General features: G+C 71.3%; 42 protein-coding genes and 1 pseudogene. 22 read left to right on the top strand and 21 right to left on the bottom strand.

Annotated elements, in window-relative coordinates; genetic code table 11:
- Positions 1-77: 77 nt before the first annotated feature.
- From E4U92_RS14445 to E4U92_RS14435, 3 genes are all read left to right on the top strand, one after another.
- On the top strand, positions 78-728 hold the full coding sequence (locus E4U92_RS14445) for a zf-HC2 domain-containing protein (protein ID WP_137300776.1): 651 nt from the start codon (positions 78-80) through the stop codon (positions 726-728).
- A 94-nt stretch (positions 729-822) separates the two neighbouring features.
- Positions 823-1,215, top strand: a complete 393-nt coding sequence (locus E4U92_RS14440) for a hypothetical protein (RefSeq protein ID WP_137300775.1) — start codon at positions 823-825, stop codon at positions 1,213-1,215.
- Complete coding sequence (locus tag E4U92_RS14435; protein WP_137300774.1) at positions 1,212-3,224, top strand: caspase family protein; 2,013 nt, start codon at positions 1,212-1,214, stop codon at positions 3,222-3,224. Before E4U92_RS14440 ends, E4U92_RS14435 begins: the two co-directional genes overlap by 4 nt.
- A 15-nt stretch (positions 3,225-3,239) precedes the next feature.
- Here E4U92_RS14435 and E4U92_RS14430 read toward each other — a convergent pair whose 3' ends face one another.
- The 3 genes from E4U92_RS14430 to E4U92_RS14420 are packed head-to-tail and all read right to left on the bottom strand — an operon-like array spanning position 3,240 to position 7,430.
- The gene (locus E4U92_RS14430; RefSeq protein WP_137300773.1) at positions 3,240-4,103 is read right to left on the bottom strand and encodes an Fpg/Nei family DNA glycosylase; all 864 of its coding nucleotides are present in this window, start codon (positions 4,101-4,103) and stop codon (positions 3,240-3,242) included.
- Positions 4,104-4,154: 51 nt separating this feature from the next.
- Positions 4,155-6,254, bottom strand: a complete 2,100-nt coding sequence (locus E4U92_RS14425; RefSeq protein WP_137300772.1) for a SpoIIE family protein phosphatase — start codon at positions 6,252-6,254, stop codon at positions 4,155-4,157.
- A gap of 60 nt (positions 6,255-6,314) precedes the next feature.
- Complete coding sequence (locus E4U92_RS14420) at positions 6,315-7,430, bottom strand: DUF6777 domain-containing protein (protein ID WP_174863854.1); 1,116 nt, start codon at positions 7,428-7,430, stop codon at positions 6,315-6,317.
- A 156-nt stretch (positions 7,431-7,586) separates the two neighbouring features.
- Between E4U92_RS14420 and E4U92_RS14415 the strand changes: the two genes are divergently transcribed.
- The gene (locus tag E4U92_RS14415; RefSeq protein WP_137300771.1) at positions 7,587-9,008 is read left to right on the top strand and encodes a lipase maturation factor family protein; all 1,422 of its coding nucleotides are present in this window, start codon (positions 7,587-7,589) and stop codon (positions 9,006-9,008) included.
- Between the two features lie 45 nt (positions 9,009-9,053).
- Here E4U92_RS14415 and E4U92_RS14410 read toward each other — a convergent pair whose 3' ends face one another.
- A complete protein-coding gene (locus tag E4U92_RS14410; RefSeq protein ID WP_137300770.1) occupies positions 9,054-10,019 on the bottom strand; it encodes an aldo/keto reductase in 966 nt (321 codons plus the stop codon).
- Between the two features lie 230 nt (positions 10,020-10,249).
- On the opposite strand from E4U92_RS14410, the gene E4U92_RS14405 reads away from it, so the two are divergent.
- Positions 10,250-11,593 (top strand): amidase, encoded by a 1,344-nt coding sequence (locus tag E4U92_RS14405; RefSeq protein ID WP_137300769.1) that lies wholly within the window; start codon positions 10,250-10,252, stop codon positions 11,591-11,593.
- A 49-nt stretch (positions 11,594-11,642) separates the two neighbouring features.
- Here the strand turns inward: E4U92_RS14405 and E4U92_RS14400 are convergent, their stop codons facing one another.
- A complete protein-coding gene (locus E4U92_RS14400) occupies positions 11,643-11,801 on the bottom strand; it encodes a hypothetical protein (RefSeq protein WP_168372728.1) in 159 nt (52 codons plus the stop codon).
- A 475-nt stretch (positions 11,802-12,276) separates the two neighbouring features.
- On the opposite strand from E4U92_RS14400, the gene E4U92_RS14395 reads away from it, so the two are divergent.
- Positions 12,277-12,717 (top strand): hypothetical protein, encoded by a 441-nt coding sequence (locus E4U92_RS14395; protein WP_137300767.1) that lies wholly within the window; start codon positions 12,277-12,279, stop codon positions 12,715-12,717.
- A 79-nt stretch (positions 12,718-12,796) separates the two neighbouring features.
- On the opposite strand, the gene E4U92_RS14390 is transcribed toward E4U92_RS14395, so the two are convergent.
- The 8 genes from E4U92_RS14390 to E4U92_RS14355 all read right to left on the bottom strand — a co-directional run bounded on the left by E4U92_RS14390 (position 12,797) and on the right by E4U92_RS14355 (position 30,657).
- On the bottom strand, positions 12,797-14,377 hold the full coding sequence (locus E4U92_RS14390) for an SDR family NAD(P)-dependent oxidoreductase (protein ID WP_229862033.1): 1,581 nt from the start codon (positions 14,375-14,377) through the stop codon (positions 12,797-12,799).
- A gap of 103 nt (positions 14,378-14,480) precedes the next feature.
- Positions 14,481-15,845 (bottom strand): wax ester/triacylglycerol synthase family O-acyltransferase, encoded by a 1,365-nt coding sequence (locus tag E4U92_RS14385; protein ID WP_229862032.1) that lies wholly within the window; start codon positions 15,843-15,845, stop codon positions 14,481-14,483.
- A gap of 79 nt (positions 15,846-15,924) precedes the next feature.
- Positions 15,925-17,145 (bottom strand): glucose-1-phosphate adenylyltransferase, encoded by a 1,221-nt coding sequence (glgC, locus tag E4U92_RS14380; RefSeq protein WP_137300765.1) that lies wholly within the window; start codon positions 17,143-17,145, stop codon positions 15,925-15,927.
- 90 nt (positions 17,146-17,235) lie between these two features.
- Positions 17,236-18,408 (bottom strand): glycogen synthase, encoded by a 1,173-nt coding sequence (glgA, locus tag E4U92_RS14375; protein ID WP_137300764.1) that lies wholly within the window; start codon positions 18,406-18,408, stop codon positions 17,236-17,238.
- Positions 18,409-18,464: 56 nt separating this feature from the next.
- The gene (locus tag E4U92_RS14370) at positions 18,465-19,220 is read right to left on the bottom strand and encodes a (2Fe-2S)-binding protein (RefSeq protein WP_137300763.1); all 756 of its coding nucleotides are present in this window, start codon (positions 19,218-19,220) and stop codon (positions 18,465-18,467) included.
- Positions 19,217-19,681, bottom strand: coding sequence for a hypothetical protein (locus tag E4U92_RS14365; protein ID WP_137300762.1), 465 nt, complete (start codon positions 19,679-19,681; stop codon positions 19,217-19,219). The genes E4U92_RS14370 and E4U92_RS14365 overlap by 4 nt, the downstream gene beginning before the upstream one ends.
- Positions 19,682-19,777: 96 nt before the next feature.
- Entirely contained in the window at positions 19,778-26,188 is a 6,411-nt protein-coding gene (locus tag E4U92_RS14360; protein WP_137300761.1) for an RHS repeat domain-containing protein, read from the bottom strand.
- A 137-nt stretch (positions 26,189-26,325) separates the two neighbouring features.
- Positions 26,326-30,657 carry a LamG-like jellyroll fold domain-containing protein gene (locus tag E4U92_RS14355; RefSeq protein WP_137300760.1) on the bottom strand — a complete coding sequence of 1,444 codons (4,332 nt, stop codon included), beginning with the start codon at positions 30,655-30,657 and terminating at the stop codon, positions 26,326-26,328.
- Between the two features lie 319 nt (positions 30,658-30,976).
- Between E4U92_RS14355 and E4U92_RS14350 the strand changes: the two genes are divergently transcribed.
- Positions 30,977-32,122, top strand: coding sequence for a DMT family transporter (locus E4U92_RS14350; protein WP_137300759.1), 1,146 nt, complete (start codon positions 30,977-30,979; stop codon positions 32,120-32,122).
- Here the strand turns inward: E4U92_RS14350 and E4U92_RS14345 are convergent.
- Entirely contained in the window at positions 32,112-33,320 is a 1,209-nt protein-coding gene (locus tag E4U92_RS14345) for a transglycosylase family protein (protein WP_137300758.1), read from the bottom strand. The two genes, E4U92_RS14350 and E4U92_RS14345, sit on opposite strands and share 11 nt — an antisense overlap.
- Before the next feature lie 335 nt (positions 33,321-33,655).
- Here E4U92_RS14345 and gndA point away from each other — a divergent pair, with 335 nt between their 5' ends.
- On the top strand, positions 33,656-35,095 hold the full coding sequence (gene gndA, locus E4U92_RS14340) for an NADP-dependent phosphogluconate dehydrogenase (protein ID WP_137300757.1): 1,440 nt from the start codon (positions 33,656-33,658) through the stop codon (positions 35,093-35,095).
- Between the two features lie 428 nt (positions 35,096-35,523).
- Here gndA and E4U92_RS14330 read toward each other — a convergent pair whose 3' ends face one another.
- The 3 genes from E4U92_RS14330 to panD all read right to left on the bottom strand — a co-directional run bounded on the left by E4U92_RS14330 (position 35,524) and on the right by panD (position 37,027).
- On the bottom strand, positions 35,524-35,997 hold the full coding sequence (locus E4U92_RS14330; RefSeq protein WP_137300756.1) for an Hsp20/alpha crystallin family protein: 474 nt from the start codon (positions 35,995-35,997) through the stop codon (positions 35,524-35,526).
- A 250-nt stretch (positions 35,998-36,247) separates the two neighbouring features.
- Positions 36,248-36,586, bottom strand: coding sequence for a GNAT family N-acetyltransferase (locus tag E4U92_RS14325; RefSeq protein WP_137300755.1), 339 nt, complete (start codon positions 36,584-36,586; stop codon positions 36,248-36,250).
- A 21-nt stretch (positions 36,587-36,607) separates the two neighbouring features.
- The gene (gene panD, locus E4U92_RS14320) at positions 36,608-37,027 is read right to left on the bottom strand and encodes an aspartate 1-decarboxylase (protein ID WP_137300754.1); all 420 of its coding nucleotides are present in this window, start codon (positions 37,025-37,027) and stop codon (positions 36,608-36,610) included.
- 554 nt (positions 37,028-37,581) lie between these two features.
- Between panD and E4U92_RS14315 the strand changes: the two genes are divergently transcribed.
- The 7 genes from E4U92_RS14315 to E4U92_RS14290 all read left to right on the top strand — a co-directional run bounded on the left by E4U92_RS14315 (position 37,582) and on the right by E4U92_RS14290 (position 42,662).
- Positions 37,582-37,953 (top strand): Pycsar system effector family protein, encoded by a 372-nt coding sequence (locus E4U92_RS14315; protein ID WP_137300753.1) that lies wholly within the window; start codon positions 37,582-37,584, stop codon positions 37,951-37,953.
- Entirely contained in the window at positions 37,950-38,099 is a 150-nt protein-coding gene (locus E4U92_RS35895; RefSeq protein WP_168725117.1) for a hypothetical protein, read from the top strand. The genes E4U92_RS14315 and E4U92_RS35895 overlap by 4 nt, the downstream gene beginning before the upstream one ends.
- Positions 38,100-38,156: 57 nt before the next feature.
- Positions 38,157-38,801, top strand: coding sequence for a Crp/Fnr family transcriptional regulator (locus E4U92_RS14310; RefSeq protein ID WP_229862031.1), 645 nt, complete (start codon positions 38,157-38,159; stop codon positions 38,799-38,801).
- 105 nt (positions 38,802-38,906) lie between these two features.
- Entirely contained in the window at positions 38,907-39,710 is an 804-nt protein-coding gene (locus tag E4U92_RS14305) for a hypothetical protein (protein WP_229862030.1), read from the top strand.
- Positions 39,711-39,760: 50 nt separating this feature from the next.
- Positions 39,761-40,159, top strand: a complete 399-nt coding sequence (locus E4U92_RS14300) for a hypothetical protein (protein ID WP_137300751.1) — start codon at positions 39,761-39,763, stop codon at positions 40,157-40,159.
- Between the two features lie 83 nt (positions 40,160-40,242).
- Entirely contained in the window at positions 40,243-41,976 is a 1,734-nt protein-coding gene (locus E4U92_RS14295) for a hypothetical protein (protein WP_137300750.1), read from the top strand.
- Entirely contained in the window at positions 41,973-42,662 is a 690-nt protein-coding gene (locus E4U92_RS14290) for a hypothetical protein (RefSeq protein WP_229862028.1), read from the top strand. Before E4U92_RS14295 ends, E4U92_RS14290 begins: the two co-directional genes overlap by 4 nt.
- Positions 42,663-43,033: 371 nt before the next feature.
- On the opposite strand, the gene E4U92_RS14280 is transcribed toward E4U92_RS14290, so the two are convergent.
- On the bottom strand, positions 43,034-44,530 hold the full coding sequence (locus tag E4U92_RS14280) for a UvrD-helicase domain-containing protein (RefSeq protein ID WP_168725116.1): 1,497 nt from the start codon (positions 44,528-44,530) through the stop codon (positions 43,034-43,036).
- Complete coding sequence (locus E4U92_RS14275; protein WP_229862117.1) at positions 44,508-46,637, bottom strand: AAA family ATPase; 2,130 nt, start codon at positions 46,635-46,637, stop codon at positions 44,508-44,510. The genes E4U92_RS14280 and E4U92_RS14275 overlap by 23 nt, the downstream gene beginning before the upstream one ends.
- 75 nt (positions 46,638-46,712) lie before the next feature.
- On the opposite strand from E4U92_RS14275, the pseudogene E4U92_RS14270 reads away from it, so the two are divergent.
- Positions 46,713-47,448: pseudogene (locus E4U92_RS14270) on the top strand (IS5 family transposase); the annotation flags it as partial.
- A gap of 28 nt (positions 47,449-47,476) precedes the next feature.
- Here E4U92_RS14270 and E4U92_RS36615 read toward each other — a convergent pair.
- Both E4U92_RS36615 and E4U92_RS35890 read right to left on the bottom strand, forming a co-directional pair.
- Complete coding sequence (locus tag E4U92_RS36615; RefSeq protein ID WP_229862026.1) at positions 47,477-51,091, bottom strand: PDDEXK family nuclease; 3,615 nt, start codon at positions 51,089-51,091, stop codon at positions 47,477-47,479.
- A gap of 30 nt (positions 51,092-51,121) precedes the next feature.
- Positions 51,122-51,535 carry a hypothetical protein gene (locus E4U92_RS35890; protein ID WP_168725114.1) on the bottom strand — a complete coding sequence of 138 codons (414 nt, stop codon included), beginning with the start codon at positions 51,533-51,535 and terminating at the stop codon, positions 51,122-51,124.
- Positions 51,536-52,030: 495 nt separating this feature from the next.
- Between E4U92_RS35890 and E4U92_RS14255 the strand changes: the two genes are divergently transcribed.
- The 6 genes from E4U92_RS14255 (at position 52,031) to E4U92_RS14230 (ending at position 57,627) form a co-directional block, all read left to right on the top strand.
- Positions 52,031-53,515: a PP2C family protein-serine/threonine phosphatase gene (locus E4U92_RS14255; RefSeq protein ID WP_137300746.1), complete on the top strand. Its 1,485-nt coding sequence runs from the start codon at positions 52,031-52,033 to the stop codon at positions 53,513-53,515.
- Positions 53,516-53,532: 17 nt separating this feature from the next.
- Positions 53,533-53,913 carry an STAS domain-containing protein gene (locus E4U92_RS14250; protein WP_241681779.1) on the top strand — a complete coding sequence of 127 codons (381 nt, stop codon included), beginning with the start codon at positions 53,533-53,535 and terminating at the stop codon, positions 53,911-53,913.
- A gap of 417 nt (positions 53,914-54,330) precedes the next feature.
- Entirely contained in the window at positions 54,331-54,846 is a 516-nt protein-coding gene (locus E4U92_RS14245) for a toxin-antitoxin system HicB family antitoxin (protein WP_137300744.1), read from the top strand.
- Positions 54,847-54,949: 103 nt separating this feature from the next.
- Positions 54,950-55,792 (top strand): DUF4097 family beta strand repeat-containing protein, encoded by an 843-nt coding sequence (locus E4U92_RS14240; protein WP_137300743.1) that lies wholly within the window; start codon positions 54,950-54,952, stop codon positions 55,790-55,792.
- A gap of 72 nt (positions 55,793-55,864) precedes the next feature.
- Complete coding sequence (locus tag E4U92_RS14235) at positions 55,865-56,842, top strand: ATP-binding cassette domain-containing protein (protein WP_229862114.1); 978 nt, start codon at positions 55,865-55,867, stop codon at positions 56,840-56,842.
- Positions 56,839-57,627 carry an ABC transporter permease gene (locus tag E4U92_RS14230; RefSeq protein WP_137300741.1) on the top strand — a complete coding sequence of 263 codons (789 nt, stop codon included), beginning with the start codon at positions 56,839-56,841 and terminating at the stop codon, positions 57,625-57,627. The genes E4U92_RS14235 and E4U92_RS14230 overlap by 4 nt, the downstream gene beginning before the upstream one ends.
- The last annotated feature ends 44 nt before the right edge of the window (positions 57,628-57,671 follow it).

Here is a 57,671-nt window from a genome sequence, read left to right as displayed (position 1 = left end):
AGTGATTCCGCTGTCTGGTCCGTACCGGTGGGAGCAAGGAGTAACCCCACCCGCACCCAACGGCACGAGGATTCGGCATGAGGTCCCTGGAAAGGCATGCGGACGTCGGCGCGTACGCGCTCGGCGTGCTCGACGAAGCGGCGGCCTTCCGCTTCGAGGACCACCTCATGGAGTGTCCTCGGTGCGCGGCTCAGGTCACCGAGTTCGGCCCCACCACACGCCAGTTGATGCTCTACCGGCGGGCGACGCCGCGGTTCGTGCACCCTTTCGCCGGGCCGGGTCCCCGGCTGCTGGACAAGGTGCTCGGCGAGGTCGCGGCCCGGCAGCGGGCCGGGCGCCGGCGCCTGGTGTTCGCGCTGGCCGCCTCCGTCGCCGTCGCGCTCGGCGGACCCGCGGTCGCCGTCCTCGCGGACGCCGGCGAGCAGGACGTACGCCTCACCGCGACGGACGAGAAGTCCGGGGTGTGGGCGCAGGTGACGACCCAGGACCGGGTCTGGGGCACCGACGTGGTGCTCAAGGTCAAGGACGGCGCGGGCCCGCGCGACTGCCGGCTGGTCGTCGTCGGCCACGACGGCTCCGAGCAGACCGTGACGAGCTGGGCCGTGCCCGACCACGACGCTCGCCCGAACACCGTGCACGGCGCCGCGGCCCTGCACCCGGGGGACATCGCCCGTTACGAGGTGCGCACCGACCAGGGCGACCGGCTGGTCACGCTCCAGTCGCGCTAGCCCTCCCCCGGGCGGAAACTGGAGGTCAGGACGCGGAGCCGCACAGGATCCGCTCCCCCGCCGCCCCCGCGAGCACGACCGAAGGGGCCGAGCCGTGGACGACCGACTGATGATCCTCGTGTCCGACGAAGGCGCCGAGGCCGAGCAGGTCGAAGAGCTCACCCGGCACCTGCGCGAGGAACTCCTGCACCTCGACGTGGACGACGTCACCTCCGTGCCCGCCGACGACGTACCCGCCGGAGCCCGGGTCGTGGACCCCGCGACGGTCGGCTCCCTGCTGGTGACCCTCGGCGCCTCCGCCGGCGCCCTCGACCAGGTGGTCACCGTGGTGCGCCGCTGGCTCGGCCGCTGCCGGGACACCCGCCCCTCGCTGCGGCTGCGGCTGGACGAGGACGAACTGGAGATCTCGAAGGCCACCGACGACCAGGTCGCGCAGGCGTTCGACCTGTTCGTCCGGCAGCACTCCGGGGCGGCGACCCCGCCATGAGCGCCTCCCGGCACGCGCTGATCATCGCCAACGCCGACTACGACGACCCGGGCCTGAAGGAGCTCGCGTCCCCGGCCTCCGACGCCTCGGCGCTCGCCCGGGTGCTCGGGGACCCCCAGATCGGCGACTTCGAGGTCGAGGTGGTCGCCGACGCGCCGTCCCACGTGATCCTGCGCCGCATCGAGGGCTTCTTCACCGACCGCCGCCGCGACGACACCCTGGTGCTGCACTTCTCCTGCCACGGGCTCAAGAGCGAGTCGGGCGAGCTGTACCTCGCCGCCCGCGACACCGAGCCCCGCTACCTGGACGCCACCGCCGTCCCCTCGTACTTCGTGCGCCGGTGCATGTCCCGCACCCGCGCCGGGAGCACCGTGCTGTTCCTCGACTGCTGCTACGGCGGCGCCTTCTCCAAGGGCTCGGCCGCCGTGCGCGCCGCCGGGGACGCGCACGTCCTGGACAACTTCACGGCCGAGAAGCCGCCGCGGGGCCGGGGCTGGGCCGTCATCACCGCGTCCACCGCGATGCAGTACGCCATGGAGGGCGGCCGGCTCACCGAGGGCGCCGGCCCGCCGCCGTCGGTGTTCACGCACGCGGTGGTGGAGGGCCTCCAGACGGGCGACGCCGACCTGGACGCGGACGGCGAGGTGTCCCTCGACGACCTGTACGAGTACCTCTACGAGCACGTCCGCGAGCAGAACCCGAACCAGACGCCCAGCAAGACCGTGGAGATGCAGGGCGGCCTCCAACTGGCGCACAGCCGGCACCGCCGGATCACCGTGGAACCGGCCGACATCCGGCCCGAGATGCGGTCCGCCGTCCAGAGCCGCAACACCTTCACCCGGCTGGGCGCCGTGCGCGCGCTGCGCGACCAGCTCGCCGACGACCGCCTCCCGGTCGCCGAGGGCGCCCGCCGCGCGCTGGAGGAGATGGCGCGCGGCGACGTCGAGGACGTCGCCCACGACGCCGAGGAGGCCCTCGCCGCGGTCCGGCTGCGGCCGTCCGCGACCCGGCTGGACTTCGGCCGGGTCGAGCGGGACTCCGCCGTGCCGCACCGGACGGTCACCCTGGAGGGCGTCCCGCTGGCCCGCTGCTGCCTGGCCCACGCCACCGCCCCCTGGCTGCGCGTCGCGCAGGACGACGACGCCCTGGACGTCGGCGTCGACCCGGCCACGGTCGGCCACCTGAGCGGGGACATCGTGCTGAAGGGGGTCGCCGACGACGCGGTGGTCACCGTGGAGGTCGACGTGCGCGTACCGGACCGGCCGCCCGTGGGCGCGCCGCCCGGCCCGGCCGGTGCGGAGGCGGGGACCGTACCGGACGGGCGGACGCCGGACGCGCCCACCGCCGTCACCCCTGCCCCCGCCCCGGCCCCCGTGCCTCCCCCGTCCGACCGTGTGGTGATCCGCCCGCAGGAGCCGCCCGGCGAGCCACCGCCGGTGATCACCCACGACCCCGGACCGCAGCCGCCCCCGGCGGCCGTCACCGTGGCGCCGCCCCCCTCCCTGCCCCCTCCGTCCGCCTCGCTGCGGGACCAGCCGACGGTCGTCACCCACCGGCCGGCACCTGCCGCGGAGCGCCCGAGCGGGGCCCACCGGTATCCGGCGCCCGACCGGCCCACCGGCGCGCGGGGCGCGCCCCTGGCGGCGGCCGCGGCGCTGGGGCTCGCCGCGACATCGGTGGTCATGTGCGTGCTGACGGCGGTGAGCGGCCGGCAGGCCGTGCACCGGCGCGTGCACGACCATCACCACCCCCACCCCTTCCCCTTCGCGCATCACGCCCACATCACGGGCGCGTTCACCTACCTCGTGCTGTGTCTGTCCACCGCGGCGGCCGCCCTGCTGATCGGCGGCCTCGCGCGCTATGTCGCCGACGCGCGTCGGGAGCGCTACACGGAAGGCGCACGCAGCGCCACGCACACCCTGGTGTCCACCGCACGCCTCTTCGCGGTGCCGGTGCTGGTCCTGGCCGGTCTGGCCGGCCTCGCCTACCTCGTGGGCAGCAACCGCTGACGGTCCCGCCGCCCGCTACTTCAGCAGCCGCGACAGCCGCCGGTCCGCCAGCGGCTTCCCGCCCGTCTGGCACGTCGGGCAGTACTGCAGGGAGGAGTCGCTGAAGGAGACCTCCCGGATGGTGTCACCGCACACCGGGCAGGGCTCACCGGTGCGGCCGTGGACCCGCAGGCCGCTCTTCTTCTCCGCCTTCAGCCGGCCCGCGGCCACACCCCGGGAGCGCTCGACGGCCTCGGTGAGCGTGGTGCGCAGCGCCTCGTAGAGGACGTGGGTCTCCTGGGGGGTGAGCGAGGCGGCCAACTTGAACGGTGACATCCGCGCGGCGTGCAGGATCTCGTCGCTGTAGGCGTTGCCGACACCCGCGAGGAGGCTCTGGTCGCGCAGCGCGCCCTTGAGCTGCCGCCGCTCGCCCGAGAGCAGCGCGGCGAGGCGCGCCTCGTCGAAGTCGTCGGCCAGCGGGTCGGGGCCGAGCCGGGCGACACCCGGGACCTCCTCCGGGTCGCGGACGACGTACACGGCGAGCCGCTTCTGGGTGCCGGCCTCGGTGAGTTCGAAGCCCGCGCCGCTGTCCAGGGCGACCCGCAGGGCGAGCGGCCCCTTGCCGGGGCGGGGCGGGCCGTCCGGGAGGCGGTCCCGCCAGTGCAGCCAGCCGCCGCGGGCCAGGTGGGTGACCAGCCGCGGTCCGTCCTCCGTGCGCAGGTCGAGGAACTTGCCGTGGCGGAGCACCTCGGCGACCCGGTGTCCCTCCAGGGCGGTGACGGGCGGGTCGTACGTCTTCAGGACGCTGATGGCGACGGGCAGCACCCGTACGATCTCGTGGCCGACCAGGTGCTCGGTGAGGAAGTCCCTGAGCGCCTCGACCTCGGGCAGTTCCGGCATACGTCCAGGGTGCCACCCGCGTCCGGGTCCGGCCCGGCGCCGGGGCGGGGGTCAGCGGGCGGCGGAGCCGCGCTCGGGCACCACGAACTCGCACCACACGCACTTGCCGCCGCCCCGCGCCTCCACGCCCCACACGTCGGTCAGCAGGTCGACCAGGAGCAGGCCGCGCCCCGACACGCCCGACTCGCCGGCCTCGCGGCGGCGCGGGAGGGCGCTGGAGGAGTCCTCGACCTCGACGCGCAGCCGCCGGTCGGCGGCGCTGAGCACCCGCAGGGTGACGATCGCGGCGCCCTCGGTGTGCATGAGAGCGTTGGTGATGAGCTCGTCGGCGACCAGTTCGATCTCGTCGGCGCGGTCGCGGGCGCCCCAGGCGCGCGTGGCGGCCCGGATCATGTGCCGGGCGTGGGTCAGGGCCTCCGGGTCGCCGGGCGCCACGTGCTGCTGCAGCCGTCCGCCGGCGTGCGGGGTGTCCTGGCCGCGGCGGCGCAGCAGGAGCAGCGCCACGTCGTCGTCGCCGCCGCGTTCGTCGGCCACCTCGATGAGCCGGTCGGCGAGCTCGCGCACGTCGTCGGGGCCGGCGGCGATCAGCGCGGCCAGGGCGCGCATGCCGTCGTCGACGTCGGCACCGGGCACCTCGACCAGGCCGTCGGTGCACAGCAGCAGGGTGTGGCCGGTGTCGAGTTCGAGGGTGCCGACGGGGTACTCCAGGCTCCCGAACTGCGCCGACAGGCCGAGCGGCAGCCCGCCGGGGACGGGGACGCGGCGGCAGTCGCCGTCGGGGGCGCGCACCAGCGGGTCGATGTGGCCGGCCCGCACCACCTGGACGACGCCGGTGGCGAGGTCGGCCTCGGCGTACAGGCAGGTCGCGAAGCGGTCGGTGTCCAGTTCGTGCAGGAAGACGGAGGCGCGGGCCATCACGGTGGCCGGGGTGTGCCCCTCGGCGGCGTAGGCGCGCAGGACGATCCGCAGCTGGCCCATGACGGCGGCGGCGTGCGTGTCGTGGCCCTGGACGTCGCCGATGACGGCGCCGACGCGCCCGCCGGGCAGCGGGATCAGGTCGTACCAGTCGCCGCCGATGTCCCGGCCGGCGGAGCCGCCGATGGTGGCGGCTCGGTAGCGGACGGCGACGTCGGCGCCGGGCACGCTGGGGATGGTGCGCGGCAGCATGGCCCGCTGCAGGCCCTGGGCGATGTCCTGCTCCTCCTCGTAGAACATCGCGCGCTGCAGGCTCTGGGCGATGCTGCTGCCGAGGGCGACGAGGATGTCGCGCTCCTCGGGGGTGAAGCCGCTGCGGTCGCTGTAGAGCAGGCCCATGGCGCCGATGGGGCGGGCCTGCACGATGAGCGGGAGGTAGGCCGCGGAGGTGATCCTCAGGTCGGTGAGGTGCGGCCAGAGGATGGGGTAGCCGGCGGCGAACTCCTCGGCGGACTCGATGAACCGGGGGCGCAGCGTGCGCACCACCTCGCTCATCGGGTAGGGCTCGTCGATGCGGGTGACCAGGGTGCCGGGCACGAAGCTGCCGGCCGGTCCCTCGGCGACGAGCCGGATCCGTCCGGCCTCGACCAGGCCCATGACGAGGCTGGTCGCGCCGAGGTGGGTCAGGCCGTGGGTGTCCTTGAGGACGTCGATGACGTCCTGGACCGTGCGGGCGTGGGCGAGGGCGGCCGTGGCGAGCTGGACCACGTTGGTCTGCCGGCTGCGGGCGTCGTCGAGGGCGGCCCCCTGGCGGCGGTCGGCGAGGTCGCTCAGCTCCTCGGTGGCGTCGCGGACGATGCCGACGATCCGGCGGGGGCGGCCGGTGTCGTCGCGGCGGATGTAGCCCTGGGTGTGGGTCCAGCGCAGGGAGCCGTCGCGCAGGCGCAGGCGGAAGTAGGCGCCGTAGTTCTCGCTGCCGTCCTTGATGGCCTGGGCGACCAGCGCGTCCAGGCGCTGGGCCTCGGCGGGCGGCACGCGCGGGGCCAGGTTCTCGGGGTGGCCGTCGTATTCCTCGGGGCGCAGGTCGAAGATCTCGTGGGCGCGGGCGTCCATGTGGAACAGGCCGCTGTCCAGGTCCCAGTCGAAACTGCCCATGCGGTTGAGCGCCAGGATCGGGTCCGGGTGGGCGGGCCAGTCGTCCGGGAGTGACAGGGCACTAGCTCCCCGATCAGCCATGGGGCCACCTTGCCAGCATTCGTCCGATTCTTCGACCGGTGGGGCGGGCGGGCACCGTGCTCAGCCGGGCAGCGTGCCGGCGGGGCCGCCGGCACCGGCGGACGGGTCCGCCGGGTCGCTGCCGCCGGGCAGGCCGGTGAGGGCTCCGTCCAGTGGGGTGTCCGGCAGGCCGTCCGGCAGGCCGTCCGGGAGGTCGTCCGGGATGAGGCCGCCTCCGTCGGGCACGTCGGGGAGGTCCGGCACCGTCACCGGGCCGAGGCCGTCGACGAGGTCCCACCCGGTGTCGTCGGCCGGGTCCGGCGCGGTCGCGGTCAGGTCCGGGGCGGCCGGGACCGGCTGCTGCCGGGGGCGTCGGGGCGGGGCGGCCGGGTTCAGCGGCGCGCGCGCCGGCGGGGGCACCCCGCCGGCCTGCGGGTCGGATGCCGGGGAGGTGGCCGACCAGGCCGGCGCCGGCAGGGCGCGGTCGCGGGAAGCGTCCGGGCCGGGGCTGCGCTCGATCCAGGCGCGGGTGACGACGTCGACGAGCGTGAGCCGGGTCAGCGCCCGGGGCGCGGGGGTCACGGCCACCACCCGGCCGGGCCGGTAGTCCGGCCACGGCAGGCTGCGCGGGTTCGGCGTCCCGGGCGTGGCCGCGGGCGGCCGCAGCGGGTTGCCGCAGGCGCAGCGCAGCCGGGGCACGCCGCGGTCGTCGACGAGGACGGCGGTGCCCGCCTGGAGCACGGCCTGGCGGGGGGTGGCGCGGCCGTCGCGGTAGCCGTGGTCGGTGACGCGGGTGTCGGCGCGCAGCACGACCGGGGTGAGGGCGCGTACGTGGCCGGGGACGGCGGACGTGGCGACGCCCTCGGCGCGGGCGAAGGCGTCGGCCTTGGCCCGGTCGGCGGTGAGCAGGGCGATCTGGCGTTCCACGTCGCAGCCGGCGACGCCCTGGACGCCCCCGTACAGGCCGGGCGTGCCGCCGGACACCGAGGGCGGCCGGTCGCCCGTCGTGGTGGCGGGTGCCGGGAGCACGGGGAGGGAGGTGACCGTGGAGCGGGTGAAGGCGTCGGGGCCCTGGGCGGCGACGGGCCGCAGGACGACCTGCTCACCCGGCCGGGAGGGGGAGCCGCCGCAGCCGGCGACGAGGAACGTGACCGCGAGGGCGCAGACGAGGACGAACACTCCACGGGGTGGCCGCACGTCGCTCTCCTGCCTCGTCGCGGGCCCCGCCACGGCGCGGACCACACCTTTCGACCGGTTCGGGATCATTGTCTGCTTCGCCGGCCGGGGTTGCGCAAGCGCAGTCATGGAACACGCCCGGTGAGGCGCACGCGTCAGGAGAGGAGCGAGACCCCCGTGGACTGGTTCACCGCACCCGGCTACTGGCTGAGCCGACTGGTCTTCCAGCGGGCGCTGGCCGGGGTCTACCTGGTCGCCTTCCTGACGGCGGCCCTGCAGTTCCGTGCGCTGCTGGGCGAGCGGGGCATGCTGCCCGTCCCCCGGTTCGTCGAGCGGGTGCCGTTCCGGCGGGCGCCGAGCCTGTTCCACTGGCGCTACTCCGACCGGCTCTTCGCGGCCTGCGCCTGGACGGGGTGCGCGGTGTCGGCGGCGCTGCTGGCGGGGGTGGACGCGTACGTGCCGCTGGGGGCGGCGATGGTGCTGTGGCTGGTGCCGTGGGCGCTGTACCTGTCGATCGTGAACGTCGGCCAGACGTGGTACGGCTTCGGCTGGGAGTCGCTGCTGCTGGAGACCGGGTTCCTCGCGGTGTTCCTGGGCAACGACGAGGTGGCGCCGCCGGTCGTGGTGCTCTTCCTGCTGCGCTGGCTGCTGTTCCGGGTGGAGTTCGGCGCGGGGCTGATCAAGATGCGCGGGGACGCCTGCTGGCGGAAGCTGACGTGCCTGCACCACCACCACGAGACCCAGCCGATGCCGGGCCCGCTGAGCTGGTTCTTCCACCACCTGCCGGGACCCCTGCACAAGGTGGAGGTGGCCGCCAACCACGTCACCCAACTCGTGGTGCCGTTCCTGCTGTTCGCCCCCCAGCCGGTGGCGTCGGCGGCCGCGGCGCTGATGATCCTCACCCAGCTCTGGCTGGTGCTCAGCGGCAACTTCGCCTGGCTGAACTGGATCACGGTCGTGCTCGCTCTGCCGGCCCTGCGGCTCCCCCACGACGCCCCGACCGTGCCGAGCGCCCCGCTCTGGTACGAGGCCGTCGTGCTGGCGGTGGCCGCGCTGCTGCTGTTCCTCAGCCACCGCCCGGTGGTCAACATGCTCTCCCGCCGCCAGGTGATGAACCGCTCCTTCGACCCGCTGCACCTGGTCAACACCTACGGCGCGTTCGGCAGCGTCAGCCGGGTGCGCCACGAGATCGTCGTCGAGGGCACGCTCGACGAGGTCCCCCGCGAGGACGGGGACTGGCGGGCCTACGAGTTCCGCGGCAAGCCGGGCGACCCGCGGCGCTGGCCGCGCCAGTTCGCGCCCTACCACCTGCGCCTGGACTGGATGATGTGGTTCGCCGCGCTGTCCCCCGGCTACGCCGGGACGTGGTTCGGGGCGCTGGTGGAGCGGCTGCTGGAGAACGACCGGGACACCCTGAGGCTGCTGCGCCGCTCGCCCTTCCCGCCCGACCGGCCGCCGCGCCACGTCCGCGCCCGTCTCTTCCGCTACCGGTACACGACCTGGCGGGAGCTGCGGGAGACCGGCGCGTGCTGGGAGCGGACGTACGTGCGCGAGTACCTGCCGCCCACGCGGCTGACCGCGCCCGCGCGGGAGACGTAGCCCCTCACGCCGTCCGGACGGCCGGCCGTCCGGGGGCGCGGGTCGTCACACGGTCCCGGCCGGCAGCAGTCCCGTCTCGCGCAGTTCCTGCCAGAACGCCTCCGGGACCGGTGCGGCGAACTGCTCGGCGCAGTCGGCGACTTCCGCCGCCGAGCGGGTGCCCACCAGGACGGCGGCGACGGCCGGGTGGGCGGAGCAGAACCGCAGGGCGGCGGCGCGCAGTCCGACGCCGTGCCGTGCGGCCACCTCCTTGATGCGCAGGGCGCGGTCCAGCAACTGCGGTGGTGCCGTCGCGTAGTCGTACGTCGCTCCGGGCCTCGGGTCGGCGAGCAGACCGGAGTTGAAGGGCCCGCCGACGACGACCGACACACCCCGCCGTACCGCCTCGGGCAGCAGCTCGGCGCCGGCCCGCTGGTCCAGCAGGGTGTAGCGGCCGGCGCACAGCACCACGTCGACGTCCGTGTCACGGACGAACCGGGTCAGCATCTCCGCCTGGTTCATCCCGGCGCCGATCGCCCCCACGACACCCTCCGCGCGCAGGCGCTCCAGCGCCGGGTACCCCTCGCGGAAGGCGGCCTCGGCGTGGTCGTCGGGGTCGTGGAGGTAGACCACGTCGACCCGGTCGAGGCCGAGGCGCTCCAGGCTCGCCTCCAGGGTGCGCCGGACGCCGTCGGCGCTGAAGTCCCACACCCGGCGGGAGGTCGCGGGGACGGCGAACCCGTCGGCCAGGTCGTCGCCGCCCGCGTCGGAGGGCTCCAGACGGCGGCCGACCTTGGTGGAGACCGTGTACTCGGTGCGCGGGTGCTCGCGCAGGGCCGCGCCCAGGCGCCGTTCGGACAGGCCGAGCCCGTAGTGCGGCGCGGTGTCGAAGTAGCGGATGCCCCGCTCCCAGGCGGCGGAGACCGCCTCGTGGGCCTGCTCGTCGCCGATCGCGGTGTAGAGGTTGCCGATCGCCGCGGCGCCGAAGGCCAGCGGGGTGACCGGGACGCCACTGCTGCCGAGGGTCCTCATCGTGGAGGTCCTTTCACGTGCGGGCGGGGAGCGGAAAGTCGCCTCGGCATGCTTATCAGACGGTCGGCTCACCGGCCTCCGGCACCCCGGTGACCGGAGGGGTCCCGGGGCGCCCCGGGACGGTCGCGCACCACGCCCGCCGCGCCGACCCCTCGACGTGGCGGTCCGGCCGGTGCACAGTTCTCCCTACGTCCTCACCAGCACGACCAGCACGCACCCGAGGAGTCCCCGTGACCAGCTGGACCGGTCGTACCGCCGTCGAGATCGCCACCGCCGTCCGCGAGAAGCGGGTCACGCCGCGGGAGGTCGTCGCCGACCACCTCGCCCGGATCGAGCGGCTGGACGGCCGGATCGGGGCGTTCCGCACGGTGCGGGCCGAGGCGGCCCTGACCGAGGCCGACGAGGTGGCGTCCCGCGCCGACCTGGCCGAACTGCCGCTCGCGGGCGTGCCGGTGGCGGTGAAGGACAACCTCGCGGTGCGGGGCGAGTCCCTGCGGGTCGGCTCGGCCGCCACCCCGGACGCGCCGGCCGCCGAGGACCACGTGACGGTGGCGCGGCTGCGGGCGGCGGGCGCCGTGGTCGTGGGCCTGACGAACGTGCCCGAGCTGTGCGTGTTCGGGACCACGGAGGGCGTGCACGGCACCGCCCGCAACCCCTGGGACACCTCCCGCACGGCGGGCGGCTCCTCCGGCGGCAGCGCGGCCGCGGTCGCCGCCGGCTTCGTGCCGCTCGCGCTCGGCAACGACGGCATGGGCTCGCTGCGCATCCCGGCGGCCAACTGCGGTCTGGTCACGATCAAGCCGGGCCACGGCGTGGTGCCGGCCGGGATCGGCGAGGGCGACTGGTTCGGCATGTCGGAGAACGGTCCGCTGGCGACGACGGTGGCGGACGCGCGGCTGATGCTGGCGGTGCTCGCCGACGCGGAGGTCCCCCGCGACGAGGACCACGGTGTGCTGCGCGTCGCCCTCTCGCTGCGCAGCCCGCTGGCGGGGGTCATGGTCAGCGCGCCGTTCGCGGGGGCGGCACGCGAGGCGGCCCGCCTGCTGGAGCGGGCCGGTCACCGGGTGACGCGGGCGGAGCCGCCCTATCCGCTGTCGCTGGGAGTCACGGCGCTGGGGCACTGGACGGCGGGCACGGCCGTGGACGCGCGGGGACTGGATCCCCGGCTGCTGGCCCGGCGCACCCGGGTGCACGCCGCCGTGGGGCGCCGGTTCGTCGGCGCGGCCCGGGAGGGCACGGCGCGCGAGCGGCTGCGGCAGCGCCTGGAGCCGTTCTTCACCGCGTACGACGTGCTGCTCACCCCGGCGCTGGCCCGCCGCTCCCCGCGTGCGGTGCCGTGGCACGAGCGCGGCTGGCTGCCCAACGTGCTGGTGAACACGGCGTATTCGCCGCTGACCCCGCCGTGGAACCTGACCGGCTGGCCCGCGATGGCGGTCCCCTTCGACGCGCTGCCGTCCGGTGCGCCGACCGCGGTGCAGCTGGTGGGCCGCCCGGGCTCCGAGGCGCGGCTGCTGCGGCTGGCGGAGCAGGTGGAGGAGTTGCGGCCCTGGCGCCGTACGGCGCCCCTGCGCTGAGGCCGCCACGTCCTGAAGGACCCTGCTCCCGCCGCGAACCGGCCGGGCGTCAGTCGACGCTGGGCAGGATGTGGGGCTCGGCGAGGTCGTCCTCGTAGCCCGCGAGACGGATCGGGGCGGAGCGGGCCCACACGTCGAGGCTCCCGATGTCGCCGGGCCTGCGGCGGCCCCGCTCCGTGCGTTCCTTGGGGCGTTCTTCGCGATTCATCGTCTCCGGTGTCACCGCACACTCCTTATGTGTCGGGTCACCCTCGGGGCGTGCCGGCCTCTGGACGGTCCGGCGCCTGACGCACCCTCGGGACTTGCGTGAAGGCAGTTCGGTCGCGGTGGCGCCGGCAACTCCAGGGAGAACGAACCGATGTGCACCGGCGTGTCCCATGACGGACCGTGGGTGCGGGTGGGACCCCTTGCTGGTGTCCGTCCGCTCCAGGTTAACCAAATGAGCGGAGAGCCGCTCGATAGCATCGAAAATTTGGGGTAACCATGGCAAGTCGCCCGGATGTCCTCACCGGTGAAGTATGCCGATTGCGGGCGGTATTCACCTTTTCCGTCTCACCCGAACGGCCTACGGGCTCGCAAGCGGCAGCGAGTCGGCGGCGCAGTTCAGGTGGCGTTGGCCCGTGCGCAAGCTGACCATGATCTGCTGAGGGACCGCAACGGCTGCCCCGCGGGAGGACTGACGCATGGAGCTGCGCAGCGTCGAGGAGCTGATGGACCTGCTGTCCGCGTGCCGGCGCGCGGCGGACGGACCGGGCGACGACCCCGGGGCGGACCTCGACCACGCCCTGCGCACGGCGGCGCTGCTGCGCCGAAGTCGCCCCGCGGACAAGGAACTCCAACTGGCGGGCCTGGTCCGGCCCGTCGGTCACCTGCTGTGCCCCTCCGGGGCCACCGGCCGCGCCGAGCGCACCGCCGACGCCGTACGGCCCCTGCTCGGCGCCCGCGTGGCCCGGCTGGTGGCCGCCCGCCCCTGCCCGGGACCGGCCGACGAGGACCTGCTGAGCCTGCGCGACGCCGACGAGGAGGCCCGGGTGACCGGCCTCGACGCGGGGGTGCTGGAGGACTGGCGGACGGTCCTGGAGCTCGTCGCCGAGCGCCACGCCCGCCTGGGCGCCGTCGACTGACCGGCGGACCGACGGCGGACCGCGGGCGCCCCGGCACGCGGGCACGGGCCGGGGTGAGACACCTGGAGGCGCCCGCGGGTCACCACTTGCCGGGCGCGTAGTCCTTGAGGAAGACGCCGTACACGTCGTCGCCGGCCTCGCCGCGCACGATCGGGTCGTAGACGCGGGCCGCGCCGTCGACCAGGTCGAGCGGGGCGTGGAAGCCGGCCTCGGCCAGGCGCAGCTTGTCGTAGTGCGGGCGCTCGTCGGTGATCCAGCCGGTGTCGACGGACGTCATGAGGATGCCGTCGGCGTCGAACATCTCCTGCGCGCTGGTCCGGGTGACCATGTTCATGGCCGCCTTGGCCGCGTTGGTGTTCGGGTGCCCGGCGCCCTTGTAACCGCGGTGGAAGACGCCTTCCATCGCCGAGACGTTGACGACGTACGCCCGTCCGCTCGCCGCCTTCTTCGCGGCGTCCGCCATCGCCGGGCGCAGCGCGCTGATCAGGATGAAGGGGGACGTGTAGTTGCACAGCTGGGTCTCGAGGAGCTCGACCGGGGAGATCTGGTCGATGGTCTGCACCCAGGTGTTGGTGTCGACGACGTCCGGGACGAGACCACCGGCGTCGATGGCGGTGCCGTCCAGGTGGCGGGCGACGCTGGCGTTGCCCGCGACGAGCGCGAGGTCGGCGACCCGCTGCGCGTCCAGGCCGCTCACCCCGACGGGCAGGGCGGCGATGCCGTCGACGGCACCGGAGTTGAAGGCGCCGATGACGTGGTGGGCGGGGAGCTCACCGGCGGGCAGCGGGGCGCTCTCGCCCTCGACCAGGGCCGCGTAGGCGGACGGCAGGCGGCGCACCGTCTGCGTCGCGTTGTTGATCAGGATGTCGAGCGGTCCCGCCGCGCCGACCCGCTCGGCGAGCGCCACGGCCTGGGCCGGGTCGCGCAGGTCGATGCCGACGACCTCCAGGCGGTGCAGCCACTCCCCCGAGTCCTCCATCGCCTTGAAGCGGCGGATGGCGTCCTTGGGGAACCGCGTGGTGACCGTGGTGTGCGCCCCGTCGCGCAGCAGCCGCAGCGCGATGTACATGCCGATCTTGGCGCGGCCGCCGGTGAGCAGGGCCCGCTTGCCGGTGAGGTCGGCGCGGGCGTCGCGCTTGGCGCGGTTCAGCGCGGCGCAGTCCTGGCAGAGCTGGTGGTAGAAGTAGTCGACCTCGACGTAGCGCTGCTTGCAGGTGTAGCAGGAGCGCGGGCGCTGGAGTATGCCCGCGATGCGGCCGGCCTCGACCTTGGAGGACGGCAGGATGCCCTCCGTCTCGTCGTCGATGCGCTCGGCGGAGCCGGTCGCGGTGGCCTCGGTGACCGCGCGGTCGTGGGCGGTCTTGGCGGCCCGGCGCTCCTGGCGGCGGCGCTGCTTGACCGAGCGGTAGATGTGCGAGGTGGCCCGGCGGACCTTGATCGCGTCGGGGTGGTCGACCTCGATCGTGTCCAGCTCCTCCAGCACGCTGAGGCACACCGCGAGCCGCTCGGGGTCGATGCCGGGGCCGTACGCCTCGGGGGCTTCGGGGGCGTCGACCGCCTCCGCCTGCGGAACCCGCGCCTGCGGGACGCGCGACTCCGCTTCGGGGGACGCCGGGACCGCCCCGTCCGCCGCCGCCAGGCCGTCTTCTGTCACCGTCATCGCGCTGCCGCTTCCCTGATCACCCGCGCAGCGCTCCGACCGCGCCCGCCTTCGAACGCGGAATTTTACTTCAGCGGCGGCTCCGCCTCCGAACCGGCGACGATCATGCCCGGCAGGCCTCGATCAGCGTCGCCACCTCCGCGGTGAGCGCGTCGGCCAGCCGGTCCAGGTCGGGGACGGCCGCGGCGTCCGCGACGAGCCCGTAGTGGACGTGGCCGCGGTAGGTGGAGACCGCCACCGCCAGGGACTGGCCGTGGGCGAGCGGGGCGTAGGGGAAGACGGCGGTGACCGGGTTGCCGCCGAGCTTCAGGCCGAGGCTCGGCAGGGGCACGCTGGTGACCAGGATGTCGAACCAGAGCCGGGCGGCCTGGCTCACCAGCGGTCCGCCGATGCGGTGCCCGAGGGCGGGGACGTGGTCGGCGAGCAGGGCGACGGCGCCCGCCCCCCGGTGCGGGCCCGCGTCCTTGTTGCGGTCCATGGCCGTGCGGACCGCGGCCAGGCGGCGCAGCGGGTCGGGATCGTGCACCGGGAGCCGCACCAGGTAGCCGGAGAGCCGGTTGCCCTGGGGGTGGGCGGTGCGCGGGCGGCGCCGGGAGACGGGGATGAGGGCGCGCGGGGCGACGTCGTCGCTGCCGTCGCCGCGCTCGTCGAGCCAGCGGCGCAGGGCGCCCGCGACGACGGCGATCAGGACGTCGTTGACGGTGCCGCCCACGGTCTTGCGGACGCGGTGCACGTCGTCGAGGTCGACGACCACGCCGGCGGTGCGGCGGGTGCCGGTGGGTTCGGCGGTGAGCGCCCCGGTGGACCGGGTCCCCAGGGTGGACACGGCCACGGAGGCGCCGATGTCGAGGGCGCGGCCCACGTCGGACAGGGCGCCGCGCACCAGGTCGGGCAGCCGGCGCACGTCCGGCAGCGGGCCGCGGCGCGGCTCCGCGGGGCGCGGACGGGACGCGGGCAGGTCCAGGTCCATGGGGTCGAGGACGGCGGCGGCCAGGGTCAGCGCGCGCAGCCCGTCGGCGAGGGCGTGGTGGAACTTGAACAGCACCGCGAAGGACACCCCGTCGCGGCCCGGCAGCACGTGCGCCTCCCACGGCGGCCGGCCGCGCTGCAGCGGGCGTTCCATGAGGCGGCCGGCCTGGGCCTGGAAGTCGGTGGTCGGGGCGTGCAGCCGGACGTGGCGCAGCGGGTCGAAGTCGGGGTCGGGCTCGCGGGCGGCGCCGCCGAAGGCCAGCGGGCGGCGCAGGTCGAGGGGGCGGTCGCGGTCGAAGGGCCGCCACACGTCCTGGATCCGCATGCGCAGCCCCGGCACCCCGGCCGCCCGCGCGGCGAGCAGGTCGGCGGCGTGGGCGCCGGCGGTCGGCGAGCGGGCCTCGAACACCCCGAGCGCCCCGAGGTGCATGGGGTGCTCCGGCGACTCGATGTTCCAGAACGCCAGGTCCAGGGGTGCGAGCAGATCATCAGCAGTCAAGGGGTGCCTCGCGTCGACAGCGGGTTGAGCCGGGGGAAGTCGACCCCCAGCATCCGCCATCGCGCGGTGGCGGCGCCCGTTACGACACGATCTGACCCTTCCCGAGGGCGATGACGCCTTCCTTGGACACGGTGTACAGCTCGGCGTCGCGCTCCGGGTTCACCCCGATGGTCGCACCCGGCGGCACCTGCACGTTCTTGTCCAGGACCGCCCCGCGCACCACCGCGCCGCGCCCGATGTGCACGTTGTCGTGCAGCACCGACCCCTGCACCACCGCGCCCGGGTCCACCACCACGCCCGGGGACAGCACCGAGCGGGTGACCTGCCCGCGGATCAGGCACCCCGCACTGATGATCGACTCGCTGGCCATGCCGCCAGCGTTGAAGCGGGCCGGGGAGAGCTGGCCGGAGTGGGTGTAGATCGGCCAGGAGCGGTTGTACAGGTTGAACGTGGGGCGCTCGGCGATCAGGTCCATGTGCGACTCGTAGTACGCGTCGAGCGTGCCCACGTCCCGCCAGTAGCCCTGGTCGCGGCTGGTCTCGCCGGGCACGTGGTTCTGGCTGAAGTCGTACAGGTGGGCCTCTCCGCGCGCGGTCAGCTGGGGCAGGATCGAGCCGCCCATGTCGTGCACGGACTCCTCGTCCTCGGCGTCGCGCTGGAGGGCCTCGATGAGGGCCTTGGTGGTGAAGATGTAGTTGCCCATCGAGGCGAAGACGCACTGCGGGTCGTCGGGAAGGCCGGGCGGGTCGGCGGGCTTCTCCAGGAAGCCCTCCACCGTCTGGCCGTCCGAGCCGGGCTTGATCACCCCGAACGACGACGACTCCGTGCGCGGCACCCGGATGCCGGCCACCGTGACGCCGGCGCCGCTGTCGATGTGCTGGGTGAGCATCTGGCGCGGGTCCATGCGGTACACGTGGTCGGCGCCGAACACGGCGACGTACTCGGGCTGCTCGTCGTAGATGAGGTTCAGCGACTGCAGGATCGCGTCGGCGCTGCCCAGGTACCAGCGCGGGCCGAGGCGCTGCTGGGCGGGGACCGGGGTGACGTAGTTGCCGAGCAGGCTCGACATGCGCCAGGTGGTGGTGATGTGCCGGTCCAGCGAGTGCGACTTGTACTGCGTCAGGACGCAGATGCGCAGGATGTCGGCGTTGACGAGGTTGGACAGCACGAAGTCCACGAGGCGGTACGTGCCGCCGAACGTGACCGCCGGCTTCGCCCGGTCCGCCGTCAACGGCATCAGCCGCTTGCCCTCGCCGCCCGCCAGGACGATGCCCAGCACGGAAGGTCCACCACGACGCATGGCCCGCTCTCCTCACCCTGGTTGATGCATGGTTGCCCCGGGCGGGGCGAACTAAGCCTGCGAAACGCCGACCGGTCCTCCCGGAGGCGGCTAGACCGCCTTCAGGACGTCCTCGTACAGCCCGACGGTGCGCCGTGCCACGGCGTCCCAGCCGAACTCCTCCACCGCCCGCTCGCGCCCCGCCTCGCCCATCCGCCGGGCGCGCTCCGGGTCGCCGGTCACCTCGTCCAGCGCCCGGGCGAGGGCCGCCTCGAAGGCCTCCCCGGTGTCGTCGAGGTCGACGAGCAGTCCCGTGCGGCCGTCCTCGACGACCTCGGGGATGCCGCCGACCCGGGAGGCCACCACGGGCGTGCCGCAGGCCATCGCCTCCAGGTTGACGATGCCGAGGGGCTCGTACACCGAGGGGCACACGAAGACGGTCGCGTGCGTGAGGAGCTGGATCACCTCGGGGCGCGGCAGCATCCGGGGGATCCAGTGGACGCCGTCGCGGGCCCGACTCAGCTCCTCGAACAGCTCGCGGAACTCGCGGTCGATCTCGGGCGTGTCGGGCGCGCCGGCGCACAGCACGACCTGGGTGGCGGGGTCGAGGTGCCGCACGGCCCGCAGCAGGTGGGGCACGCCCTTCTGGCGGGTGATGCGCCCGACGAACAGCACGTACGGCCGGTCCGGGTCGACGCCGGTCCGGGCGAGCGCGTCGGTGCCGTGGTCGGGCCGGTACAGGGCGGTGTCGATGCCGTTGTGCACGACGTGCACCCGGGCCGGGTCCAGGGCGGGGTAGCAGTCGAGGATGTCCGTGCGCATGGCGCCGGAGACGGCGACCACCGCGTCCGCGGACTCGACGGCGGTACGCTCGGCCCAACTGGAGAGGGTGTAGCCGCCGCCGAGCTGCTCGGCCTTCCAGGGGCGCAGCGGCTCCAGCGAGTGGGCGGTCATCACGTGCGGGATGCCGTGCAGCATCTTGGCGAGGTGGCCGCCGAGGTTGGCGTACCAGGTGTGGGAGTGCACCAGGTCGCGGCCCTCCAGGGCGGCGGCCATCGACAGGTCCACGGAGAAGGTGCGCAGGGCGTCGTTGGCGCCGTCGAGCGCGGACCACGGGCGGTGGCGCAGCACGCCCTCGGCCTTCTCCCGCGCGGTGAGCTCGCCCCAGCAGTGCACGTCCAGGTCGACCAGGGAGCGCAACTCCCTGGCCAGGAACTCCACGTGGACGCCCGCTCCGCCGTACACGTCCGGGGGGTACTCCCGGGTCAGCAGTCCCACTCGCACCCGGAACCCCCTGTTTCCTCGTGATCCTCGTGATCCTTCTGGCTGGATCTCCATGGTCACCCAGACGGGGCCCGTGGGGAAGAGCGCGGCGGTCGTGTGAAGCAACAGTCACCGCACACGCCACTGCCGGGCACACGGTAGTAGAGGCAGCAGCTACGGCGCCGGAAGGCCGGCCCGGTGACGGTGACGGTACCCGAGAGGTACGGGTGGGCGAACAGCCGTTCGGTGGCGGTGGCGGCGCGCCGGGCCACGTCCGGGCGCCCCCGGTCCCGCGCCCAGCGGTCGAGCTGGCGGGCCGCGCCCGCGACCGCGGAGGCCGCGTTGCCCCGCAGCAGGCCGGGAGCCAGGCGGTGACGGGCCGCCAGGGCGCGCCCGAGCGGAGCCAGGTGCCCGTCGAGCAGCACTTCGCCGAGGCAGTCGGCGGGCCGGGGCCGCACGGCCGTCAGCCACAGGTCGTCGGGTGCCGTCGCGTCGGGGTCCCAGCGCAGCAGTCCGGGGTCCAGCTCCGGTACGGCGCCGTGGAGCGCGGCACAGCCGAGGGCGGCCGCCGCGAGCCGGGCGGCGAGTCCCAGGTGGGCCACGGAGGCCGCGACGCGCTCCTCGGGCGCCCCGGTCCCGGCCGCGACCCTGCGGACGCGGGCGGCCAGGGGGTCGCCGGGACCGTCCGCCGTCCGGCCCGCGTAGGCGTCGGCGAGCGTCGCCAGCGGCCGGGGCGGGCGCACGGCGGCGCGCAGCACGAAGAAGCCGCCGAGCGCACGGAGCGCGGCGAGGTCGGTGTCGAGGGCGGGCGCGGGGTCGGACCCCCGGCTCATGGGGCCGTGTCCTCCGCGCCGTCCTCCCAGGACGGGTCCACGGGGACCTTCCATCCACGCAGCATGGACAACGTCTCCTTGCGGGTCTTCGGCCCGGCGAACCGGAAGGCCCGGTCGAGCACTTCCCTGCTCTCCAGGAAGGACTCCAGGAACGTGAAATAGGCGGTGTCCACGAGCCCACCCGTGGGATCCGTCTCGAGTCCCTCGATGAAGTCGAAACAGCGCTGCAGGAACTCCTCCCCCGCCGCGTCGATCTGCGGGGCTTCCATCAACGGCTGGAACAGCGGGTGGGCGAGCACCTCGGACAACAGGGTTCCGGGGTGGACGCTGATCTGTTCCCAGTGACTCACCTGCGACGCGCGCAGACCGTGGCGGCCCGCCGCCTTCTCCAGGTGGGGCTCCACTTCCGGGATCAGCCGCACGAGTCGGCTGATCAGTTCGTCGGAGGTGATTCCTCCCATGTCGGCACTCCTTCGTTCGCGTGCAGAAAGTGGCGCGCCACCGGCCGGGAGCGTTCCCCGGCCGGTGGCGCGTTCGGCGTGCCCGGCGCCGTGAGGTCAGGCCATCGGGCTCACCACGTAGCAGTCACCGAAGAACACGCATCCCGCGCCCTGTCCCTCGGGGATCACTCCCAGCGGGTCCGTGAGGGACTCCGACAGCCTCTTCGTCGCTTCCTCGAACCCGTAGTTGTAGGCGTCCACGGGGAACTGCGCGGCGCTGGCGGCCCCGCCCACCACCCCGAACGCCTTGGCGAAGCCACGGCCCTTGATTCTCTCACCCGTGGGCACGGCCCTCTGCGGGGCCTTCGGGTGGAGGTTCTCGGGGACGGCGAACTTCTGTCCGGTGACCTCGCTCATCGATTCCGCCGAGATGGTGGTCTTGATGAGCTTGGACACTGTCTTGTCGAACCCGCTCGCCTTGACGTTCTTCGTCACCTCGCCGGCGACGTCGTCCGCGTTGAGCGCCGTCCAGAGCTCCTTCGACTCATTGAGCGCCACCTTGCGGTCGGCGTCGGAGAGGATCCCCTTTCCGGTGTCCTCCTTGGCCTTGCGGTCGTCCTCCAGCAGGTCACGCAGGCCACCGAGTTTGGCGACGGCCTTTTCGATGTGCCATTTGGTCCCGTCGCCGCCGAAGGGCTTGCCCTCGTTCAGCTCCTCGATCAGGGCCGTGGCCGTCTTCCCGTCGCCCACCACGTCCGAGTCGGCGACCTGGGGCCTGATGTAGAGCTCCTTGATGATCTTCTCGAGGCGTTCGTTCTGCACCGGCGGCATGTAGGCGCGCTTCTTGTGCATACCCGGGTTCGGGTTCTTCTTCGGCTCCGGCTTCGGCACGACCCTTCCGCCCACGCAGGTGCCGGGCGGGGCGGTCCGGCAGTACTCCATCATGTCCGGGTCGTAGTTGCCCGTCGGGTCGCTGCGCCGCAGCGGATTGTTGTGGCCGTAGGCGTAGCCGTTGAGCTGCTGCGGGTCCGAGGGGTCGACCGCCGCGTCGGCGCTGAGGAAGCGGCCCGTGTCCGGGTCGTACTCCCTGGCCCCGAGGTGGGTGAGGCCGGTCGGGTCCTGCGTACCGCCGACGAAGCCCTTGGTCCCCGGCCAGCTCCCAGCCGGCGGCGTGCTGCCGCGGGCTCCGCCGAAGGGCAGGTTGCGGCGCTGCACCATGGTCTGCGTCGCGGCGTCGACGGCGAGCTCGCCGGTGTTGTGGTGGTCGCCGATCACGAAGGAGAGCGTGCCGTCGTCCTGGCGCACGGCACTGGCTCCGCCGAGGTCGTAGTACCGTCGCGCGGTCACCTTGCCCGTGGCCTTGGTCCAGGTGATCTCGGTGGCGCCCAGGTACAGCGTCGAGCTGCCGCCGGGGACCCGGCTGATCAGCCGCTTGCCGTCGGCGTCGTACAGGTACTCGGTGACCGAGGATCCCTTGGTGACGGAGGCGAGGTTGCCCTCGGAGTCCCAGACGAACGACTGCTTCGCCGCGCCGTTCAGGGTGCGGGACTCCGTGGCGCCGCCCGGCTCGTAGGTGTAGGTGTCCTTGCCGGTCACGGCGCCGGTGGAGGTGACCGATGTCAGGGTGTTCGGCTGGTCCGTGCCGTTCTCGTCGTAGCGGTAGGTGCGGGTGACGTCCCCCGCGGCCTTCCCGGTGGGGTCGTGCCGGGTGTCGGTGTCGCGGTTCCCGGCCGCCGTGTAGGTGTACGACTGCCAGTACGGCGCGGGTCCGCCCAGTGCGGTCGAGCCGGGGGCGGCCGCGCAGTCACCGGCAGGGGTCCACGCCTCGGTCAACCGCTGGAGGTAGTCGTAGCGGAAACACTGCCGGTCCGTGCCCTGGCGCGAGGCGTCGGTGGCCGAGGTGACGTTGCCCGAGTCGTCGTAGGCGTAGGTGACCGCGCGGTCGACCCCGGGAACGCCCTCGCGTTCGGTCCGGCTGGTGGACAGGAGCTGGGTGCCCGGCTCGTAGGTGTTGTTGATCCAGACCCGCTTGCCCGCGCCGCCCAGCTCCAGTTCCTCCAGCTTCCCGGTGAGGCTGTAGCGGGCGTTGCCGACGTAGGTGCTGAGCCCTTCGGCCTTCACCACGTGCTGCAGGCCGTCGTAGGTCGGCGCGACGACCTCGGCGGGCAGGTTCCCCGCGGCCGGGTAGCTGGCCGACTTGACGGTCCCGTCCAGGTTGTAGGTGGTGTTGCTCTGGTAGCTGACGCCGGCCGTGCCGCCCAGTCCGGTCTCCGAGGCCGGGATCGACACGGTCGTGCGCAGCGGCCGGTACAGGTTGTCGTAGGCGTTGACGGTCTGCGTGTACTGCGCGCCGCCGGCGCCGCCCACGTACCGGGTGGAGCTGCCGAGGTACCCCTTGCGCACGGTGTCGAAGGTCCAGGAGGCCAGCAGCGTGCCGGTGGTGGAGTCCTCCCGGGTCTCGATGTGCCTGCCGAGCCGGTCGTAGACGAAGGCGAGTGTCTTCTTGCGGCCGACGTCGGTGGTCGTGGTGACCCGGTCGGCGTCGTCGTACGTCGTCCTGGTGGTGCCCGAGTCGGGGTCGGTGGACGTGATCTGGCGTCCGAGCAGGTCGTAGGCGTAGGAGCGGACCGTCTTGTCCGGGCTGGTGACCTTCGTCAGGTGCCCGTCGTGGTCGTGCTCGTACAGCGTGCTGTCGAAGGCACCGGTCGGCGACGTGCCGTGGAACTCACGCAGTTCCGTGGTCCGCCCGGCCGCGTCGAGCACGGTCGCGGTCGGGGTGGTGCCGGCCGGCGGATCGACCGTGATCAGGTCGGCGCTGTGGGTGGTCGTGGTGCGGGACAGCTCCACGCCCTCGCCGTTGCCCCGCAGCGTCTTGCTGAGTATCTGGCGGCCCAGGCCGTCGTACTCGTTGACGGTCTGGGACTCCACGGCGCCCTGCTCGGTGACTCCGAACAGCACGCCGGTCGGTGCACCGGCGGCGTAATAGGGCGCGTACTTGCGCTTGACCAGGCCGCGTTCGTCGTAGAACGTGTCGTCGATCAGGCGTCCGCCGTCAGGTCCGGCGGACTGCGACTGCCGGGGGCGCAGCCAGCCGTCGTAGAGGATGTACGACGCCTGCTGGCTGCCGTCGTTGCGCAGCTTCTTGGCGACGACCGAGGCGATGGAGCCTTCCTCGATCCGGTAGCCGTACTCCAGGCTGGGCGTCGGGCTGGAGGCCTTGGGGCGGTTCGCGAGCCAGGCCTTGGTGAGCCGGCCCAGCGCGTCGAACTCGGCGTCACTGCGCTTGCCGTTGGTGTCGACCGTGGCGGTGGGCAGCGAACGGACGCCGTCGAACTCGGTCACGACGGACTGGGCGCTGGACGGGGTGCCGGCGACGAGTTCGGTGCCGGTCACGGTGAGGGTGGCGGGCTTGGTGGTGGTCGCCGGCGCGAAGACGGTCGTACCGGTGGCTCCGGACGAGTCGGAGGTCGACCGGGGCCGCCCGTACGCGTCGTAGCCGGTGCTCTTCCAGCGGTACTTGGCCGTGGTCCCGGTGTAACCGACCAACTCCTCCTGCTTGGTGAGCAGGCCGCGCGTCGGTGCGGCGCCGAAGGCGAGCGAGTCGTAGGTGTTGCGCTTGCGGGAGAGCAGGTGGGCGGGGTAGGTGACGGCCGTACCGCACGCCACGTCCAGGACCTCGACCTGCTTGGGCAGGGCGCGCAGCCAGTTGGCGGGGTTGTCGGCGTACGAGGTGGTCGTGCACTGCTCGTCGCCCGCTGCGGCCTCGCCGAGGTCGCTGTCGGCGACGACCCGCCCCTCGTCGTCATAGGTCGTCGCGGTGGAGGTCTGACGCCACGTGCCGTCGTGCTTGCGGGCCCAGGCGCGGGTCGCCGACGTGCCGGTGAGGTTCGCGGTGACGGTGCCCCAGTCGCGTACCCGTTCGGCGGTCTGCTTGCGCCACGGGGTGTTCACGGTCTTGCGCTCCACCGTGCCGCCCGGCGCCGCGTACTCGATCGTCTTGAACTCGGTTCCCTGGAAGGCCTCGTGGTCGGTGACGCTTCCGCCCTCGCCGTCGGGGACGGTGACGGACTTGCTGCCGCCCGCGGTGGTCCTGCGGTCGCCGTCCATGCCGCGCAGGAACCAGTGCTCGGCCTGCGAGCGCATGCCGGCCCAGCCGCCGGACTGGACCTGGACCCGGCCGTAGCCGTGCCACTGGGACCAGGTGCGGTACTTCTCCTTGGTCAGGCCGTCGTCGTCGGCGTAGTGCCACGCGGCGCCGTCGAGGTAGGCGTACCTGGTGACCATGTCGTCGGCCCCGCCGGTGCGGTCGGTGGCGGTGACCTGGGTGACGACGTACTTGTTGAACCACTCCTGGACGGGGTCCGCCGCACCGGCGGGCTGCCAGTACTGCGGGAAACAACGGGTGGTGTTCGTCTCCGGGCTGGGCAGTGCGGCGAAGTCACACTCGGGATCCGAGTAGGCGACGTCGATGGTGCCCCCCGACTCGTCGGAGACGTTCGACAAGCGGTACTTGATGAAGGGCGCGATGCCGTCGCCGAGCCGGTCCAGGCGGTTGGGCGCCTGCTTGTAGCCGAACGTCACCTTGGGCAGGGTGATCGAGGGTGTCGCGGACAGGCCGGTGTGCTGGACGGAGTCCAGGAGCAGGGCTCGGTCGATGTCCGCGTCACCCCACTTCTGGGTGAACGCCCACGCGTCGGCGTCGGCATAGGCACCCGAGGGCTGGAGGATCTGCGTGGTGACCTTGGCCAGCCGCTTGCGGGACCAGAAGGACGGTGCGAACCGGCCCTTGTCGCAGTCGGTGCCCGCCTTGCAATCGAGGTAGTACGGGGTGTCCTCCCACCGGCTGGGGTTCTTCTCGATCTCCGCGGAGGCGCAGTCGGTGGCCGTGGGCTGGATGCACCGCTCGGTGTTGGTGAAGGCGACCCGGCCGACGGCCTTGGCGGTGAAGAGTGCGTCGCTGCGCTGGCCGTACTCGATGTGGTCGATGACGCCGCCGCGCTCGTACGGGGTGTCGTCGGCGGCCACGCGGTTGCGGCCGTAGGAGTTGGTCTCCGGGCTGTACCAGTACGACATCGCGTTGCCGCTGAGGTCGACGACGTAGTCCAGGTTCCAGCGCCAGGCCTGCTGGCACCACGACTTGGCGAAAGTGGCCTGGTGGCAGGGCTCGTCGGTGTCGTTGCCGAAGACCGGGACGGTCCAGGTGGACTTGGTCTCGGGCTTGCCCGTGTTCCACCCGGGGAGGCGGTTGTAGCCGAAGAAGTACTGGAGCCCGTCGGTGGTGGTCACCTTCCAGTACTCGCCGTCGTTGTCGCCGTTGGCGCGGTCCGCGCCGGTGAGCTTCTCGACGCGGGTTCCGTCGTCGTTGCGGATCCGCCAGGTGTCCTTGCCCGCCGGGATCAGCTCCCCGGCGCGGCCGTTGAAGCTGATGGTGGCGTTGTCGTACCCCCAGCACTGGTCGCCCGGGGCGTCGTCCTTGCTCCAGTCGCCGTCCTCACCGCACGGCTTGTAGCGCCGCTCGATGAAGCCGGTGTTCAGGTCGAAGCCGGAACCGACCCAGGAGGACTGGTTGTTGCTGGTGGTGGTCTGGCCGTCCACGGCACCCGAGGAGTAGCCGAGGGACAGCTTGGGCAGCAGCCCGCCGGGCACGGTCGGCGCGGGCAGCGGGTAGGACCAGGAGAAGTCGCCCGTCTGCAGGCTGGTCTGCCACATGGCCGACGACGACAGCGGCGTCGCGGTGTAGTCGCCCGAGCCCGGGGAACCGCCGGCGTCGGCCACCGCGGCCAGCACGACCGCTGAGGCGGCGGGGCGCAGCGCGACGGAGTCGGCGGACACCGTGCGCTTCTCACTGTCGTTGCGGCCGGCGACCGGGGTGACCGTGCGGCAGCGGGGCACCTTCGGCGTGGTCAGCGCGCAGGACGGAAGGGTCACCAGGCGCAGCCGGGCGCCGTAGTCGCCGCCGTACGCCTCACCGAAGGCGGAGTAGTCCAGGCTGACGCCGACCTGGTGGCTGCCGGTGCCCTGGGGCCCGGGGCCGGCGGCGCTGACGGAGAGCAGCACCGCGTCGAGACCGAGATCGTGGGCCCGGCTGCGCGGCAGCAGGCGCACCTCGGCCCGGGTGGGGGCGCTCGCCGCCGGTGCGGCCAGCAGCCGGACGGGCATGCCCGGAACACGCTGGGGCGTGGCAGCCGGGCCCCCGGCCGGGGCGAGGAGGGCCTTCTTCCGGCCGGGTGCCGCGGGGGCTGCGGCCGGCAGGGTGACCTGTGCGGTGCGGGCTGCCGGCCAGGCGGCCAGGGGCGCCCGGCGGGGCCGGGTGGCCAGGCCGTCCCGCTCGCGCGGCTTGACCTTGAGCGAGGCGCCGGGGACCGGGTGGTCGGCCTCGGCCGGAGCCGTGTGCCGGGTGCCGCCGGGTTTCGGCGCGGCTGCCGCCGGGTCGGCCTGGAACAGTGAACCGGCCAGGAGCACGGCCAGTGCCAGGGCGGTGCAGCGATGGTGACGGGCCGCGCGGAGCGCCCGTATGGGTCTGGACAACCCGATGGTTCCTTACGTCGTTGGGTGAGGACGTCGGTGGGTGCGTTGTGGATCGTGTGGTGTACCGGCCCGTGGGCCCGCCGGTTCGCGGGCCCACGGGCCGGGAGGGATGTGGTGTCGTCCGCCCGGGCGGACGGCTACGGGCCGGGGACGGTGTCCAGGGACTCGCCGTTGCCGAGTTTGGCGATCTGGGCGTCACTGGCCACGCCGGAGAAGACCCAGACGTCGTCGATCACACCGGGCCAGTACTCGCCGGGCGTGCCGTTCTCCTTGGTGCGTCCGAACTGGAGCTGTCTGGTCGCCTGGAACGGCTGGACGTTGGCCCGCCACGACATGGCGTCCAGCACCTGTTCGAGGCTGCCGTTGACGTAAAGGCGCGCCTCGTCGGCGAAGGAGTCGTAGACGACGGCGAGATGGTCCCATTCGAAGTCCGACTGGAAGCTGGAGTGCCGGACCACGGGCCGGGCCGCTCCCGCGGTGTCCGAGGTGGGCAGTTCGAGTTCGTAGCCGCCCTGGTTCTGCGGGTCCGCCGGGTCGGGGGCGTAGCGCACCGTGAAGGCGCTGTTGACGGCTCCCTCCGCCGACAGCACGGTGACCTTCTTCTGCGGGCGTGCCGCGGTGCTCACCCAGGCGGTGGCGGTGAAGCTCTCCCTGGTGTTCAGCGGAACCGTCGCGGCGGCGGCGTAGTCGTCCACCCCGTCCAGGACCAGGCCGCCGGCGCCGACCCATCCGGCGCCGGACCGCACGGTCGCCTGGGCGCCCAGGACGGCGGGCCGCTTGCCCGCGCTGTCGTCGGGGCTGGACGCCGGTGTGCCCGCTGTCGTGGCGTCGAACTTCCAGCGTCCCCTGACCTGCGGATGCTGCTTGAACAGGTCGCCGGCCTCGTCCTTGGAGATCACCCGGTCGTACAGGTGCACATCGTCGATCTGCCCCTGGAAGAACGACCCGGGCTTGCCGCCGTAGCTTCCGGCACCGACCTGTACCGGACCGGTGGCGTCCCAGGGAGCGGGCGTGAAGGGCACCGTGGAGACGAGGCTGCCGTCCACGAAGAGACGCAGTTCCTTCAGTGTGCCGTCGTAGACGCCCACGAGGTGGTGCCAACTGTCGCCGGGGTAGGTCTGGTCCGCGGCGGGTTTGCCGAGGTTGGCCATGGCCCGGGTCGGGTCGACGCCCGCGGCGTCGGAGTTGTAGCGGTTGAAGACCCAGCGGCGGTACGAGGCGGAGTAGTAGAGCTCGAAGCCGCTCTGCTCCCGGCCGGCCTGGGTCGCGACGACCTGCGCTCCGGTCGGCTCCGTCCTGGGGAGCCTGGCCCAGGCGGACACCGAGAAGCTGCGCAGGGTGTCCAGGTGCGGCCGGGCGGTGCTCGCGTAGGCGTCGGTGGCGGAGCCGAGGTCCAGGGCCCCTCCGACGTTCCCCGGGATCCCGAAGGCGGCGCCGTCGCCCTTGAGGACCAGCGGGTCCACCTGGCCGGCGCCCTTGGCCACGGGTGAGGAGGCCGGGTCGTCGAAGGTCCAGGCGGCCTTGGCCGGACGGCCGGTGGTGACGGCTTGCCGCAGGGCCAGCCGTCCGACGTCCTCCGCGGTCAGGGCCCGGTCGTAGACGGCGCTCTCGTCGATCGCGCCGTGCCACGCCTCGCCGTAGGCGCCGTTGAACTTGGCCCGGCCGAACTGGAGGTTAGCAGGGGCATGCCAAGGGGTGGTGGCAGCGGCGGAACCAGCCGGAGCGCCGTCGACGTACAGGGTGTACTTGGCGGCCGCGGCGTCACGGACGGCCACGAGATGGGTCCAGGTGCCGACCTTCGGCGGGCCGGACGAGAGCACCCGCACACCGTAGTCCGCACCGGTGGCGTCCTTGACGGGCACGCGCAGGGCCCAGCGTCCAGCGGCCTTGTCGTAGCCGAGGGAGAAGCCCGACTGGGTCGTGCCGTCGACACTGACGGCTGTGGCGGTGGCGGAGTCCGAGTCGAGGCGCACCCAGGTGGAGACGGTGAAGTCGCCGTCCGTGTCCAGCAGGTGGGGACCCGCGGCCGCGTACCCGTCGGTGGCGGCGCCGCCGTTCAGCGTGAGTGCGGTGCCCTGGACGCCCGGTTCACCGAGTGCCGCGCTCCCGTCGAGGAGGGCGGGGCGGGATCCGCCGCTGCCCGGGTCGTCGGCCGAACCGGCCGGGGGGTCCAGGGTCCAGGCGGCCCGCTCGGGCTGGCCGGTCGCCACCCGGAACTGGTAGCTCGCGATCGTGCTGTCGTTGTTGTTGGCGTCCCAGGCCTGCACGTAGAGGTTGTTGAGCCCCGGCCGGGTCGGCATCACGTCGATGGACACGGGGGCCCCCGGCGTCGCGGGCCTGCGCTCGTTGGCCGAGGTCGGGTCCGCGTTCAGACCGAACCAGTACTTGGTCACGTCCGTGGCGGTCGAGTCGATGGTGAAGCGTCCGTAGCGGCCGACCCCGTCCAGCCACGGGTCGAGGGGGTCGTCGGTGCGGGACGCGGGGTACTGCGAGGAGGAGACGGTCGGTGCCGCGGGATGCCGCGAGTCGTAGGTCAGGTAGCAGCCGGTCTGGGTGTCACCGGCGTAGCTCCAGGGCCCCCAGAGCTTGCCGTCCGAGGCGCGGACGCTCCACGCGGCGGTCACGTTCTGCGGAATGCTCGACGGGAGGGTGATGGTGTACGGCTGTCCGGAGGCCTTCGGACCGATGCGGCCGGAGTTCCAGTGTTCCTTCCAGCCGTCGCCCGCGTCCCAGTCGACCTTGAACTCCGCGTACACCTGGTCCTTGTCGGGGTCCGACAGGACGGCTGTCGCCTTGGGGATGACGTTGACCGCCTTGGGCGCCAGTGTGCAACTGCCGCCCGGGCTCATCGTCAGTTGCGACTGCTTGGGCTGGTTCGGCGGGTTGTTGTACTCGACCCGCAGGAATCCGGTGCCGGCGAACCGCTTCCACTGAGTCTCGGCGCTCTCGTTCGGCGCCTTCAGTCCGAAGGTGAGCGAGGTCTGCTTGTTGGCCACGGCCCAGACGACCGCGTCCTTGGCGTTGAACTCGAGGTCCCCGTCGGGGCAGGAGGCCGTGGCTCCCTTGGCGGCGGTCACGGTCGGCATCTGGTCGATCCAGTAGCCCGTGGCCTTCTGGTCGTTCCAGGTCGTGGTGGAGGTGAGCGGCTTGGTCCGCCAAAACTCCACCGGCTGCTTCACGCAGTTGTAGGCGAACGTCTCACGGACGACGAACTCGGCGCTGGTGATGCTCTTGCCCGCGAAGCTCGTGACGGGAAGCTTGTAGAAGAGCCGTTTGGCGTCGTTGGGCGCGCACTTCAGACCCGTGAAGTTCGGCGGGCAGAAACCCAGGCCGGCGTCGTCGGCGCCGTCGAACTTGTAGAAGTCGGAGGAGGGGTAGGCGCGGGAGACCATCGCGTACGAGGACGCACGCGGCGAGGACCATGACGGGTCGATGAAGACGGGGTAGCGGGTGTCCGCTCCGCCGAGCAGCCGCGGGTCCGGGGTGAGGAGGAGGGAGCCGCCCTTGACGGAGGCCAGGACGTCGGCCCGCGCCGAGCTGTCGCCGGGGCCGTCGTACAGCTCGGAGGCCGTTGTGGTGCCTGGTCCGGAGGCGACGGCCGACGTGCGGCTGCGCGCGGACGGGGCGGACTTCACGGCGGGCGTCTTCGCTCCGTCGGCGCCGGCCGTGGGCGCGGCGGGGCTGTCGCCGGCTTCCCGGGAGTCCCACATCACGGGCTGAGCCGCCTCGAAGGCCACGCCGCCCGCCTGCGTGTCGACCGCCTCGATGCCCCCCGAGTCGGTGGAACGGACCGTGAGCCCCTTGCCGGCCATGGAGAGCCTCAGCGCGGCCAGCGCGGGGTTCGCCGCGGCCGTGGCGCTCTTGACGACCAGGACCTGGGAGAAACCGTCGGGCTCGGCGGTCATCCGCAGGTCCACGTCCGGGAAGACGTCCGGGTAGGTCACCGACGGGCCGGACAGCACCGGCGTGGGCAGCGCTCCGGGCCAGGAGAGCGACAGCTCCCGGCCGGCCTTGTTCAGCCTGACCAGAGGATCCCGGCCGCCGCCCGGCGAGAAGACCACGTCGGCGGCGGAGGCGGCCGGCGCGATGCCGGCCCCGTCGTCGAGCTGGCGCAGGCGGGTGTCGATGGTGACCCACTTGCCGGCCCGGCGGGTGCGCACCGGCTCCATGTGCGTGATCTCGGTGAGGGTGCCGCTCGGATTGACGAACACCTCCCGGTCCGCACTGCGCCGCGAGACGACTTCGACCTGCTTGCCCGTGCGCCGGGCTCGTTCTCGTGCCCGGTCCGTGTCGGGGGAGAGCGTGTCCGGCGCGGGATCATCGATGACGGGGGACGACCCCGTCGCGGCATCGGAGGTCTGCGCGAACGCGGCGGGGAGGGACGACCCTGGTAGCTGTCCTGTCAGCAGTGCCCCGACCAGCAGGGAGATCGCGCAGAGGGCGACTCTTCCCCGATATCTTTCAGCCACAACAGGCCTCTCATGAAATTTTCATATTGTGAAGATCACTATCTGGTCGGCCGATCAGAGCTGTCAACCAGCCCTTTTTCCGGACGGTGACCCTCCGCCCGCGACGGGGGAGCGGGCCGCCCGGCGGTCACCCGGTGGGTGACGCCGTCACCCGCCCTGGGGATGACGGGCGGTGCGCCGTACTCCATCGGCAGTAGGACTCATTGCGTGCTCAGGGACGACGACGGGAACAGGTTCGGCAGGGCATCGTGTTGGTCATGGATGACGACCGTTCGCCGCACCGGGCCCCGGGTCCCGGCCTCACGCAGAGGAGCAGCTCATGAGCGCCCTCGCGTTGTCCGTGCTCCTGTCGCTCGTGTCCGCCGTCGCCTACGCCGCCGGAGCGATCGTCCAGGAGCAGGTCGCGGTGTCGTCGCCCGACGGGCAGTACGCGCCGCTGCGCCGGCCGGGCTGGTGGGCGGCGCTGATGCTGAACGGTCTCGGCGGACTGCTGCACGTGGTCGCACTCGCCTACGGCCCGCTCAGCCTGGTCCAGCCGCTGGGCGCCCTGACCATCGTGTTCGCGCTGCCCATGGCGGCGCTGCTCGTGGGCCGCCGGGCCGGCGCGACCGCCTGGCGGGGCGCGATCATGGCGACCGTGGGCCTGGCCGGGCTGCTGTCCCTGGTCGGCGCCTCCGACGCGCAGTCGCTGAGCGGCGCGCAGCGCGTGTTCGTCGCGCTCGTCACCGGTGGCGCGGTCGTGGCGCTGATGGTGGCCGGGCGGGCCGCGCACCGGCACCCCGCGGTGCGCAGCGTCCTGCTCGCGACCGGCTCCGGCATCGCCTTCGGCATGTCGTCCGTGTTCACCAAGACCGTCGCCGTGGACTGGAGCGGCGGCGTCACCGCCTCCGACCTGCCGAGCCTCGCCGTGATCGGCGTGTTCGCGACCGCGGGCGTGCTGCTGTCGCAGGCGTCGTACAAGGACGCCGGGCTGGCCGCCCCGCTGGCCACGCTGACCGTGGTCAACCCGGTGGTCGCCGCGGTCGTGGGCATCACGATGTTCGGCGAGACGTTCCGGTACGGCAGCACCGGCACGGCGCTGGCGCTGAGCTGCGCGGTGGTGGCAGGGGGCGGCCTGATCCTGCTGACGACGGAGCGCATCGGCCACACGGAGACGGAAGCCGGCACGCAGGCGACGACGGCCGTGCGGCCCGAGCCGTCCTTGGAGGGCGCGCCGACGGGCGCGGTCGCGGGGACGGTGCGCCCCTCGGGCGTGGCCGAGCCGGTCGCCGCGGTGATCGCGGCCGCCGAGCTGCTGGACGTGGTGCCGGAGCAGCCGACGGCGGCCGAGGTGCTGGTGCCGGCCCCGCGGTCCGCCCCGCAGGAGGACCGCGACGTGCCGACACCGTTCTTCGGGCCGTTCTACGGCGGCCCGTACGTGCCGCTGCCGGCCGTGGACCGGCACCGTACGCGGGTCAGATCCTGACGCCGCCGGCCCGCAGGTAGCTCACCGGGTCGACGTCCGAGCCGAAGCCGGGACCGGTCCGCACCTCGAAGTGCAGGTGCGGGCCCGTGCTGTTGCCCGTGGAGCCGGACCGCCCTATGCGCTGACCGGTGTCGACGGACTGGCCCGACCGCACCGAGATCGCGGACAGGTGCGCGTACTGCGAGTAGTGGCCGTCGGCGTGCCGGATCACCACCTGGTAGCCGAACGATCCGCCCCAGCCGGCGCTCACCACCAGGCCCGAACGCACCGCCTTGACGGAGGTGCCGGTGGGCACGGGGAAGTCCACGCCGGTGTGGTAGCCCTTCGACCAGGACGAGCCGCTGGCGTGGTACGGCGTGCCGGTCCCGGCGTCGACGGGGGCGACGAGGGTGGCCCCGGAGGTACGGGCGCCGGTCCGGTGCTCGGACTTCTTCGGCGCCGTCCGGTGCTCGCTCTTCCGCGGCGTGCTCGTGCGGGGCTCGGTCTTCTTCGGCGCGGCCTTCCGCTCGGTGCGGTGGGGCGCCGTGGTGGCGGCCCGGCCGGACAGGGAGAGCCGCTGCCCCGGCAGGATCAGGTCGGGGTCGGCGCCGATGGTGGTCCGGTTGGCGGCGTACAGCCGCTGCCAGCCGCCGTCGACCCGTTGTTCGCCGGCGATCCCGGAGAGCGTGTCGCCCCGCACCACCGTGTACATGGCGGTCTTGCCGACCCGCGACTGCGGTGTGGCCTGGGGCTGGACGTCCCGCACGTCGGTCGTGGCCCGGCTCGCCGGGTGGCCGCCGGTCGTGGCCCGGCTCGCCGGGTGGACGTCGGGCGAGGCGCCGCCCCGGACGAGACCGGCCCGCGGGGCGCAGGCCGGCCAGGCGCCGGGGCCCTGTCCGTCCAGCACCTTCTCCGCGACCGCGATCTGCTGGTCCTTGGACGCCAGGTCGGCGCGGTGGGCGTACTTCAGGCCGCCGTACGCCGCCCAGGTGGACTGGGTGAACTGCAGCCCGCCGTAGTAGCCGTTGCCGGTGTTGGTGTGCCAGTTGCTGCTGGACTCGCAGGCGGCCACCTTGTTCCAGGTGTCCACGTCGGCCGCGTGCGCAACGCCGGAGCCGATGAGCGGGAGCGCCATGCCGGCGCCGCCTGCGGTGACGGTGAGCGAGGCTCTGTTGATCCGGTTCGGCTGGTACCGGCGGTGCCGGCCGCGTACGGCCATGTCCGTGCCCCCTTGGCAGGCGTCAGGAGCGGCAAAAGTAAGCGCTGCGAACAGCCGGGGACAAGGCGTCAATCGGCCGCGTCACGTGCCAAGTGGCCGTAAAGCGTCGCTGGTTGGCCGGAACGGTGGTGACGGGCCGGTCCCCGGGGGGCGAACGGGGGGCGCGAACCGGCGGCCGGCCCGGTGAGGCGGGGGCGCCCGTTCGTACGTACTCACCCGTGTCGGAGCCGAGGTGCGGGCGGCGTACCGGCACGTCAGCATGGCGAAGGACCATACTGGCGAGCACGACCGGCACGACCTCCGCACGATTGACGAATGTTCGAGGAGCAGGCGGTATGAGCACATCAGCCCAGATCGGCGTCACGGGACTCGCGGTCATGGGCCGCAACCTCGCCCGTAACTTCGCGCGCAACGGCTACACGGTGGCGCTGCACAACCGGACGGCGGCGCGCACCCACGCGCTGGTGGAGGAGTTCGGGCACGAGGGCGACTTCGTCGCGGCCGAGACCGCCAAGGAGTTCGTGGCGGCCCTGGAGCGCCCCCGCCGTCTGGTGATCATGGTGAAGGCGGGCGAGCCGACGGACGCGGTGATCCAGGAGTTCGCCCCGCTCCTCGAGCCCGGCGACATGATCATCGACGGGGGCAACGCCCACTTCGCGGACACCCGCCGGCGCGAGCGCGAGCTGCGCGAGCAGGGCATCCACTTCGTCGGCACCGGCATCTCCGGCGGCGAGGAGGGCGCGCTGAACGGCCCGAGCATCATGCCCGGCGGTTCGGCGGAGTCGTACGACTCGCTGGGCCCGATGCTGGAGAAGATCTCCGCGAAGGCGTCGGACGGCGCGCCCTGCGTCACCCACGTCGGGCCGGACGGCGCCGGGCACTTCGTGAAGATGGTGCACAACGGCATCGAGTACGCCGACATGCAGCTCATCGGCGAGGCGTACCAGTTGCTGCGCGACGTCGCCGGGTACTCCCCCGCGCAGATCGCGGACATCTTCCGCACCTGGAACACCGGGCGGCTGGACTCCTACCTGATCGAGATCACCGCCGAGGTGCTGTCGCACGTGGACGCGGCGACGGACGGGCCGTTCGTGGACGTGGTGGTGGACCAGGCCGAGCAGAAGGGCACCGGCCGCTGGACCGTCCAGATCGCCCTGGACCTGGGGGTGCCGGTGTCGGGCATCGCGGAGGCGGTGTTCGCGCGGTCGCTGTCCGGGCACGCGGCCCTGCGGGAGGCCTCGAGGGGCCTGGCCGGGCCGAAGGCGTCCCCGCTGCCGGAGTCGGAGGCAGCCGCGTTCGCCGACCGCGTCGAGCAGGCGCTGTACGCCTCGAAGATCGTGTCGTACACCCAGGGCTTCCACGAGATCGCCGCCGGCAGCGAGGAGTACGGCTGGGACATCGACCTCGGCGCGGTCTCCTCGATCTGGCGCGGCGGGTGCATCATCCGGGCGGCGTTCCTGGACCGGATCCGCGCGGCCTACGACGCGCGGGCCGACCTGCCGAGCCTGCTGTCGGACGAGACGTTCGCGCAGGAGATCGCGGGGGCGCAGGACGACTGGCGCGAGGTGATCGTCGCCGCGACCCGGCAGGGTGTGCCGACGCCGGGCTTCTCCGCGGCGCTGGCGTACTACGACGCGCTGCGCGCCGAGCGGTTGCCCGCGGCGCTCACCCAGGGGCAGCGGGACTTCTTCGGGGCCCACACGTACCGGAGGGTGGACCGGGACGGGGCGTTCCACACGCTGTGGGGCGGGGACCGCTCGGAGGTGTCGGCCTGACGGCCTGAACGGGGGCTGCGGCCCCGGCAGTCGTGCGGTGGGCGTCGTCGGTCGACGCCCACCGCTGTGCTGTGCGACCGGTGCCGGTCCGCCGCGGGTCAGGACAGCGGCGGGCCCGGCTCCGGGCTGGGGACCGGTTCGGGGCCCGGGGGGATCGGCGACGGGGCCGGGTCCGGCACGGGGCCCGGGCCCGGCGGCTGCGGCGTCGGCTGCGGGCCGGGCCCCGGGGGCTGGGGTGTCGGCTCGGGGCCCGGGCCGGGCGGCTGCGGTGTCGGCACCGGATCCGGGAACGGCTCCGCGGGGCCGGGGCCGGGTGTCGGCGGCGGCTGCACCGGGTCGGGGTACGGGTCGGTCATGGTGTCCTCCAGCCGGTCGGCGGACGGTGACTCTGGATCACTCCCCCGCCTACCCGGCGCACGTGCGGGCAGTCACCCGGCCGGGCCGGAGCGTGGTCCGCTCGGCGCAGGGAGCTGCCGGGCCGGGCCGCCGGGGATCCGGGGGCTGCCGCCCGAGATGGCGATCCTGCGGGGCTTGGCGTGCGCGGCCAGCGGGATGCGCAGGGTGAGGACGCCGTTGTCGTAGGCGGCCTCGGCGGAGGCGGTGTCCAGGGCGTCCGACAGGGTCAGCCGGCGGGTGAAGCGGCCGGTGGGGCGTTCGGTGAGCACGGGCCGGGCGCCGGCCGGGATCGGGGACGGGCGCTCGGCGGTCAGGGTGAGGGTGTCCCGCTCGGTGACCAGCTCGATGCCGGCGCGGTCCATGCCGGGCAGGTCGAACTGCAGGTACAGCGCCTCGTCGTCACGCCAGGCGTCCGCCGGGATGACGGTGCCGGCCGCGTCGGTGACCTGCGCGAGGTCCTGGGTGAGCCGATCGAGGTCGCCTGGTGCGCCGTTGCGCGCGAGCATGGCCCGGGTCTCCCTTCGTGTACGGGCTTCCCGCAGGGACTTCGCCCACGGGCTTCGCGTACGAGTCGTCTGCCGTTTCCTCGCCTCTTCGTATAGCGGAGGCGACGGCGTCTTGACAAGGGGAGACTGGATGAACTTGACGGCACCCGACTCAAGTACGTACGGGAACGGCACTTGACTCACGTACGTCCGGGAACCGGTACGGCCGGTCGGCGGGCTGCCGACCGGCCGCGGGGCCCACGTCCGCTTCTCAGCGGGACAGCAGGGGCGAGTTCTTCGCGGCGCTCAGCAGCTCCGGGTCGGCCGCGGGAGCCTCGTCGGGGTGCCGGGCGGCCCACTTGACGACGTACGGGCACAGGGGCGCGACGGCGACGCCCTCGCGGGCCGCGATCGCGTACAGCTCGCGGGCGAGGGAGCCGGCGATGCCCTTGCCCTCGTGGGCGGGCTCGACGATCGTGTGGACCGGGACGAGGGCCGTACGGGGCTCGTCGAGCACGAAGTACTCGATACGGCCGACGACTTCGCCGCCCTCCCCCAGGGCTTCGAGGCGGCCGCCGGCCCGGTCGTCGCGGATCTCGATGTCGCTCATGACACGCTCCTCGTGCGTCGGTCAGGCCGACACGGCCTGCGGGCTGCGCTCCTGGTCGGTGCCGGGCACCGGCTCGGAGGGGTCCGCGCCGAGGGCGACGATCCGGTTGTCCCGGTCCACGTGCACGACCCGCGGCTCGAGCGCCCGCGCCTCGGCGTCGGTCACCTGAGCGTAACTGATGATGATCACCAGGTCGCCGGGGTGGACGAGGTGGGCGGCCGCCCCGTTGATCCCGACCACACCGGACCCGCGCTCGCCCTCGATGACGTACGTCTCCAGGCGGGCGCCGTTGGTGATGTCGACGATGTGCACGAGCTCGCCGGGCAACAGATCGGCGGCGTCGAGGAGATCGGCGTCGATGGTCACCGATCCCACGTAGTGCAGGTCGGCCTGGGTGACGGTGGCACGGTGGATCTTGGACTTGAGAACAGTGCGCAGCACTTTGGACTCCTAGGTGACGGCTCCCCGCCGCTTTCTGCAGGTCAGGGGCGTTGTTCACTGTACACCGACACTCCTCACACTCGAAGATGCTGAGGAACATCGATCCCTCTTGGGCAAGAAGGTTCCCCACCTGCGCTTCCGCGTAGCATCCGGCTGTTGTGCCATCGCCGTCCAAGAACCCGCTTGAGCACCCGCCGCCTCGGAGTATGCGAGGACTCATGCTGACCAGATGCTGACTTACCTGACGATGCGACAGGTAAGCAGTTCGTTGAGCACGGAGCCATCCCCTGCATCGACGTGGAAGTCGTTCAACAAACCGGGCGGCCTGGGACTTCATCCGGCCCCAGAGCATTAGGCGGCCGAGTGGACCCGCCACTGGCTGCCCCACCGTCGTCTGTGGAGCACTGAGTCCGGGCAACCTCGTGGTTCAAACCAAACCAGGCTCCCGACTGTGACCGATCGATCGCGATCGCTACCACCTGGTGGGCAGCTGCGTTCCAGTCGCCTGCCCAGACTGCTACTCCAAGCCGCAAGGCAACGACAAGGAGAAGGCAGTGGAAGGACTTGAGCCGCAGAACGTCCCGCTGCACATCCCGACAACAACCGGCGCACCTGCGAGTGATGACAACAGGATGTTCGTCGAGGTGCAGCGCGCGGACACGAAAGCAACAGCTCTGAGTGGTGTAACCGGTGCCCTACTTGCGATCACGGCAGGGACGGCACTGTCCACGCCGGTGAACTCGTCGCGCATGCTCAGCGTGGCTGTGGCGCTGGTGGGCGTACTGCTCGGGGCAGCCCTGGTGTCGACGCTGATGGCCCTGCGCCCCATCTTCCCGAAGGACGACGGGCTCGTTTGGCGTGAGGAGTTCACCGGCGGAGGCAGCGGAAGCAGGCACTCGCCGGCAGCCTACCGCCACGTCCGGTGAACTGCAACGAGTTACCGGAACGTGAGGCCGCTTTGACCACCCTCGCGCGCCGAAAGTTCCGGGCGGTCAAGGTGGCCGTCGATCTCACCGTGGCCGCAATCAGTGTGGCCGGATTGGTCCTGTTGCTCACCTTCCTCGCCTCCTGAAAATCTCACCCTCTATGGGTTGGTCCCTACGTTTGGGGGGATATGTATCAGTCGCACATGGCAGTGATCGGCGAGAGTCTGTGGTCGCAGTTGCGTGGCCTCGCCCCCATGCGGGTGCGCCCGGCCCGCAGCGTCCTCCTGCGGCAGGGGGATCCCGGTACCCATGTGGTCTTGCTGGCTTCGGGGTCGACCCTCGTGACGTTGACGGGGCCGAACGGGGAACGGACCTTGCTCGCGATACGCGGCCCTGGTGAGCTGCTCGGCGAACTGGCCGTCCTGGATGCGCAGCCCCGCTCGGCTTCTGTGATCGCTGCGGAATCCTGCCACGTGCATCTCATTCCGGCTCCCGATTTTCTTTTATTTGTCGAGAGCAACGGCCTACTCAACCCGTTGCTACGCCATGCGATCGCGCGGGTCAGGGAGTCCGAAGCCGTCAGGCTCGAACTCGCCACCGCGTGTGTTCCCGTACGTCTGGCCGGTGCCCTTCGCCGGCTCGTGGATGCCGCTGCGACGAGTCAGCCAGCGGTCAGTGTCCGACTGACTCAGGAAGAGCTCTCCCAGATGATCGGTGCGTCCCGCAACGCCGTCGGTACGGCGATCAAGCCGTGGCGGGAAGAGGGCTGGCTGGAGACGGATCCGGGCGGCGGACTACTGATCCACGACATCACATCGATCACGGCCCACGCCCGCAGCACGATGTGACCGGCCGCACCCGGGCGGTGCCCAGTAGTGGGCACCAGAGCGTGCCCGGGCCGATCAGCATGGGGCACTCGATTCCTCCGTCGTGACCGAAAGGTCGGTGACAGCGTGCCCATTGCCTCACCTTCGTCCGTCGACGTGCCACCGGAGCAGGCGCTCCTGGCCGTGGATATGCAGGGCTACAGCCAGATTCCGGAAGCGAAGATGGAGCCCGTCCGTTCCGATCTGGATGACGTCCTCACCAATGTGCTGACCCACGTTGGCCTGCAGGATCCACGAGACCGGCCCGGTGCATTCAAGGACACCGGAGATGGAGCCATCTTCGTCATGCCGGCCAAGGACATCGCACGGCTGGTCGACCCGGTGCTGGAACACCTGCACACAGCGCTCGTCCGCTACGACCGTGAACGGCTCGCCAATGCACCAGCGATCCGACTGCGTGCCGCTGTGCATGTCGGCCCGCTCTCCTTGCTCGACCATCGTGGCGATGCCATCAACGAGGTGTGCCGACTGCTCGACAGCCAGGTCGTGCGCGCGGGCCTCACCGTGGCCCGGGAACACCGAGGCGGCTTTCTGGCCGCCGTCGTCTCGGAGGCGGCGTTCCGGCGGACCGTCCGCGCGGGACGCACGCCGGACCTCGACGAGGAACGCTTCCTCCGTGCCACGGCGCGGGTGCACGGCAAGACATTCGAGGAGCCGTGCTGGCTGTTCGTACCCGAGATGACACCGCAAGCCCTCGCACCGCTCATCAGCCCGGAGCCCCTCGGAGGCGGAGGTGGAACAGCCGCGCCGACGTCGTCGGCCGGTTCAAACAGCCCGACTGGCGCCCTCTTCCAGTTCAACGGCGAAATGACCGATACCACCGTGATCAACACGGTCGGCACGATGCGCATCGACCGGCGCCGGATCTGACCGTGCCCGTGCCCTCGCACCGAGCCGCATCGAAAGGAACCAGAGAGCGCATGTCCGATGACCGTTCCCCTTTTTCGCGCCGCTCTCCCGACGAGCTCGACTCTCCGTCGACGGGAGCGGATGGCACGGCTCCGCATCCGCCGGACCCAACCAGTAGCGCCCCTGAAGGCACGGAGACCGCTGGCGCCGACCGGGCCGCCCCGGCAGCGTTCGTCGTGCCCCCCGTACCGGACACTGGGCCGGCACCGATCACGGTGAACCGTCCGGAGTTTTTCGTCAACCACGCCGACAAGATCATCAACGAGACCCGCAAACCGGGCATCCTTGAAGGTTCCACGCTTTCTCGTCACCGGATCAAGCAGGAGCCGATCGCCCGCGAAGGCCAATGGGCAGAGACGTGGCAGCAGGCTCTGGATCCGGCGGGGTTAACCCGCGGAAGCACGTACTGATCATCGTCGCCCCGCGGTCGTACGGATCGACCACCCTGGCCCTGCACCTCCTCGCCGAGCACACGGGCGAGGAGACCGACATCGTGAAACTGGACGCAGACTGGAAGACACCCAAAGTGGGCTGGCTTCCCGCCGAGGAGCGCCACGCCTACCAGGTCGACCTCAAGGACCCTGAGCACGACCGGATCTCGGCCGATTTCCTCACCATGTTGGAAGAGCATGCCGGGCTTCTGGAAAGACTCGGCTCCTACCTCGTCCTGAACGTGGCCAAGGATCTCTGGACTCATCACTACGCCTCGGTCCAATCCGGCATTCACGTCGTCCACGTCACCGAGCCGCCGCCGGCCCAGGGTGTCGTGGAAGCCCGGCTGAGGGCTCGCGAGGCCGCTGGGCTGATTGCTTACCTTCACTCCGTCGACAAGAGCAAGGTTTCGATAAGCCGTCTCGACGCCGTGGAAGCGGTCCACACCGCGGACTCGATCATGCTGGCGTGGCGGGAACACGAACGGCTGACTGACACGTCGCTCCCCATGGACGTCCCGTCGTCATGGTCCGCGCTCGATGCCGGACTGCTCGAACGGATCACGTCCGCCATGTCCGACTGGCGAGACAAACTCGACACCCTGTTCGGAGAGGCGGTCTCCGGGCATGGAGGCAAGGACACGTCGCTGCCACTGGAAGACCGCTGCCTCCTCCTGGCCCTGGCTGTGTGCCAATCCGCGCCAATGCCCGTAGTGGCCAAGGCCGCCCGCGACCTGCAGCGCATCATCAGCGCCGATGTCGCCAGCGGCAGCGACTTCGCCTCGTCGACAAGTGCGGCATTCGCCGGCCGCGGGTTGCGCCGCCGTGTTGTCGATGTCGGCGCCGGAGTTAGCAGCAACGACGAAGCCATCTTCGACCAACCCGGCTACGGCAGGGCCATCCTGACCTACGTCTGGGACAACTACGAGGTCATGCGCGATCCCTTGCTCAAGTGGCTTATGTCTGGGGACAACAGCGAGGCGAACGAGCACGTCGTGGATGCCATCGCCGCTCTGACCCTGCGGCACGGGAACGTCGACCACCTCGTACAGCTCGGCTCCAAGAGCTACCCAGTGAAGGAAGAACTCCTCAGCGCCCTTTTGGTCCAGGCAGTACAGGACGAGCATATCGGCCGCCAAGCGTGGGGCATTCTGTACGGCTGGGCTTCGGGCAAGGAACGGGCGGCTACGGTGGTCGCCGCCTGCCGACAAGTCCTGAACTCCCCGGACGTCACGTCTTCTCAGGCCAGGATGGCCATGGTCCGGCTGCGGCGAGCCGCCAACAGTGGGCACGAATCAGCCTGGCCTGAGGCCCTCGCAGTCTTCATCGAGCAGGCTCAGCACCCGGCCGGGGTGGCGCGGCTCATCACCGAAGTACGAACATGGCAGCAGTCAGGTCGGTCCCGCGGGGCCGGCACCGCAGCCTTCCTGGCCCTGATGTCCGTACCAGGCACCACCACCCCGTGGCTGCTATCCGATGAAGTCCCTTCCGAAGTGAACGTGAACCGGGCTTTGCAGGATCTATTGGGAGACATCGATACGGCTCCCGACGCCATCAACCGCCTCACCACATGGGTCAGGCAGTCAGCGACCGACCCCGACACCTACACCCGCGTCCGCGACGGGTTGCTCCCCGTCCTACGCGGCCAAAAGATCTTCAAGGCTTCCGTGAGCCTGATGCAGGCACTGGAGCACGTCTCGGTCGACGGGGAGACGAACGCGGCCAACGACTTCTGGGACCGTCTCGTAGACCCACGTGTCCGCACGGTGTTTCAGCTCAACAGGGATTCGGCGTGAGGTGGTTCTGGCAGCGCCGGGCCCGTACGATCCACTGCGCCCAGCCACGGATGCTCCGCTGCGCAACCCCCGGTATCAACTTCGAGGCCACGTTCACGATCGAGTGGCGCCCCGCGTTACGGACCCGGCTTAATCTCGAAGACCTCGTACTCAGCCAGACCCTAGCGCGGGCCAGCGAGGTTGCGCAGCTCTTCCCAGCCGTCGAGGTGCGCACCGCGCAGGACACCATCAACGCCGAGCTCGGCGCCCCGGAACACACCCGCGCCACCGGGTACCGGTGTCTGGCTGCCCGTGTGGAACTGGCGCTCTCAGAGAGCTCACGGGAGGACCTTGCTCAGCAGCAGGCTGACGAGGCACGGGTACGGCGTCTGCGGTTCCTCCGCAGGAACCTGTACGAGCAGCCCGACCTTTTCGTGCTGGACCGGATCGAAAAGCAAGGCGATTGGCCGGGCGCTCAGCAGGTTGCCGAATGGCAGCGCCTGGCACGGTGGATGGTCGCTGCTGACGAATGGTGGCAGCCCATTCTCGACCAGTGGGAAGAGGTCGGCCAAGGCTTCAACGACATTGAGCTACAGAACCGGGCCATGCTCGCGCTCTGCGACGCGCTCCAGAAGCTAAAGGGCGATGACTCGCCGGACGACTCCTCCGTCGCTTCTAGTACTGCGGAAGGGCGGCGCAAGGAATGAGCCCCGCGCTGTGGCGGATCGTCCTGGACCCCCTATCTTCCTGGCGTGCACTTCGCCTGCGACGCAAAGCGGGCAGCCAATTGTCATTCGATGCAGCCTGGCGGCAGGCACGGATGCTGGCTGCTCCAGACGAGATGGTCTACCGGCTGCACGGCCACCAGTTCCCCATCGAGGATGAAGGAGACCCTGCACAACCGGACAGAGGAACGTACCGTCTCCCGTGATGGTGACGGTGAAGGCGTCCCATCCTCCACGCTTCCGGCCGTCGGCGGCGCCTCAGCCCCAACGAGAAAGCGAGTCTCAGAGCGATGGCCGTGTCCAGGCGGCCTGTGGGGAGCTGGCGGCAGTTCCGCTCTCGACGCAGTAGGCCGTCATAGTTCGTTTGCCGGGACAAGTACGGTGCGTGTTCTGGCCCGAGTGAGAGCTACGTAGAGCTTGCGATGGTCTTCGCTGTCCGCGCGGAGGCCTTGTCGTAGTACTGCGCACTCCGCATCAGTCAGTCGGACTCCGACGACGTCCCATTCTCGGCCCTTGGCCTGATGGGCGGTGAGGCCAGGGACCAGGCGCGAGGAGTTACGGAGGCGAGTACTCAGGTTCTTCAACCGCGCTATGTGGGTGGCGTGTGGCCTTTTGGGGAGAGGGCGGTCGGTTTCGGTGGCAACAGCCGCGTTAAGGGCGGACCAGACTTTAGCTGTGTCGGTCGTGCCCTCAAGGTCGTCAACGATGGACTGAAGGAGAGGGCGCAGGCGTTGCGCCGCGTCGTGGGTGATGCCGAGGGTGATGAGAGCGTCGGCGTGGAAGGTGGCGTCTTCACCGAACATACGCTGGGTGACTTCGCTGAGCACCAGGGTGCAGGCTGCTTCTTGAATGTTTCCAGTGGTTGACTTGTAGGCGAGGGGCAGGACATGAGCGCCTGCCTCCCACAGGCTCTTCCATTGCAGAGCGATTAGGACATCCGCGGTCTCGGCCGGGCCCTTGGGGAGTATCTGGCCCAGTCCTGCGCGCAGTTCGGCGGCCAGCAGTGCTTGTCGCGGGCTCGTCCATCGAAACGAGGTGTGCAGGTCCCGCTGGACAAAGCGGGCTTCTTGCGTCAGGGCGGGGACTTCTTCGGGGCGGGCGCCGCGGAAGGCGTAGAGGGCCTGCCACGGATCGCCGACAACGGTGACGTCCAGCCCTGCGTCGGCGGCGAGTCGTACGAGGGCTAGGTCGAGTGCGTTGGCATCAAAGACTTCGTCGACGATCAGAGCTCGCGCTGTCTGGGCGAGGCGGGTGCGCACCACGTCGCGTACGCCGGGCGCGTCCAGGGCTGTTTCGAAGACGTGGCGTGCGTCCTGGTGGGTGCAGTACCCCTCGCTCAGCGCCGTGCGGACGTCGTCTGCGTTGGGCCTGTTTGCTTTGCTGGCACGGCGAACGGTCTGGGCCACGACCTGTCCTGTCCTCAAGACGACGGTGGGCTCCCAGTCGCTCCACCGAGTAGGCAGCAGGACCCGCCAGTGGTCGACGACCGTGAGCTCGCAGTGGTCTGCGGGCCAGCGCACGTGGCCGGTGTGCAGAAGGTGGGTGAGCAGCTCACACACGATGGTGTCGAGTGTGACGACGCGGTGCGGCCAGTCAAGGACGCTGCGCCCCCAGTGGCGCAGCACACGGTCGCGGAGCTCGGCGGTTGCGGAGCGAGTGAAGCTGACGGCGACAACCGCCCGTTGGTCATTGCCATTGAAACGCTGGACGCCGAAGCGTTGAGCGGCCACGGTGGTCTTGCCGGAACCGGGGGCAGCTTCGATGTAGACGCGACGGTGCGGCGTCGCCGCCGCGATCAGTTGCTCAGTGGTGAGCGAGTCGGCGGTGTCAGCTCTGGTCATCGTCGCCATCCCCGTACGGGGGGTTCCCCCAGGGAGCGTCTGCCCACGTGTCAGGGTTCCGAGTTGCGACTGCCCAGGGATCGGGGTCTGCGAAATGTGTCGGAGCGGTGGGCCACCCTCCGGTCGGCGCAGACTCCGGTGGCGGGGCCGGTGCGTCGAACGGCGCGATGTCAGGAACGGCAGGAGACACGCCAGAGGAGACGTCCTCGCGCTCTGCTTCATCCGTCTTCGAACCGTCGTCGCCCGGCGGGTCTGCGGAATGGGGGAAGAGAAAGTCGAACAGCTGCTGTAGATGGTTCGGGACGTGGACGGGGTCACCGCGGTCGATCGCGTCGCTCAGGCGGAAGGCCAGTGCGTCGGCGAAGGCCGCCTTGTCCTTCTTGTGCGGCCCCTCAGAGGTATCAGGGGCTCCCTTCTTCCCTTTCCGTTTGCTCTTGAAGAGATCATGCACCGTTTGCGGGGTGATCGGTACAGGAGTCGCTGCGTCGATGTCACGCAACGCTGTCCTGATGAGCTGCTCGTTTCCCTGCGTGATGGACGGCTCCAGCGTCGGGTGGCTGATGAAGGCCTGTACGACCGCCGGATCGTGCTCGGCGAGCCAGCTGGGGGGTTCGGGCTGCTCGGCGAACGGCTTATCACTGTCCCGCAGCACCGCCAGCCGGGTACAGATCTCTGAGCCCTTCGTCGCCAAGAGGCGAGAGGTCCATGGTCCCACCTTGGTTCCGACATGCATGATGCTGAGCGCCTCGACAAAGGCGCGCTTCGCCTCGTCCGTGCCGGCCCAGGCTCGGCCGAAGTCCCGCAGCAGGGCTGCCTCGGTCACGCCCTCGACGACGACGAGCCGTTCGGCGAACAGCGCGGCAGAGCGACTGGCGTCCATGTGCAGGCGGGCCATGCGCAGCGTCTTGCCCCGCTCGGTCATAGCAATCCCCGCGATGGGCCGACAGACCCGCTGGCCCTCCGGCGTGCGCCGCACGACGACGAGGTCTTCGGGGGCGCAGGAGGTGATGATGTCGGTAGCGTGACTAGACAGCACGATCTGGAGTTCGGGACGCTCCCGCACGGTTTTCCGCAGATAGCGCACCAGAGCATGCTGCAGTTGAGGATGAAGATGAGCTTCGGGTTCCTCGATGACGACGGTGGCGTGGAACTGGGCGCGAGGGAAAAAGGAGTCTGCCTCGGACTCGGCCTCTGCCATGGCCTGTGTGTTTCTCTCCCTGGCCAGTCGTTCCTCATCGGCCGGGGACAATCCCTCGACATCTTCGGCCGGGTCCGGCGCCTTCGCTGCAGCCGCAGCGCGGGCAGCAGAGTCGGGTATCGCAGCCAGCGTCACCGCCATATGCAGCAGGTTGACGTAACCCAGGCCCGAGACCTCCAGTGGGCGGGCCGACGAGCGCCCTTCGACAACAGCCAGCATCAGTTCCAGCACCCGCGCGAGGTAGGAATCGTCTATCACTTGACCCCGCACGAATGGCCACTGACGCTGCACCCCGGAAGTAAGCGCGGCGAGATGCGCGCCAACGCGCTCCTCAACGGCCGCGATGAGCCCGTCCTTGGCAAGGTTCTCCAAAAGTCGGGAGGCCTTCACCCGCAGTGGCACCAGGCTGCGGCTGCCGTCGAGACGCTCCTGCTGGGCTCGGAGCAGCTCGATAAGGATCCGAGTCTCACGACGAGCCAGCTCGTCCAGGGGATGCCGCCAAGCCGGCAGGTAGATGAACTTGAACGGGTCAGTCCCCAGCCCGCGTTGCAATATGCGGTCGTGGTCGACCCGGGCACGGACCGTGCCCAGGTTCCGCTCGAGGTCCGAGAACCACTTCTGGGCAACGCCGTCAGCAGGACTGTGCCAGGTGTCGCGGATGTGCTGCCCCAAGGGGCCCTCGGCCTCCATCGCGGGTTCCAGCCGGTACTGCACCTCGACCCCCGGCGTGCCACCGGTGCCCAACACGGCTGAACTCTGCCGGGGCAGCAGGGGGAACCGGCTGGTGTGCGCCAGGTACAACGAATCGGTGATCGTCGTCTTACCGGCCCCGTTGGCTCCGATCAGGACACTGAAACGCCCAGGCAATTGACAATCGATCTCCCCTTCGGCGCTCGCCCGCAGACCAGCAACCTTCACGCGGTTCAAATACAACAGTTCCCCCCAGACGCTGATGGTGCAACAGCTCTTATCATCCCTGCCATGACCGCTGCCCCCAGCCCCGCACCCCCGCGGCGGCCGGGCGCGGACGACTCGCCGTTCTCGGCCTGGCGGGATTTGCCCGAACGCTATGGCCCGTGGAAGACGGTCTTCGAACGCTTCCGCTGCTGGTCGGCCGATGGCACCTGGGACCGCCTGTTGGCCAACGCCCAGCAGCATTGCGATGCCGTGGGCACCGTCGACTGGCGGATCGTGACTCCACCACCGTGCGGGCCCACCAGCATGCGGCGGAGCCCGAAAAGAGGGCGTTGGCCGGGCGAGGTGATCGGCCGGTCTCGCGGCGGACTGGCCACATGGATCCGTCTTGCCTGCGACGGACACGGCCGCCTCCTTACCTTTGCCTTCACCCTGACCGCCAGGAACGTCAACGACTGCACCCAGCTCGAGGCAGTAATGGCCCGCATCAGGATCGCGCGCCCTGGGCCGGCCACGGTCCAGACCGGAGCAGGTCGCCGCGGACAAGGGCTACTCGTCCGTGAACATCCGCGCCTACCTGCCCAGGCGATGCACCAGGGCGGCCATCCCGGAACGGAACGACCAGATCAACGGCCGTATCCGGCGCGGTGAGCGACGCTACTACCTCGACCGTGCCGCCTGCCGGCGCCGCACTGTCGTCGAACGCTGCTGCAACAAACTCAAGCACCACAAGGTCCTGGCCACCCGGTACGACAAGCGCGGCTGCCAGTCCCAAGCCATGGTCACCCTTGCCTGCCTACAACTCGGGCTCCCTGCATTGCGGACACCACCTAAGATTTGTTCTACCGGACTCGCACCAAGACGCGGACACTGTGCCGGGGGTCCTTGCCGAGACGGTCCAGAAGTCCCGCGACTACTGGTGGAGCGTCGGGGCCTGGATGAGCTGTCGCCGCTTCGGCCAGAGTACGGCGCACTCGGACGCTCGGGTCTGCGGCAAGACGAGCCGTGGTATCGGCAAAGCGCTGGGGCTGCTGCATACACAGCACTGCGCTGAGCTGCCGAGCCGTGACATGGCTGTGGTCGGCCAGAGCGCGGGCGTCAATGTCCCATGTGACGTCGCTTGGGAGGCTGTTGAGTGTCAGGGCTGCTTCCTGGACGTCATGGGCATCGTCGCTGCGCAGGAGTTCAACTGCCAGTTCTTTGACCCATTCCTGCTCGTCGGCTGTTGTCGCTGAGGCAGCAGCCAGGCGCAGTCCGGGGCCGCGCAGCGACGAGGATCCCAGGTTGATCTTCAAGGTACTGAGGGGGTGGGCCTGGCCCGTGAACTCGTCGAGTCGGCTTCCGTCGAGCGCGCCCAGGGCGAAGGGCTGACTCGCACGGAAGGTGGTGCCCTTGGTCTCCGACTCCTGGTCGACGACGAGATTGCGGGCGCCGGTCAAAGCGTCCTGCCGGTTGGACGCCGACTCTCGTCGATCACGCGCCACGGCAAGGAGCTTGTTCAGGCAGGCGCGCTGATCATCGGAGGCGAGGTGACAGACCATGGCCGAGTCGGGAACCATCGTGCTGCCCAGGGACATGGAGTTGGGCTCCGGCTCAGGCCGACTCAGGATGCGATCCCGAGCCGTCCTGGCGCGCTCCTGAACGTCGGGATGGCCGGGGGTGAGGGCGGCCTGGATCACGTTGGACAGGTAGTGTTCCCGCTTGACCAGCTCGTCGGCTCGCCCGCGCAGGGTGTTCTGTTCGTCATCGCTCAGCGGGGTGCAGGAGGCAGTGCCGACAGCCGAGCTGTCGCCCTGCGGCCAGGCGCCCAGTAGGCGCAGCGTCTGATCCCTTAGAAGTACGTTCAGAGCTTTGTCGGTGTGGACGTCGGCGAGATCGAACAGCCTGGTGAGGGCGCGCATGGCGAGTTCGGGGTGTGCCATGGCGATGGCCACGCATGCGGTCGCGTGCTCGTCGTCGGTGTAACTGTACTGATGGGGTTGGCGGGGGACGTCGGAGCTGAGCAGGTCCAGCAGTGCTGCGGCCTGTTCAGGGGAACTGCGCGAGGCGAGAGCGCAGGCGCTCTTCGCGGCCTGCACGGCCAGGGACCGTGTAGGCGAATCGACGAGTTCACCAGCCCTGCCGCGTACGGCTAGGTCCAGCATCTCCTCGAACAGCTCGTGGGCCGTCGCGTCCTCGCCCAGGTCGGCTTGTGCCGCAATGAGGGCTGCCCGTGCACGCAGGACCCACCACGGCTGGCTCACGCCGGGCACCAGGGGAAGCAGTTCATCTCCCATGCCCTTGGTGAGCTGTTCGAGCTTCTCGCTGCTTCCGGCGCGCTGGTAGTAGGCCGCGGCCAGGGCGGGTTCGCTGTGGTCGCGGTAGAGGTCCGCGAGCACCGTCACGGCTTCGCTCTCGTCCGCCCAACTCCCGGTGACCACGCTGTCGGCCAGCCAGCGCCGGGCCGCAAGGACCGCCTCGGTGGGCTTGCCCCTCACCAGCGCCGACATCGCCTGTGCTCTGGGGTCCCGGATGCGGTCCAACAGGCGACCGGTGCCCGTCGTGCGCAGCGCCTGGGCAAGGCGATGCTCGTCATCGATCTCGGTCATCCACGGTCCGTACCGTGCGTTGGCCGCGCGGATGGCGTAAAGCCAGTCGGCGGCCTCTTCGGCAAGTCCCGCGTGGATGCCGTCCTGGACGGCATCCCTCCAGTTCTCCACTGCTTCCTCTGCCCGGCCTTCGAGGGCGCAGCGTCGCGCCTCGCGCGCACTGACGAGTGCTGCGTGCCGGCCCTTCATCCGGTGCCGTCTGGCCTCGCGGAGCAACTCCTGCCGTTGCGCGATGTCGTATTCGGCTCGCAGCAGACGCAGGCGCACAACAATGTCCTGCGTCTGTTCCGTTACTGGCTGGTCTTTTGCCTGTGCGAGGGCTGCACTGATGAGGCCGTCGAGTTCCTCGAGCGTATGGAACTCAGTGGCGAGCCGGTACTCGCCATGCATGAGGACCAGAAGCGGCCGGTAGTCGGGAACGTGTTTGTCGCCGGCTTCCAGGGCGGGGGCCAGACGGCTCATGGTCAGAGGGTGGGCGATGTCCTGGACGGCCGCGTTGATGAGAGCGGCGTGACGTGCCGTGACCGAAGCCTCTGGCGTGCGGGAGCTGACCGCGTCGCGGGCGAACTGCTCCAGCTGGTGGGCCAGGATCCGTGCCTGATCGCTGTCTCCGTGGTGGAGTGCGGCTGCGGCAAGTTCGGCCGCCAAGCCGGCTGCCTCGTCGAACAGACCGCCCTCTTGGAGCGCCTCGAGCTGCTTTCTCCGCAAGACGGTGGCATGTCCCCGGTACCCGGCGACGTACAGCCGGTTCGCCAAGTCTCCGTAGAGCCTGGCTGACTCCGCAGGTGCCTCGGTCCGCCTGCTGTCCGCGGCCCGCAGCATCGGCGCCACATCGTCGGTGTTGAGGGGCCCGACGAGGACCCTCTCGGCTTGCTCCTGCCGGTCCGGCGGTGGAGCCGGCACCCCTGGCAGCGGAGCGCCCGTGCAGAAGTCGGCCGCCGTCTCCCGCGTCCAGAACTGGGCGACGATGTCGCCGCAGTAGCGCAGGTGCTGGTTGATCTGCTCGGCTCCCCACAGGTCTAAGTCGAGATCAGAATATTGGAGCTGAAGCGCGGCCAGCTCGTCGGCCAGCTGCGTGGCCTCGGTGGAGGCAGAAGTCGCCACAATGAGACGGCCTGCATCGAAGGGACGCCGACCGACGGCGAACTTCTCGACCGCCTTGCGCAGGTCCCTTGCGGTGAACGCCGCGTAGTCCTTGCACTGGATGACCGTGTAGTCACCCGTCGGCTCCCGACCAGCCAGGTCGATGCCGTGCTGCTCTTGCCCCTGGACCCCGTAACGCCGAAAGCGGATGTCCCGCAGGCCCAGTACACGGCGGGCCAGGGCCAGCATCAGCTTCTCGAAACGGTCCCAGCCAAGATGCAGATCCAGATCCGCTCCCGCAGGCGTGCGCCCTGGGGAACCGGCCGGAGGAGGAGTGCGCAGGTTCGGATCTCCGGCACATGGCGCCCAGACGTTCGCGGCCGGTCCGCGATCACCGCTGGTGCCCTCAGGCTCTCGCAGTGTGCCGGATTCGGAGAGGTTCGGCTTTGTCACAGCTGCATCGTCGCACCCGGCACTGACAACGCCCGGGACACCGGCAGGCGCGCGAAAGCGCACGACGATGCGGAAGCGCACGATCAGGCGCTGATAGCTCAGAGATCGGCGGTGGACGCTGGCTTCAGTCGGCGTGCCGCTGCGTGGGATCGAGCGGCTCAAGACAGCGCGTACGAGGGGCAGCCGAAGGCGGGCCGGGGTGCGCTGGCCGGGGTGGGGCCCATCCAGGGGTGCGGGGGTGACCTTGTCGTCGCCTGCGACAGCCAGAGCCTGCTTCAGATGGGCCAGGTCCGGAATGACCACCCTCGGTCGCACGTACTCCGGCTCCTGCACTCCCTTGATCGGTCATCCACCATCGCACCCTTATCGTAGGCGTCCCGCAGAATCGTCTTGAGGGTGCGCCGACGAACGAGCACGTCGGCAGCGCTCTATCAACGTCCATATCGTTCCGTGCCTGGGTTCACGGAAGCTGATATTCGTCACGCCGCTCGTTGTGGAGCGTTTCCTGGACGAGTTGGAGGCCGACGGTGTCGGCGAGGCAATCAGGTCAACATATTCGGTCATCCGGCGCTGCCGGGGCAGCCCCTGCTTCGCGTATTCCGACACCGTCTTCTGCCCCAGCTCCCGGCGGACTTCCGCGACAGACGGCGCCGTGTGCTTCTTCTCCAGGTAGATCTGCGTGAGGCGTTCGATCGCATCGTCCTGCGTGTCGAACCCGCCCTCCTCGACCTGCTTCCCCGGCCATTGCGGAGACGGATCGTGTACGGGTGCGGGCACCGCGCCAGCCTGGCACAGCCGCATTCCTTGAAGGACGACCCCATACCGCGAGCGAGCTGACGAGCCACGAAGCAACCCTTCCGAGCGGGAGCGAGGCATCTGCGCCCAGGCCACCGCCTCGGCGGTCACCAGGTCAGCAAGCCAGGACGCTTGCGCGCCCAATGCTGACCACTTGCTGACTTGAGCGACCTGATCATGCCTCTGAGCTGCGCAAATGCCCAAATACTAGATCTTGGACTTGAACATGGTGCGCAGCATGTCGAACTCCCTGGAGGTGGCTCCCTGCCTGCTTCGTGCAGGTCAAGGGCGGCGTCAACTCTACACACGCACACGTCGAAGTCGATGGTCGAGCGAAAGACCGCAGTGTCGTCAGCCGCGGGGCGCCGCTGCCTAACGCCCGGCTGACGGCGGCATTGGCGTTCCGGCCTGCTGGCGAACTAGGCTGCGTCGGTTCGTGCCGTTCACGGCGGCAGCCCACGACGGAGAGGAAAGCCGATGACGCAGCCGGCATCGGCCACCGACCCGGCCCCCGGGCGCCGCCCCGAGCTGGTCCCCGACCCGGATGCGGAAGCGGCCCGGATCGCGGCGGTGCGCCGCTACGACATCCTCGACACGCCGCCCGACGGGGCGTTCGACCGGGTGGCGGCGATGGCCGCCCGGCTCTTCGACGTGCCGGTGGCGACGGTGACGATCGTGGACACCGACCGCATCTGGTTCAAGGCCGCTCACGGCCTGGAGGGTGTCGCCGAGATCGGCCGTGATCCGGGGCTGTGCGGCTCGGCGGTCCTGCGCGATGACACGATGGTCATCCCCGACACCCTCAAGGACCCCGTCGCGGCGGACAATCCGCTGGTCGCCGGAGAAATGGGCGTGCGTTTCTACGCCGCCGCGCCGATCGTCACCCCCGACGGGCACAAGCTCGGCACGGTCAACGTCCTCGACACCCGGCCACGCTCGATCACCGAGGAGGACACCGCCACCCTCGCCGATCTCGCGGCGATCGTGCTGGACGAGATGGAGCTGCGGCTGTCGGCGATGCGCGCCCTGCGCGACGAGCAGGGCCGCCGGGAAGCGGAGAGGCGGCACGCGGAAGCGGAACGGGCGCGGGCCGAGGCGGAACGGGCGGCACGGGAGAAGGCGGAGCAGGACAAGGCCGCCATCGCCGCGTTCGCCTCCACCCTCCAGCGCACCTTGCTGCCCCCGGCCCTTCCCGTGGTACCGGGCCTGGAGTTGGCCTGCCACTACCGCACCGCCTCCGCCCACGACGTGGGCGGCGACTTCTACGACGTCTTCCCCCTCGACAGCGACCGGTGGGCGTTCTTCCTCGGTGACGTGTGCGGCAAGGGCCCCGAGGCGGCGACCGTCACCGCCCTGGCCCGCCACACCCTGCGCGCCACGGCCCAGATCGAGGCCGACCCCGTTGCCGTGCTGAGCGCGCTCAACACCATGCTGCTCACCGACGTCACCGCCGGCCGCCGCTTCTGCACGGTCCTGTTCGGCCTCCTCGAGCCCCGTAAGGACGGTGGCTTCACCGTCACCCTCGCCACCGGCGGCCACCCGCCGGCCTACCACGTGCGCCCCGACGACAGCGGCGCCGTCTGGGTGCGGGCCGTACGCCCCCAGGGCGGCATGCTCGTTGGCGCCTTCCCCCAGGCCCCGTTCGCCCGGACCACGTTCTCCCTGGCGGCCGGTGAGAGCCTGTTCCTCTACACGGACGGGCTGACCGAGGCCCGCACCACCGAGGGAGCCTTGCTCGGTGAGGACGGCCTGACCGGTTTCCTCCACCAGCGCACCGCACCCGTCACCGCCACCTCCCTGGTCGAGGACAGCGTCACCCTGCTGGCCTCACTGCCCGACGGAGCCCGCGACGACGTGGCTCTGCTGGCCCTGTCCGTCCCCCACCCCCACGCCACACCCGACGGCGCTGTCGCTGCCACCGCACGCACCGCCGCCGCGCCCGAACACCTCGGCCAGGAGTGACGACCGACGTGACCGACATGCTGCAGCTGACCGTCCAGCATCCCCGTCCCGGCCTCGCGATCGCCACGGTCGCCGGCGACGTGGACCTGCACACCGCGGACACCCTGCGCCGCGAAGCCTCGGACATCATCCAGCGCAGGTGCCCGCACCTGATCCTGGACCTGTCCCAGGTCGGTTTCTGCGATTCGGCCGGTCTGAGCGCGCTCATCGGTCTGTGGCACGCCACCCAGGCGGTGGGCGGCGCACTCCGACTCGCCAACGTCCCCGACCGTCTGATGCGGATGCTCGTCCTCACCGGTGTCGACACGATTCTGTCGGTCCATGCCACCACCGAGGAAGCCGTCAGCGCCATGATCGCCGACAGTGAGCCGACCGAAGGGCATCACATCCTGAGCTGATGGCGCCGACGCGTCGATGGGGCGTCCGTACCGGCGATGCCTGCCTGGGTCCTGCGCGCCGGCGCGATGACCGCCCCCGCGTGGCTCCAGGTGACCGCGGGGCGGCCGTGACGCCTCGCGGTCAGCCGCGATCACACCGGTCCGTCCACGCCCGGGCCAGTCCTCCACCACCCGTCGGCCGCCCTGTCACGGTCCACGGTATGACTCTGGCGCCATCCCGCGACACCGATGGCGCCACATGGTGCCATCCGGCATCACGCAGCGGCGCCTCGCACTCGGGCGTATCTACGTGGATGGCGCCTCGAAAACCTCGTACGCCCCCTTGGACCAGGGAGTACGCACCCTTCCGCGCACCTGTTCGCCACATAGTGCCATTCGAGCTTGCGTGTGGCGCCATAATGGTGCCATTCTGACGGCATGGACCTCAGCCCGTATGTCGACACCCTCCGCCGCGAACTCGCGGTGGCCGCCGAAGCCGGAGGGGAGGAAGCTCGCGCGCTCGCCGAGCGTCTCACCGCCCCCCTGGAGTCGGCGACCCGCCTGACCCTGCTCAACGTCCTGTCCGCCGCGATGGACGAGATCACCCGCGAGCTCGCCCCCGGCTCGGTCGACGTACGGCTGCGCGGCCTCGAGCCCGACTTCGTCGTGACCCTCCCGCCCGCCGACGACACCCCCGCCGAACCGGTGAGGACCGTCGAACCACCTGCCACACAGGTGCCGGCCGACAGTGAGGGCGGCGGCCCCGCCCGCATCAATCTGCGGCTGCCCGCCCACCTCAAGGCCCGTGCCGAGGAGACGGCGAACCGCGAGGGCCTGTCGGTCAACGCCTGGCTGGTCCGGGCGGTGGCCGCCGCGGTCGAGGGCGGCACCCCGGCACGCACCACGCAGAGGACCCGCACGGTCGGACAGAGCCTGACGGGCTGGGTGCGCTAGCCCCCTCCGCCCACGGCCCACAGCCCCGGCCCCCGTTCGCACCGCATCACCCACCACGTCCCACCAGCGGGGCGGCCCGACGAGCCACGAGGACAGTACTGCCATGCCTTCTTTCGACACGCCCGAGCCCATCTCGGTCACGGCCCACGTCTACTCCGGGTCGATCCGGTTCACCGCCGGCGACCGCACCGACACCGTCGTCGCGGTGGAGCCCCGTGACCCCGAGCGCGACCAGGACACGCGGGTGGTGGAGCAGACCGAGGTCTCGTACGCGAACGGCGCTCTGACCGTCAAGACCCCCAAGGCCAACCTCGTCGGACGCTCCGGCACCGTCGACGTGACGGTGGAACTGCCCACGGGCTCGCGCATCGACGTCTCCGGTGCCGGTGCCGAGGTGCTGGGCGAGGGCCGGCTCGGCGAGGTCCGCATCAAGACGGCGGCCGGCGGCGTCCGGCTCGACACGACCGGACCGCTCCAGCTGACCGCCTCGCACGGCTCCGTCACCGTGGAGCGGGTCGAGGGCCTGGCCGAGATCACCACCAACTCCGGCAACCTGCGCATCGGAGTGGTGGACGGGCCCGCCGTCCTGAAGAACTCCCACGGCAGCACCACCGTGGACGCCGTGACCGGCGAACTGCGCGTCAACGGCGTCAACGGCGGCATCGACATCGCACGGGTCGAGTCGTCGGTCACCGGCACCACGACCAACGGCCACCTCCGGGTCAACGATGCCGCGCGCGGCACCGTCCACCTGGAGACCTCCAACGGCCCGATCGAGGTCGGCATCCGCGGCGGCACCGCCGCCTGGCTCGACGTCAGCTCCAAGCGCGGGCAGGTGCGCAACACCCTGTCCGCGTCCGACGCACCGGAGGAGACCGAGGAGACCGTCCGGATCCACGCCCGGTCCAACTGGGGCAACATCGACATCCGCCGCGCCCGGGCCTGAACACCACCCGCACACCGCTCATCCCCCGCCACGACAGCCTCCGAAAGGGAGCGCTCCATGCCTTCTTCTGTCATGCCCATGTCCAGGAAGGGTGAGGACGGGCCGCCCCCGGCCGCGATCTCGGCCGTCGGTCTGCGCAAGTCCTTCGGTGACAAGACGGTCCTCGACGGCATCGACCTGCACATCCCGACCGGTTCCGTGTTCGCCCTGCTCGGGCCGAACGGCGCGGGCAAGACCACCGCCGTCAAGATCCTCTCCACGCTCATCACCGCCGACGCGGGTGAGCTGCGCGTCGGCGGGCACGACGTCGCCACCGATCCGCAGGCCGTGCGTGCGGCGATCGGCGTCACCGGGCAGTTCTCCGCCGTGGACGGCCTGATCACCGGGGAGGAGAACATGCTCCTCATGGCCGACCTGCAGCACCTGCCCCGGCAGGAGGGCCGGCGCATGGCCGCGGAACTGCTGGAGCGCTTCGACCTCACCGACGCGGCGAAGAAGCCCGCCTCGACCTACTCCGGCGGCATGAAGCGCCGCCTGGACCTGGCGATGACCCTGGTGGGCGACCCGCGGATCATCTTCCTCGACGAACCCACCACCGGGCTCGACCCCCGCTCCCGGCACAACATGTGGCAGATCATCCGCGAGCTGCTGGCCGACGGCGTCACGGTCTTCCTCACCACCCAGTACCTGGAGGAGGCGGACGAACTCGCCGACCGCATCGCCGTCCTGAACAACGGCAAGATCGCCGCCGAGGGAAGCGCCGAGGAGCTCAAGCGGCTCATCCCCGGCGGGCACGTCCGGCTCCGCTTCACCGACCCGGCGGTCTACCACACCGCCGTCGCCGCGCTGCGGGAGGCCAACCGCGACGACGACGCGCTCGCGCTGCGCATCCCCAGCGACGCCACCCAGCGCGAACTGCGCTCCCTGCTCGACTGGCTGGACGCGGCCGGTATCGAGGCGGACGAGCTGTCCGTGCACACCCCCGACCTCGACGACGTCTTCTTCGCCCTGACCGGCGGCACCGACAAGCACAAGGAGACCGCCCGATGAGCGCCCTGTCCCTCGTGGTCCGCGACTCGAACACGATGCTGCGCCGCAATCTGCTGCACGCCCGGCGCTACCCGTCCCTGACGCTGAACCTGCTGCTCACGCCCGTCATGATGCTGCTGCTCTTCGTCTACATCTTCGGCGACGTGATGAGCGCGGGCATCGGCGGCGGCGCCGACCGCTCCGAGTACATCGCCTACATCGTCCCCGGCATCCTGATGCTGACCATCGGCAGCACCGTCATCGGGGCCGCGGTGTCCGTCTCCACCGACATGTCCGAGGGCATCATCGCCCGCTTCCGCACCATGGCGATCCACCGCGGCTCGGTGCTCATCGGGCACGTGGTCGGCAGTGTGCTGCAGGTGCTCATCAGTCTGGTCATCGTCGGGGGTGTCGCGGCGGCCATCGGCTTCCGGTCCACCGACGCCACGGCGCTGGAGTGGCTGGCGGCGTTCGGGCTGCTCGCACTGTTCGCCCTGGCGCTCACCTGGATCGCGGTCGGCATGGGACTGGCCAGCCCGAACGCCGAGGCGGCCAGCAACATGGCCATGCCGCTCATCCTGCTGCCGCTCATCTCCAGCGCCTTCATCCCGGCCGACACCATGCCGGGCTGGTTCCAGCCGATCGCCGAGTACCAGCCTTTCACCCCCGCCATCGAGACCTTGCGCGGGCTGCTCCTCGGGACCGAGATCGGCCACAACGGGTGGCTCGCCGTCGCCTGGTGCGTGGGCCTGTCCGCGCTCGGCTACTTCTGGTCGAAGTCGCTCTTCGAGCGGGACCCGAAGTAACGGGCCGAGGCCCACGACGCACCGCGGCCGGCTCCCGGGCGGCG

Source organism: Streptomyces galbus (assembly GCF_005280195.1).
Taxonomy (GTDB): domain Bacteria; phylum Actinomycetota; class Actinomycetes; order Streptomycetales; family Streptomycetaceae; genus Streptomyces; species Streptomyces galbus.
Note: the sequence above shows the minus strand (reverse complement) of the source record. Positions and strands in the feature narration are given on the sequence as shown.

Excerpts from the sequence above, each read along its gene's own strand:
- E4U92_RS14445 (WP_137300776.1), top strand. The coding sequence starts at position 78 with ATGAGGTCCCTGGAAAGGCATGCGGACGTCGGCGCGTACGCGCTCGGC.
- E4U92_RS14435 (WP_137300774.1), top strand. The coding sequence starts at position 1,212 with ATGAGCGCCTCCCGGCACGCGCTGATCATCGCCAACGCCGACTACGAC.
- E4U92_RS14430 (WP_137300773.1), bottom strand. The coding sequence starts at position 4,103 with ATGCCGGAACTGCCCGAGGTCGAGGCGCTCAGGGACTTCCTCACCGAG.
- E4U92_RS14425 (WP_137300772.1), bottom strand. The coding sequence starts at position 6,254 with ATGGCTGATCGGGGAGCTAGTGCCCTGTCACTCCCGGACGACTGGCCC.
- E4U92_RS14410 (WP_137300770.1), bottom strand. The coding sequence starts at position 10,019 with ATGAGGACCCTCGGCAGCAGTGGCGTCCCGGTCACCCCGCTGGCCTTC.
- E4U92_RS14400 (WP_168372728.1), bottom strand. The coding sequence starts at position 11,801 with ATGAATCGCGAAGAACGCCCCAAGGAACGCACGGAGCGGGGCCGCCGC.
- E4U92_RS14395 (WP_137300767.1), top strand. The coding sequence starts at position 12,277 with ATGGAGCTGCGCAGCGTCGAGGAGCTGATGGACCTGCTGTCCGCGTGC.
- E4U92_RS14390 (WP_229862033.1), bottom strand. The coding sequence starts at position 14,377 with ATGACGGTGACAGAAGACGGCCTGGCGGCGGCGGACGGGGCGGTCCCG.
- glgC (WP_137300765.1), bottom strand. The coding sequence starts at position 17,145 with ATGCGTCGTGGTGGACCTTCCGTGCTGGGCATCGTCCTGGCGGGCGGC.
- E4U92_RS14370 (WP_137300763.1), bottom strand. The coding sequence starts at position 19,220 with ATGAGCCGGGGGTCCGACCCCGCGCCCGCCCTCGACACCGACCTCGCC.
- E4U92_RS14365 (WP_137300762.1), bottom strand. The coding sequence starts at position 19,681 with ATGGGAGGAATCACCTCCGACGAACTGATCAGCCGACTCGTGCGGCTG.
- E4U92_RS14350 (WP_137300759.1), top strand. The coding sequence starts at position 30,977 with ATGAGCGCCCTCGCGTTGTCCGTGCTCCTGTCGCTCGTGTCCGCCGTC.
- E4U92_RS14345 (WP_137300758.1), bottom strand. The coding sequence starts at position 33,320 with ATGGCCGTACGCGGCCGGCACCGCCGGTACCAGCCGAACCGGATCAAC.
- gndA (WP_137300757.1), top strand. The coding sequence starts at position 33,656 with ATGAGCACATCAGCCCAGATCGGCGTCACGGGACTCGCGGTCATGGGC.
- E4U92_RS14330 (WP_137300756.1), bottom strand. The coding sequence starts at position 35,997 with ATGCTCGCGCGCAACGGCGCACCAGGCGACCTCGATCGGCTCACCCAG.
- E4U92_RS14325 (WP_137300755.1), bottom strand. The coding sequence starts at position 36,586 with ATGAGCGACATCGAGATCCGCGACGACCGGGCCGGCGGCCGCCTCGAA.
- E4U92_RS14310 (WP_229862031.1), top strand. The coding sequence starts at position 38,157 with ATGGCAGTGATCGGCGAGAGTCTGTGGTCGCAGTTGCGTGGCCTCGCC.
- E4U92_RS14300 (WP_137300751.1), top strand. The coding sequence starts at position 39,761 with ATGTCCGATGACCGTTCCCCTTTTTCGCGCCGCTCTCCCGACGAGCTC.
- E4U92_RS14280 (WP_168725116.1), bottom strand. The coding sequence starts at position 44,530 with ATGGCGACGATGACCAGAGCTGACACCGCCGACTCGCTCACCACTGAG.
- E4U92_RS14255 (WP_137300746.1), top strand. The coding sequence starts at position 52,031 with ATGACGCAGCCGGCATCGGCCACCGACCCGGCCCCCGGGCGCCGCCCC.
- E4U92_RS14250 (WP_241681779.1), top strand. The coding sequence starts at position 53,533 with ATGCTGCAGCTGACCGTCCAGCATCCCCGTCCCGGCCTCGCGATCGCC.
- E4U92_RS14245 (WP_137300744.1), top strand. The coding sequence starts at position 54,331 with ATGGACCTCAGCCCGTATGTCGACACCCTCCGCCGCGAACTCGCGGTG.
- E4U92_RS14240 (WP_137300743.1), top strand. The coding sequence starts at position 54,950 with ATGCCTTCTTTCGACACGCCCGAGCCCATCTCGGTCACGGCCCACGTC.
- E4U92_RS14235 (WP_229862114.1), top strand. The coding sequence starts at position 55,865 with ATGCCCATGTCCAGGAAGGGTGAGGACGGGCCGCCCCCGGCCGCGATC.
- E4U92_RS14230 (WP_137300741.1), top strand. The coding sequence starts at position 56,839 with ATGAGCGCCCTGTCCCTCGTGGTCCGCGACTCGAACACGATGCTGCGC.